Consider the following 57671-nt stretch of genomic DNA (forward strand, 5'->3'; position numbering starts at 1 on the left):
GTTGCGCCGGCGAGTGAGCAATCACCATTGTCCGAATGCGTCCGCCTTGAACAACTTTCAACACACTAAATAGCAACTTAAAAGAGGCCATTGCAAACTCATTTCCAGTCCGCAACGGCCTCCCCTTAAGGAGTTTTATTTACTTTCTTTCACGCTCTTAAATCGCCCCAAGAATCCGTCTGGCATTATCAATCCTCTCCTGCGTTGGAGGTTTCACGCCCTCCAGCGGATAAGGAATCCCCAGCTTTTCCCATTTAAAAATGCCAAGAGTATGATACGGAAGAACTTCCACGCGCTCAACGTTTTTCAGTGTATGGATAAAATCCGCCAGCTGGTGCAGATACTCATCCTTGTCACTGCCCCCCGGTACTAACACATGCCGGATCCAAACAGGCTTACCCATATCCGAAAGCTCACGGGCCATGGCAAGAATATTCGTATTGGTCTGCCCGGTAAGCTTCACATGCTCCTGCTCATTGATCTGCTTGATATCCAGAAGCAGAAGATCTGTATACTTCATCAGCTCCAGCCACTTAGAATGCCACGGCACCTTAGTCGTATAAGGATTTCCGCTGGTATCCAAAGTAGTATGGACTCCCGCTTCCTTTGCCTTACGGAAAAGCTCTGTGAGAAAATCCATCTGCAAAAGTGGTTCCCCGCCGCTCACCGTGATACCACCCTTATCTCCCCAGTAAGACTTAAACCGAAGTGCTGTCTTCAAAAGCTGATCCGTAGTGTACTCTTTTCCATCTGTCATATTCCAGGTATCCGGATTATGGCAGAACTGACAACGCATAGCACAGCCAGAAAGAAAAATCACATATCTCACTCCAGGTCCGTCCACAGACCCGAAGCTCTCCAGAGAATGAACATAGCCTTTTAACATTTCTAATTCCTTTGCATTCATATTTATAAAAAGGACATGCAACCTCTGACATATATTGTATTGCATGCCCTTTTGTTTCGCCGATACTATTTTAAAATATCAGACTTACATTCTGTCGTGGCAGGTTCTGGCAATAACATCCAGCTGCTGCTCTCTTGTCAGATCGATAAACTTAACTGCATAACCGGAAACACGGATAGTGAAGTTTGCATACTCCTCTTTTTCCGGATGCTCCATAGCATCGATCAGTTTCTCTTTGCCAAATACATTTACGTTCAGGTGATGTGCACCCTGATTGAAATATCCGTCCAGTACATGTACCAGATTATCTGTACGCTCTTCATCACTATGTCCAAGAGCTTCCGGATTAATGGTCTGTGTATTGGAAATTCCATCCAGTGCATCCTCATAGTCAAGCTTTGCAACAGAGTTCAGGGAAGCAAGAAGTCCGTTCTGCTCTGCGCCGTAGGATGGGTTTGCACCAGGTGCCAGAGGCTCTCCAGCCTTTCTTCCATCAGGAAGAGCTCCGGTAGCTTTACCATAAACAACGTTAGAGGTAATGGTAAGAATAGAAGTGGTTGGCTTGGAATCACGGTAGGTATGGATGTGTTTCAGTTTATCCATGAAGGTGGAAAGCAGATTTCTTGCAATCTCATCTGCTCTGTCATCATCATTACCATAGCGTGGGAAATCACCCTCAACCTGGAAATCAGTGGTAATTCCATCCTCATCACGGATAGCTTTTACCTTCGCATACTTAATAGCAGACAGAGAATCTACTACATGTGAAAATCCAGCAATACCTGTTGCAAAAGAACGCTCAACCTTGGTATCGATAAGCGCCATCTCAGCTGCCTCATAGTAATATTTATCATGCATATAGTGGATCATGTTCAGAGTTCCTACATACAGATGAGCCAGCCAGTCCATCATCTGGTCATATTTCTGCATAACCTCATCATAATCAAGATACTCGGAAGTGATCGGCTTGTACTCCGGTCCTACCTGAGTCTTTAACTTCTCATCCACACCACCGTTGATCGCGTAAAGGAGGCATTTTGCAAGATTTGCACGAGCTCCAAAGAACTGCATTTCCTTACCAGTCTCAGTAGCAGATACACAGCAGCAGATGGAATAATCATCGCCCCATACCGGACGCATAACATCATCGTTCTCATACTGGATAGAACTTGTTGTAACAGAAATATTAGCAGCATATTTCTTGAAGTTTTCCGGCAGCTTGGAAGAATAAAGAACAGTAAGGTTTGGCTCCGGAGCCGGTCCCATATCCTCAAGAGTATGAAGGAAACGATAGTCATTCTTGGTAACCATATGGCGTCCGTCAACACCAATACCTGCAACCTCAAGAGTTGCCCATACCGGGTCACCGGAGAACAGCTGGTTGTAGGACTCAATTCTTGCAAATTTAACCATACGGAATTTCATTACCATGTGGTCAACAAGCTCCTGTGCCTCTTTCTCAGTGATCACGCCATTCTTAAGGTCTCTTTCAATATAGATATCAAGGAATGTGGAGATACGTCCAACACTCATTGCAGCACCATTCTGGGTCTTAATTGCTGCAAGATATCCAAAGTACAGCCACTGGAATGCCTCATGAGCATTCTTTGCAGGCTCTGAAATATCATAACCATAGACCTTTGCCATCTCTTTCATTCCTTTAAGAGCGCGGATCTGATCTGCGATTTCCTCACGAAGCTGGAAATCATAACGTCTCATACCCTGACGGTCACTTGCTGCAAAGTCTTTCTCTTTGCCCTCGATCAGCGCATCAATACCGTACAGAGCCACACGTCTGTAATCGCCTACGATACGTCCGCGTCCATAAGTATCCGGAAGTCCGGTAAGGATATGGCTGTGACGTGCTCTTTTCATTTCTGGTGTGTAAATGTCAAAAACGCCCTGGTTATGTGTTTTGAACTCATATTTTGTAAACATATCATGGATCTGAGGATCTACCTTGTAGCCGTACATTTCGCATGCCTGCTCAGCCATTTTGATTCCGCCGTATGGCATAAATGCACGTTTCAGAGGCTTATCTGTCTGAAGTCCTACAACCTTCTCAAGATTCTTTAGGTCTTCAGCAATATATCCTGGTCCGTATGCGGTCAGGCCTGTGACAACCTTTGTCTCCATGTCAAGCACACCATTGTTGGCACGCTCTGCTTTCTGCAGCTCCTGCAGCTTTCCCCACAGTTTGTCAGTAGCCTCGGTCGGGCCTTCCAGGAAAGAATCGTCTCCGTCATAAGGGGTATAATTGTGACGGATAAAATCACGAACGTTAATCTGTTCTTTCCAACGATTTCCTTCGAAGCCTTCCCACTGTGCAAAATCTTTCATTCTTGTACCTCTTTCTTTATTTTATAGTTCTCCGCGTATATTGAAGAATTGTTATTAGTTTAACGATTGTAGTATACGAGATTGTTATTTCTTAGTCAATCGGTTTGGGGAATGCTTTTAATAAAGTACAATTTATCTGGTAAAAAATGGATTTCCCTATATATAAGTCCTATATTATGTACTTTAATTCATTTTTCCATTTGTAAGTCCCATTTTCACTGTAGTAAATACAGAGAAATATTCTCGATATACTTTGTTAAATTTTATCAACTTAATTGAAGGGGCTATCGCTTAACGAATGAATTTTCGTGAAGCTCTCGATGGTCTTATCTGTATCGCCATGTTCAATGCCATCGCGGAGCGTGTTGCTGTGAACGAAGTGGACAATAACTTATACTCCTTTCTGCTTGCTAAAAATTTAAGTATTTGTTTTACTATTATCTTGTCATATGTTATCCTATTCTTACAACATTAAGGGGGAAACAAATGTAATGGAAAAGAAATCAAACCATTTTTCAGGACAGCTTGGTTTTGTCCTGGCTGCAGCCGGAAGTGCTGTAGGAGTGGGAAATTTGTGGAGATTCCCATACCTTGCCGCAAAAGACGGAGGCGGCTTATTTTTAATTATCTATCTGATTCTGGTACTAACCTTCGGATTTGCCCTTCTCACCTCGGATATTGCGATCGGACGGCGTACACAGAAGAGTGCCATCGGAGCCTATACCCAGTTGCGTCCCAGATGGAAGTTCCTGGGAATCCTTACCTTCCTTGTACCAGTGCTTATTATGACCTATTACGCGGTCATCGGCGGATGGATCACCAAATATGCAGTGGTATACATAACCGGTCAGGCACAAGCAGCTGCCGCAGATGACTATTTTACAGCCTTTATCACCTCTTCCACTTCACCGGTGATCTTCGCACTGCTTTTCATGGGGGTTACTGCTTTCATTGTATACAATGGCGTGGAAAAGGGGATTGAAAAAGTATCCAAATGGATGATGCCGGTCCTGCTGGTTCTGGTCGTAGTGATTGCAGTGTATTCTCTTACGATTTCACACACGGATGCTTCCGGTCAGCTTCGCACCGGCTTACAGGGATTTCTTTACTACCTGACGCCTGACCTTGAAGGACTGACTGTGCATCGTTTTCTGCAGATTCTGCTGGATGCCATGAGCCAGCTGTTCTTTTCACTCAGTGTATCCATGGGAATTATGATCACCTACGGCTCCTATGTAAAACCTGAAGTGAACCTGAACAAAGCGATCAATCAGATTGAAATTTTTGACACAGGTGTTGCCTTTCTTGCAGGTGCCATGATCATCCCGGCTGTATATGTGTTTTCCGGCACTGAGGGAATGGGTGCCGGACCAAGCCTGATGTTTATTTCCCTGCCAAAGGTATTTTCTGCAATGGGAAAAGCTGGTACCTTCGTAGGAATCCTGTTTTTCGTAACTGCTATTTTTGCAACCTTGTCTTCCTGTATTTCCGTACTGGAATCTATTACTGCAAACTGCATGGAAATTTTTCATACCAGCCGTAAAAAAACAGTTCTTGTTTTATCTGTGATCTACCTTGCAGCTTCCGCAGTTATCGCTTTGGGATACAGTATTTTCTATGTGGAAGTGAAGCTTCCGAACGGTTCTGTAGGACAGCTTCTTGATATTATGGATTACATCAGCAACAGTGTTATGATGCCGTTTATTGCACTGCTTTCCACGATTCTCATCGGCTGGGTCGTAACGCCGGATTATGTGATTAGCGAAATGGAAAGAAGCGGGGATAAGTTCCGTAGGAAAAAATTGTACCGCGTCATGATCCGCTTTGTTGCACCGGTTATGATGTTTATTCTGTTTTTACAGTCTACAGGGATTTTATCTTAAACTGCAGAGCATGTTTGAGGAAGACTTTCTGCAAGATGTGCCTCACAATTTGTGAAAGATTATATTGTAAAAAACATCCAGCCTGCCATCGTTATATGGAGACTGGATGTTTTTTATAATTTGTAATTGTAAAGATACTGAAGCTTTATTAATTTCTCACTGCCAGCGGTGTTCTGCCTCTTCGATTTCCTCAATAAACATTAAAAGGAAGCTGATGAGAAGCAGGATGCTGGATACCCAGATGGCTCTTTCGCCGTAAGCCATTGAAAGTCTGCCGCCAATTCCTGCGCCAATGGCAAACAGGAAAATAATGGCGAAGTAGCATAAGGCCTGACGAAGCAGGCGTGGCTTTCTTTCACGCATGTAAGCGGAAAGAGCGGCAGTACCGCTTCTCAGATTTCCGATGCACATGGTGCTGGCATAGGCATTTCCTTCAACCTTTCGGAAGGTCTGCACCTGAAGGGCGCAGGAGAAGGATACCAGGGTGGTGGCAAGCACGTTCAGGTTCCCTGGGATGAAGCCAACCAGAAACAGCAGGATGATCTCTACCAGAAGGATTCCCTGGCGCCAGTGAAGGCGTCTGGCATAGCGGAATTTTTCCTGAATGCGTTCCGCTAACAGAACTCCAAGAAAGAATGCGGTCAGGGGAATGAGATAATGCAATCCTGCTTTCACTTCGCCGTTCATAAACCGCTCACTCATCAGTACCACGTTTCCGGTCTGGGCGTTGGAGAAAACGCCATCGCGGGTAAAATAGGTATAGGCATCCTGAAATCCTCCTGACACTGCAAGGAATGCACTGTTTATGAATGCTTCTGAGGTCTGTACCCTTTTATGATGGTCCATAATAAGCTCCTTCTTTCGTCTTTTGTCTTTCGTATACATACATATCTTCAGATTATAGAATAAATAATGCTTTCTGTAAACATCTATTTTGATATGTGGAGTATATATATCTTATATGCCTGGAGCGTATTTGAAAAAGACTTTCTGCAGGATTTCCGTCACAATTATTAGTTTTCTTTATGCGCTTCCAGATACTCTTTTCTTCCCTCTTCATAAAGATTATTGCCTTCGCTGTCAATAATGACTACAAGGGGCATATCTTCTACGTAAAGCTTACGGAGAGCTTCTGCACCCAGATCCTCATAGGCGATAAGCTCCGCTTTTTTGATACATTTGGCAAGAAGGGCGCCGGCACCGCCGATGGCTCCGAAGTAAACACCGTGATATTTTTTCATGGCTTCTACTACTTCAGGCAGACGTGCTCCTTTTCCGATCATTCCACGGGCTCCTACAGACATCATGGTTGGTGCATAGGCATCCATACGGCCGCTGGTAGTTGGTCCGGCAGATCCGATGACCTGACCTGGTTTTGCAGGAGTTGGTCCTACATAATAAATAGTTGCATCTGTTGGATCAAAAGGAATCTTTTCGCCTTTTGCAAGAGCCTCACACATACGCTTGTGACCTGCGTCACGGGATGTGTAGATGGTTCCGGTAAGGAGAACCTGATCTCCTGCGTGAAGGGTTTTTGCCAGTTCTTCCGTCAGAGGCAGTGTAATATGTCTTCTTTCCATGATCAGATCACCTCCGTTTTGTGGCGGGTAACGTGGCAGTTGATGTTGACTGCACATGGCATTCCCGCAATGTGAGTAGGCATTGTCTCAATATTCAGACCGATGGCTGTGGTCTTTCCGCCAAAGCCCTGTGGTCCGATTCCAAGCTTGTTTACTTTCTCCAGCATTTCATCTTCCAGCTCTGCATAGAATGGATCCGGATTGTGGGAATCCAGAGGACGCATCAGTGCCTTCTTTGCAAGAAGAGCACATTTGTCAAAGGTTCCACCGATTCCAACCCCTACAACCATCGGAGGGCATGGGTTCGGGCCTGCGGTCTCAACGACTTCCAGAATGAAATCCTTGATCCCCTGAAGTCCTGCAGATGGCTTGAACATACGGATCATACTCATATTCTCACTTCCGAAGCCTTTCGGGCCCACTGTGATCTTCACTTTATCGCCAGGAACGATTTCTGTATAAATCATAGCCGGGGTATTGTCTCCTGTATTTCCACGGCGTACAGGATCTTTTACAACAGATTTGCGAAGGTATCCGTTTGTATATCCGCGGCGTACACCTTCATTGATTGCATCTGTGAGATCTCCGCCTGTGAAATGTACATCCTGTCCGATTTCCAGGAACACGCATGCCATTCCTGTATCCTGGCAGATCGGTACATTTTCGTTATCTGCAATATCAAAATTCTCAATAATATTGTCAAGAATACCCTTGGCAATCTCTCCGTCTTCGCATGCGCGGCATGTTTTGATAGCGCATTTTACGTCTTCCGGAAGATGTTCGTTTGCTTCGATACAGAGTTTTTCGATGACATCTGTAAGTCTGCTTACTTCTACTTCACGCATTTGGTAAACTCCCTTCTTTCATTTCTGGCATACCGCCAAAAGGCGACATATCTTTTTACATTATATAAGAAGCTTCCGGTACCGGCAATTTAACGGTACCGGAAGTTCATTTTAACTATCTGGTTATTATCTCTGCTCATGACGGGCATAGTTTGGAAGCAGTAACGGAGATACTTTATCGGTCTCTGCTCCTGCTGCTTTTAACTCTTTCTCATATGCGTAAATATGATCCAGGTTCATTTCTCCAAGCTCTACCTCTTTGCATTTTGCAGCTGCCTTTTTACCGGCATTTCTTCCGAATACGATTACGTCCAGAAGAGAGTTACCCATCAGTCTGTTTCTTCCATGGATTCCGCCTGCAGCTTCTCCTGCAACCAGAAGATTCGGGATTTCTTTTGTAAATCCATCTCCATCAATTTCCAGACCACCATTCTGGTAGTGCAGAGTAGGGTAGATTACGATCGGCACTTTTCTCATATCAACGCCATAGTTCATGTACATACGGAACATTGCCGGGATTCTCTTCTCAATAGTTCCCTCTCCTCCAAGGATCTCAATCATCGGAGTATCCAGCCATACACCTTTCAGTCCGCCAGGAACCTCTACTCCACGGCCTTCCTCACACTCACGGATAACACCGGAAGCATTGACGTCACGGGTTTCCAGAGGGTGAATATAGGCTTCTCCGTTTGCATTTACAAGCTGCGCGCCAACGGAACGAACTTTCTCTGTTACCAGTGCGCCAAGGATCTGGGACGGATAAATGGCACCAGTTGGATGGTACTGGATGGAATCCTGATAAAGAAGGGAAGCACCTGCTCGGTAACCAAGTACAAGACCATCTGCGGTTGCGCCGTAGTGGTTAGAGGTAGGGAATCCCTGATAGTGCATTCTTCCTGCTCCGCCGGTTGCAATGACAACTGTTTTTGCTCTTGCAACGGAGTAATCGCCGGTTTCCATATTAAGAAGAACAGCACCTGCAGTCTGTCCTTTTTCATCTTTCAGAAGTTCTACAGCGGAAGTAAATTCTACTACCGGAATGCCAAGGTTCAGAACCTCGTCACGGATAGTACGCATGATTTCAGATCCGGAATAATCCTTTGCAGCATGCATTCTCTTTCTGGAGGTTCCGCCGCCGTGTGTGGTGATCATGGTTCCATCGTCTTCTTTATCGAACTCAACGCCAAGATCGTTCAGCCATTTAATTGCATCCGGAGCTTCCATTACAAGTCTCTTTACCAGCTCTGGCTTTGCAGCAAAATGTCCGCCGCCGAAGCAGTCCAGATAATGCTGTACAGGAGAATCGTTTTCTTTGTCAGCTGCCTGGATTCCGCCTTCTGCCATCATGGTGTTGGCATCACCGATACGAAGCTTGGTCACGATCATAACGTTGGCACCTGCATTGTGTGCTTCGATGGCACAGGAGGAGCCTGCACCGCCGCCGCCGATTACAAGTACATCTACATCATAATCGATTTTGTTAAGGTCAATTTTTTCATTCAGAAGACGGCTTTCGGAGTGAAGCATTTCTGCCAGTTCCAGCGGTGCCTTCTGTCCTTTGTTTGGTCCTACTTTGATTTCTGCAAATGCATCCGGGTTATAGTCTGGATGGAATTTCTTAAGAAGAGCATCTTTCTCATCAGCGCTCAGACGTCTTGGCTCTGTTGCCATACGCTGTGCTCTTGTAGCCTCTACCTTTTTGATGGATTCCATCATATTTTCTGGATATGGTGCGTACATGTTTTTATGCCCTCCTTATTTCTCAATTTCTCTGTTGTTATAAAGTTCTTCCATGTCTGTGATCGGTTTCTGCATGATCTGCTCGATCAGATCATCGTATTTGCCTTCATGGATCTCTTCTACACGTTTTTCAAGATGCTCACTCTTAGGAGCAATGTATTTTCCTGTGAGACGTCTTGCAAGAAGACCTACCATCGGGTGAGAGATACCTGCCGGACATCTTACGGAACAGCATCCGCAGCTTACGCAGTCAAAGGATTCTTCTGCACATTTCTCAAGCTCGCCTCTCTGTGCATATGCGATGTACTGCATTACATTTAAGCCCTGGGTACATGCTTTTGTACATGCGTTACAGCCGATACAGCTGTAAATTTCCGGGTAGAGCTCCATCATGACCTGCTGGTTTGGCTGAAGGTCTTCGATGTTGTAGAGTCTCTTGTCTGTAGGGAAGAACGGGATGCTTGCTACATACATGCCTTCCTGTACCTGCGTCTGACAGGCAAGACAGGTTTTCAGTTCGTTGTCGCCTTTGATTCTGTAGATTGTGGCGCAGGCGCCGCAGAAGCCGTGACGGCAGCCGCAGCCGCGTTTTAAAGTGTATCCGGCATATTCCATGGCCGTCATAATGGTCAGGTCAGCTGGTACGGTGTATTTTTTACCGAAGAAATATACGTTTACCATATTTTCCATTTTGGGAGTTCCTTTCTTCTGATTGTCTAACTCTATCTCTTACAAATTGTGTTACTCAGGATAATAATAATTACAACATCTATGACAATTAAAACTAATAGCACATAAACAAAACTGGATGGCAAAAAGCTTTCAAATAGTCCGGTTATCAGAAGGAGAATAGCGATCACGCCCATTCCAATTCCGTATACACGGCACAGCTTTTTCTCATCATATCTGGCTTTCTCTTCTTTTGAAGCAGTGTTATAGCCAGAAATAAATTTGCTGCCATGACCACTTAGTAAAGCAATGGTCAAAATTACAAAGACAGCAAAGACGCCCCAGAGTATCCAGTCTGATCCATGAGCTGTATCTGCCAATGTCATAAAAATCCCCCTTGTATTTACTGAAACTTTTGGGTTTACTTAGTACTCGTCAGGTAACTGGTCAATCTCGTCCATTCTAAATACCGGTCCGTCTTTGCAGACATATTTAGATCCAATGTTGCAGCGTCCGCATTTACCAATACCGCACTTCATGCGAAGCTCCAGTGTTGTGTAAACCTGGGTTCTTGTAAATCCAAGCTCCTCAAGGCCCTGAAGTACGAATTTGATCATGATCGGCGGTCCGCAGACTAATGCGACTTTGTTGGTGTCGAAGCCGATTTCTTTCAGATAGGTTGGTACGAAACCAACATGTCCGTCCCAGCCTTCCTGCTCACGGTCGATGGTCAGGTAGACGTTTACGTCTTTTGCATTCATCCACACTTCCTGGATTTCTTTTAATTTTACAAGATCATCTGCGGAACGGGAACCGTAGAGAATATCTACAGTGCCATAGTCATCGCGATTGTCAAGAACGTAGTTGATTACGGAACGAAGTGGTGCAAGACCGATACCACCGGCGATAAACAGAAGATTTTTCCCCTTCAGCTTATCCTCTACTGGAAAATGGTTTCCATATGGTCCACGGACTGTGATCTCATCTCCCACCTGAAGGCTGTGAAGATAAGAGGTCAGCTCACCACATTTCTTAATACTGAATTCCTGATACTCTTTATTCGTAGGTGAGGAAGTAATGGAAAACATACCTTCGCTTACACCTGGGGCGCAGACCATGGCACACTGACCAGGCATATGTTCAAAAAGCTTTCCTCCATCCGGTGCTGTTACACAGAATGTTTTTACATCCGGAGTCTCCTCATGAATATTTGTGATCACACCAACCTGTGGAATCAGAGTATCCAGAGTATAATTTTTATGACAAGTACACTCGCTCATTACTTTTCACCTCCATGCTTTTCAAAAGCCTTGATCACCTTCACGATATTTAAAGATGACGGACATTTTTCCACGCAGCGGCCACAGCCTACACAGGAGTACATACCGTTGTTATTAGCAGGGAAATATACAAGCTTGTGCATAAATCTCTGACGGAATCTCTGCAGCTGGCTGGTACGGTTATTTCCGTGAGCCATCATTGTGAAATCGGAATACATACAGGAATCCCAGCAACGGTAACGCTTTACACCGTGTCCTGTGTCGTAATCCTTGATGTCATAGCACTGGCAGGTCGGACATACAAAGGTACAGGTTCCGCATGCCAGGCATGGTTTATATAAAGTCTCCCAGACAGGAGAATTAAACTTCGCATCTGTAGCATTTCCATCCCATCCTTCCAGGGAAAGATGTGTATATGGAAGCTTTTCTACAATGTTATGGATTGCTTCTTTTTCAGCATCCACTTTTGCCTGATCGCCGTCAGCCGGGGTAAGAAGTTCTTTTACAGCTTCTGTAAGAGCCTCTCCTTTTTCCGTAAGGGCTTTCCAGTAAAGGCTTCCCTCCACCATCCAGGCTGCTACATCGGCAATTCCTTTTCCATCGGCGTCTGCTTCCGGATCTGCTGCATCTGTTCCAAAAACCTTACAGAAACAGGATTCCTCCGGCTCATGACAAGCCAGGGCAACGATAGTTCCATGGTCTCTTCTTGCTGCATAGAAAGTATCAACAGGATCAGCAAGAAAAACCTTATCCAGAACTGCAACCCCTTTTACATCGCAGGCCTTCATGCCAAATACAACGAACGGACGGCTTCTCAGCTCTTCCGGCTCTACGGTCAGCTTCTTTCCATCACGAACACAGGTGTAAAGTGTTTCGCTCTGTGGGAAAAAGGCATCTTTGCCGGATTTTACGGTTTTCAATGTCTCAAGGTCTGCCTCTTCTCCTTCATTCCAAAGGCCGAAGTTGGTCTGTCCTGCCTTTTTGATCGGAAGGATCAGATCCTGGCTTTCTGCGATTTTCCGGAATAATGCTTCCAGATTTTCTTTTTCAATCTTATACATACATTATCCCCTTTCTGCCACTACACCTGGCTCTACATCATCAAATGTAAAGCTGGTCAGCGGGCCTTTTGACTCAGCATCTGCTCCTGCCTGATATTCGCCGTAGAAGGTATCAATATCCTTGATGAACTTACGGTTAAACAGATGAAGCGGAATCCCCTGCGGGCAGACACGGCTGCACTCACCGCAGTCTGTACATCTTCCTGCAACGTGGAATGCACGGATAATGTGGAACATTTTTTCTTCAAAGGAATCCACATTTGCCTTCTGCGCACTGTCAAACTTGTTGCTGTCGAATACACATTTACGACAGCTGCAGGCTGGACATGCATTGCGGCAGGCATTGCAGCGGATACATTTGCTCAGCTCCTTCTGGAAAAATGCGAAGCGCTCTTCCGGGCTCATCTTCTCAATTTTCTCCACCTCTGCAAAACGGTCTGCATCCTTTGTATCCTTGGATTCGCCGATGATCTCGTCGTAGATCATGTGCTCTTTTCCTTTACATACATGGCAGCGCTCCAGCATAGCATCTTTGTAATCTACGGTTTTGTCGCCGTAGATTGTGGAAACGTTAAGTGTTTCACAATCATCGGTAAGCTCAGCACCGGAAATACTCTGGATTCCCTTGATGCCTAATTTACGAAGCTTTTCCACATCCAGCTTTCCTTTACATCCAACACCGATAATGTAGGCTTTTTCACGGTCTACACGGTGCTCCTTAATCAGCTGGTTGAAGCTGTAGGTATCACAAGGCTTCAGACAGACAAGGGTTTTTCCCTCTAATTTGGAAGCCTCGATCATCATTTTACTTAAGTTCTGTCCGCAGAAACCATTATAGACAAATTCGTCCAGGCTTTCTGCAGTTTCGAAATATGCTGCTTCCGGATTGTAAGGCAGGTCTCCGGCTTTCCAGCCAAGAACACGTACTACGGTTCCATCAGCCAGCAGTTCTTTTGCACGAGCGATCAGTTCCTGCATCTTAAATCCTCCAATCTGACGTTTTTACCCAGAGAATGGATTTTTTCCACAAATTCATTCATGGTCTGGGAGAATTTTACACCTTCTGCTGCAGATACCCACTCAACACGGGTACGGCCATTTTCCACACCGATGAAGTCCAGCATGGAGAAAAGAAGTGTCATACGTCTTCTCGCATAATAGTTTCCGGTTGTGTAGTGGCAGTCTCCCGGATGGCAGCCGCACATAATCACACCGTCAGCACCTTTTTCAAAGGCACGGAGGATAAACATTGGATTTACACGGCAGGAGCATGGTACACGGATGATCTTTACATCAGCCGGATAAGAAAGACGGCTGCTTCCTGCAAGGTCTGCACCTGCGTAGCTGCACCAGTTACAGCAGAATGCCACGATCTTCGGTCTGAATTCTTCTTTTGCTTCTATCGACATATTGCATCTACCTCCGCTAAAATCTGTCTGTTGGAGAATCCCTGGAGATCCATTGCTCCGGACGGGCAGGTTACGGTACATGCACCACAGCCCTGGCAAAGAGCATTGTTTACAACAGCAATTCTTCTTGTCTCACGGATTCCGTGGTCATTTACCTGTTTTTCCTCATAGGAAATCGCACCATACGGACACACATTTGCACACTGGGAGCATCCGTTGCAAAGAAGCTCGTCAGAATGTGCGGTACATGGGTTGGTGGTCAGCTTGTCTTTTGCAAGAAGGCCGATTGCCTTTACTGCTGCTGCGCCAGCCTGTGCAACTGTCTCCGGAATATCCTTTGGTCCCTGGCAGACACCGGAAAGGAAAATACCAGCTGTAGGGGACTCTACCGGACGAAGCTTTGCATGTGCTTCTGTGAGGAAGTTGTTGGTATCAATACTTGCGGTAAGCATAGTTGCAATTTTTCTTACATCCTTGTTTGGCTCGATGGCAGCTGCAAGAACTACCATATCAGCCTCCATAAGAATCTGTTTATTTTCAAGCAGGTCAGAAGCCTGAACCATAAGAGTTCCATCTGGCTGTGGGATTACCTTTCCAACCTGGCCTTTTACATAATTTACACCGTAATCTTCAACAGCTCTTCTGTAGAACTCATCGAAGTTTTTACCGGGAGTACGAACGTCAATGTAGAAAACAGTTACATTTGTATCCGGGTATTTGTCACGGATCAGCATTGCATGTTTTGCAGTGTACATACAGCAGATCTTGGAACAGTAGCTCTTTCCTCTGTCGTCAGAGCAACGGCTTCCCACACACTGTACAAATACAATGTTTTTCGGAGCTTTTCCATCGGAAAGTCTCTCAAGATGACCCTTTGTAGGTCCTGCTGCATTCATGATACGCTCAAGCTCAAGAGAGGTGATAACGTCCTTACTCTGGCTGTAAGCGTACTCATCATATTTATCCAGCGGAATCACGTCAAAACCGGTTGCAACCACGATTGCACCATATTTCTGTGTAACGATCTCATCCTTCTGCTCATAATCAATTGCACCTGCAGCACAAACCTTGGAGCAGACACCGCATTTTCCGGTTTTAAACTTGGTACAATGCTCGCGGTCGATTACCGGAACATTTGGGATAGCCTGAGCGAACGGAATGTAGATAGCACTTCTGTTATTCAGACCGCGGTTAAATTCGTTTGGATTTTTCTTGGACGGACATTTCTCAGAACAAACGCCGCATCCGGTACATTTGCTCATATCCACGCTTCTTGCTTTCTTGCGGATATCAACGGTGAAGTCACCTACAAAGCCGCTTACCTTCTCAACTTCACTGTATGTATAGATGTTGATTTTCTCATGTGCTGCTGCCTCTACCATTTTCGGTGTAAGGATACATGCAGAGCAGTCCAGAGTTGGGAAGGTCTTGTCCAGCTGGGACATTCTTCCACCGATACTTGGAAGCTTCTCCACAATATCAACCTCATAACCAGCCTCTGCAATGTCAAGGGCTGACTGGATTCCGGCAATACCTCCGCCGATTACAAGAGCACGTTTGGTTACAAGGCTCTCGCCTGGCTGAAGAGGAGCATCCAGATTTACTTTTGCGATTGCGGCTCTTGCAAGGATCACTGCCTTTAAGGTAGCCTCTTCCATATCCTTGTGGATCCAGGAGCAATGCTCACGGATATTGGCAATCTCTACCATATATGGGTTTAATCCCGCTTTCTGTGCTGCCTTTCTAAAGGTAGCCTCATGCATACGCGGGGAACAGGAACAGACTACGATTCCTGTCAGATTTTTTTCATGGATGGCGTTAATGATCTTGGCCTGTCCTGCTTCGGAGCACATGTACTGATAATCTTCCGCATGAACAACGCCTGGCTCTTTTGCTGCCATCTCTACTACTTTTTTTACATCAACTGTGGCTGCAATATTGGTACCACAATGACATACGAATACACCTATTCTCTGCACCTGTTTTTCACCTCCTGTATCTTCTGAATGCACTTACCAGCAGCTGCTGCGGTGTGTCTTCATCAAGCAGCTCCGGAATTTCGTCTGCGGTCAGATAGTTCTGCCCACGCTCGCGGACAACCAGCTGTCTGGCTGCGTCGATCAGTTTTCCCGGTTTAACATCTCTTGGACAGCGTTCTACACATGCAAAGCAGGAGAGGCATTTCCATAAGGATTTTGACTGTGCAAGAGCTTCAATGTCGCCGTTCTGTACATAAGTTACAAACTGGTGAGGCTTGATATCCATCTCGTTAAATGCAGGACAGGTTGCGGAGCATTTGCCGCATTTCATACATTTCAGGGGATTTACTCCGGAAATTTCTTTGATTCGCTCTGCTGCATTCTGGGTATTTCCATATGTATAAGCCATTACTTCGCCACCTCCTCTTTTACTCCGAGAGCTTCTGCAAGAAGTTCTGTAAAATAGTAAACAGGAAGATCGCCGTTTCCGTTCTTTTTCAGGTTATACATGCAAAGTGGACAGGCTGTGATCAGCATATCTGCTTCAAAGCCCTTTGCACTGTCCATGATCTTTTCACACATATTCTGTGCCATTTCTTTTTCTTTCAGGGAAATGTAGCCGCCGCAGCACTCATTGCGGTATGGGTATACCACAGGCTCTGCGCCAAGGGCACGGATGAAGTCTTCCATAATGGTGGGATTCTCCGGATTATCAAATGCCATGATCTTTCCTGGTCTTAAAAGAAGGCAGCCATAATATGCACCGATTTTTTTGCCAGTTAAAGGATTTACCACTTTCTTTTTGATCTCATCAAATCCAACTTCATCACGGAGTACTTCCAGATAATGAAGGACATTTGTCTCTCCTTCATATGGAGTATCCAGTTTCAGATAATTATTTGCTCTGGTGCGGATGTCGTCCACGTTTTTCATGTCATCGTTCACACGTTTGAGCACATGATGACAGGCTGAACAGACTGTAATCAGATCCTGTCCTTTTTCTTTTGCGTCATTTAAAGCCCGGACGGAAGAAAGTTTGGTGGCAATCTCATCGCTGCCAAGAGGATATACGCCGCCGCAGCACTGCCAGTCTTCTATCTCTTCCATTTCGAAGCCCAGTGCTTTTGCAGAAGCTCTGGCATAGGCATCCAGATCTTTTGCCTTATTCTTCAGGGTACATCCTGGATAATAACTGTACTTCATGCTTCTTGTTCCTTTCTTGTCACTGTTCACTAAATGTGCTTTTCTAAATTCACATATGTAAACAGCAGCTATTTGGGTTGCTTTCGCAAAGTGGAACCCGACTTACCGCTTTCCGCGATAGAAGCCGGGGATGTCTTTGCTGGTATAGTTGAATGTAATGCTTCGATTCTGCACTTGAAATTATTTTTTTCTTTACAAAATGCACTCTACAAAGCTAAGGTGAAAAATTACTGTTTCTTCCGTTCACATCTGTCTGCTTCGCGGAATAATATCTGGGAACAATAACTTTTAAAGCTCAATCTGTGCGATTACTTCCTTCAGGGCATCGGCACTCTTCTTCAGCAATGCAATTTCCTCTTTATTCATACGCATCTGAACTTTTCCCTGTGTTCCATTTGGTCCTACAAGAGTAAGGGTACTCAGGCACACATCTTCGATTCCATACTCACCGTGAAGCATGGAGGATACGGTTGCAAGGGAATCGGAAGCTGCCAGGATCAGACCTACCAGCTGGCAAACGGTAGCAGATACTGCATAGAAGGTTGCACCTTTCTTTGCAATAACTTTTCCGCCGGATTTCTGTACATATTCCAGCATGGCTTCTTTATCCAGAGGTTTCACATCCTTGCCGTGAGCTTTCATTTCTTCATAATACTCATCTGTGCTGAGACCGGAAATGTAAGCGCCTGTCCATGGAATGAAGGAGGTGTCTCCGTGCTCGCCAAAAACATAAGCGTGGATATTTCCCTGGGCTACTTTGAAGTGCTCGGAAAGTCCATAGCGAAGTCTTGCTGTATCAAGAATAGTTCCGGATCCCATGATCTGATTCTCCGGAAGACCGGAAATCTTGGTAAATACATAGGTCATAATATCTACCGGGTTGCTTACGATAATATACTTTGCGTCTGGAGCTTCTTTTACGATCTGAGGAGTGATGCTCTTCAGAATGTTTACGTTTGTCTGAGTAAGCTCAATTCGTGTCTGTCCTGGTTTACGGGCGATTCCGGAAGTAATGATCACGATGTCTGAATCTTTGGCATCTGCGTAATCTCCGGCCACCAGAGATACAGGGCTTCTAAAGCAGGTTCCCTGCTCAATGTCCATAACCTCTCCTTCAACCTTCTCCTTGTTGATGTCGATCAGAACAATCTCGGAAGCGATCTCATCGTGTGCCAGTGTGTAAGCGATAGTGGAGCCAACGCTTCCAGCTCCGATAATGGTAATTTTGCTGCTCATAAAAAACTCCTTTCATGGGGTTGTGGGATTGTGTCAACTTTTCCCTCTGTTTTGTTACTTTTCCGTGGGATTGGTTGGTTTTCCCTGTGTGATGTCCTTTGTTTCTTGTTTATTTTTTAACAATCACAGTTAGAAAAAAAGCGGGTAAAAACTTTATTTTCTGCCTTGTGACATGGCCTAAACCAGAAACACAGAGAATTTTCTTCCTGTTTTCCTGGTTCAAGTCATGTCACTATGTGTTTCTTGACAAACAATTCTCAACAAAAGGACTTTTCCCTCTTCGTCTCCGCATAAAATATTGGTTTTCTCCGCTCTCATTAAGATACCACAATGACAATCTTTTAACAACTATTTTTTTTAATTTTTATCATTATTTTGGGGCTTCTACATATTGCATAAATATAGGGGCTCTGTTTTGTATGATTTTATGTAGGTTACTTCTGTAAATCCCATTGTCCCCAGATTGGCGTCTCCCTTTTTCAGATATGCATTAATTTCCTTATTATTTACAATTTTCTGGTACTTCAAGTAGATCAGTTCTCCTTTTTAGCTTTTTTCTCAAGATAATTATAAGGAAAAAAAGCAGCTTGTTGTCTCGGACATGTAAAATTTTGTTTAAATTTGAGATGAAGAAAGCATCTGTCAGTTACGATTCGACAGATGCTTTTTTCTAAAACATGTTTAAAAAATCATGGATCTCACCAATGCTTTTTCTTGCCCGAATCAGCAGGCGTACAGCTTCACAATATTCTTCAGATTCTCCACGGCATAATCCATTCCTTCAACGGTAATGTGTTCGCATGGTCCGTGGAAGGCATAGCCGCCGGTTCCAAGGTTCGGACAAGGCAGTCCCATGAAGGAAAGTCTTGCGCCATCTGTGCCGCCGCGGATTGCAACTGTCTCAGGATTCAGTCCGGACTGCTGCACAGCCTTCTTCGCATTATCGATCAGATGCATACAAGGCTCAATCATCTCTCTCATATTACGATACTGCTCTTTCATAGTAAGCGTCACAGTACCTTCACCATATTTTTCATTGAGAAGTTTGGCAATATGCCACATCATCTCCTGGCGGCAGGCAAACATGGCACTGTCATGGTCGCGGATGATATAGTCAAGGCTTGCCGTGGATACATCTCCGCTCATTTCGCAGAGATGGAAAAATCCCTCATACTCTTCTGTATTGGCCGGAGTATCTCCTGCTGGAAGCATGTTGTTAAACTCCATGGCAACCAGCGCTGCATTGATCATGGTATTCTTACTGCTGCCTGGATGTACGGAAAAACCTTTGATCTTTACCTTTGCACCTGCGGCATTGAAGTTCTCGTATTCAATCTCATTCTCAGCGCCGCCGTCTACAGTGTAGGCAAAATCAGCCCCAAAGCCTTCTACATCGAAGAAGTCTGCACCACAGCCGACCTCCTCATCCGGGGTAAAACCGATGCAGATTTTTCCATGAGGAATACTCTCAGTGATAATCTGCTCTGCCATGGTCATGATTTCTGCTACGCCAGCCTTGTCATCAGCCCCAAGAAGCGTAGTTCCATCTGTAGTGATCAAGGTTCTGCCTTTTAAAGAGGAAAGGTGTGGGAAATCTTTCAAAGTAAGGGCATATTCGCTCTCTCCCAGTTTCACATCTCCACCGTCATAATTCGGGATGATCTGAGGATTTACGTTCTCTCCTGAGAAATCAGGTGCCGTGTCCATATGTGCAATAAAACCAATGGCCGGCTTATCCTCAAGTCCTTCTGTTGCCGGGATTATACCATAAACATAGCACTTGTCATCAATGCGCACAGCCTGAACTCCTATCTTTTTCAGTTCCTCTGCCAACTGGTTTCCCAGGTCAAACTGACGGCTGGTGGATGGCACGTTCTCCTGCTCATCCTCGCTTGTGGTATATACTTTCACATAATTTAATAAACGTTCGTATGCACGCATTTTTGCTTTTCTCCTTCTCATGTATTCTTTATTTTCAAGCAGCTCGGCTAAATAATTTTACAGCTCTTCCAGTTTCTCCAGTTCCCCGCCAAATGAAGTATCCATACATTCTTCAAAAGACGCTTCCTTCTTCATCTTCTCCAGTGCCACTCCCGCCTTCTTTACAGTCTGCACCGTTCCGGCACCTGCTATGCAGCCGCCAGGACACGCCATGCCTTCCAGCAGATATCCGTTGTATTTCCCTGCTTTGGCTGCCATCAGCATCTTTTTACACTCCTGAAGTCCGTTAGCACTGACTACCTTCACCTCGCGATCCGGATCCATACGCTTTACAGCTTTCACAACTGCGGCTGCCACACCGCCGCTAACAGCAAAGCCACGACCGTCACTACTGGCCTGGGTAAGAGGCTCTTCCTCCGGAAGGCTGGCAAAATCAACATCCTTGGCATCAAACATGCCTTTCACCTCTTCAAAGGTGAGAACGAAGTCCACATAGCTTCGAACCGACTTACGGCTTGCCTCCAGCTTCTTGGCTGCACATGGTCCTACAAACACGATCTTGCAGTCTGGCTCTTCCTGCTTCAGAAGTCTGGCAGTCAGTACCATGGGAGTAAGCGCCATGGAAATGCAGTTGGCAAGCTGTGGAACCGTCTTTTTTGCCATAACAGACCATGCCGGGCAACAGGAGGTTCCCATAAACGGAATTTTCTCCGGCACTTCCTTCATGAAGTCCTTAGCCTCCTCAATGGTGCAAAGATCTGCACCCACAGCCACTTCCTTAATATCCGTAAATCCAAGCGCCTTAAAAGCTCCCCGAAGCTGGGTATTCTTCAATTCCGGTTCAAACTGACCTGCCACAGCCGGCGCTACAATGGCATAAACTGGTGTATCACTTTTTAATGCCATAATGGTCTGATAAATCTGTCCCTTATCTACAATGGCACTGAACGGACAGCTTACCAGGCACATTCCACAGGAAACACACTTGTCATAGTCGATCTCTGCTCTGCCATACTCGTCTGAATGGATGGCATTCATTCCACAGGCCTTGGCACACGGACGCTCCTGCTTGATAATGGCATTATATGGACAGGATTCCAGACACTTTCCACATTTGATGCATTTCTCCTGATCGATCACAGACCGCCCGTTTTCCATGTGGATAGCCTGCTTGGGACAGACCTCCTGACAAGGATGTTCCAGACAGCCCTGGCAGCCCTCTGTGACAATCACACGCTTCTCCGGACAGGAGTTGCAGGCGAATTTAATAATATTGATAAGGGGCGGCTCATAATATTTCTCTTCGATCAAGCTGGCTTCTACGCCCTTGGAAATTGGCGCATGCTCGGAAATGTTTCGAAGAGGCAGTCCCATTGCCACACGCAGTCTCTCTCCTACGATAGCTCTCTCCAGAAAAATACTGTCACGATATGTTGCAATCTCTCCTGGAAGAATTTTGTACGGAAGATCATCCATCTCTTTCTCAATGTCGCCCTCATAGGCAAGCCGGGCAATTTCAGTAAAAATCTGGTGTCTGATTTTTGTCTTTGATGAGTATAGTCCTCTCATTCTTTTTCTCCTTATGCTGTAGTATTTTGCACCAGCCAGATTTTACCGCAATCAATCTAACTGTCTTTATAAAGTTTTCTTTCTCCGCTTTTTTAAATAGTTGATATAAATTCATCAAGTATTTATTATACCACCTATCATACAAAAAAATTATAATTTAAGCAAATCTTTTTCCAATTTCTTTTCCTGGAGCATGTATGAAAAAGGCTTTCTTTTAGTGTGTTGAAAGTTGTTCAAATGTGTCCCTCCTGAAGAACTTTTCACCCTCCCAACACATTAAATAAGAAATGCGCGCAAAAAAAGACACTGTACAGATTTCTCCACACAATGTCTTTCTTCAAAATTTTCACATAAAATATTATTTCATCCACCTATCTGGCAATCCAGATCACAGACGGAATGCACTGCTTTTTTCAAAAGTTCCATATGCTTCGGTTCTGGAGGAAGTATCTCCGGCAGCTTGTATTCTCTTCCAAGCCAGTCGTACTTATCCTGTCCCAGACGGTGATAGGGAAGAAGGTGAATCTTCTTCACACCTGGCAATGTAGATGCAAAGGAAGCAATAGACTTGATTTCCTCCACACTGTCATTGAACGTTGGAACGACAGGTACACGAATCACCAGATTGGTCTGGCCAGAAAGAGCTACCTTTCTGGCGTTCTCCAGAGCCAGTCCATTGGGCTTGCCTGTAAACTGCTTATGCTTCTCCTGATTGGTATGCTTGATATCCATCAGGTAAGTATCCAGATAAGGCAGTACCATCTCTATATTTTTCCAGGGAACACAAGCCATACTCTCGATAGCTGTATTAATTCCACGCTCTTTCGCTGCGCGAAGAAGGTCACGGGCAAATTCCGGCTGACAGAGACATTCGCCGCCGGAAAGTGTCATTCCGCCGCCGGAACGGTAGTAGTATGGGCGATCCTTCTCTACCAGTTCGATCATCTCGCGGACAGTTACGTCTCGTCCCATGGTCTTCACGCCGTCTGGAGTTTTCATTGTCTGGATCTTATATTCCTGGGATTCCGGATTGCAGCACCACTGGCATCTGAGCACACAGCCTTTCAAAAACACAATGGTACGGATTCCAGGACCGTCATGGATGGAATAACGCTGGACGTCGAAAATACGCCCTGTAGTGTCTAAATATTCCATAGATATCTCCATTATACGGAAGTGCCAGCAGACTTCTCTTAACGAAGCCACCAGCAATTCCATTTATATTTTTCGCAGAAAGTTTCCATTCACATCCACACTTATCATCTCGCTAAGAAGTGAGCTATGGGGCAATTATAACTCTCCTGCATAAGAGTCTGCTGACTTTCGTTTTAGAATCCCTGCTCAGTTCTTCTGATAATGTCATCCTGCAGAGATTTGGAAAGTGTGGTAAACAGTGCACTGTAACCAGCCACACGTACAACCAGATGCTTATAGTTCTCCGGATGTGCCTGTGCATCCAGCAGTGTCTCTCTGCTTACAACGTTAAACTGCATATGCATTCCCTTCTGATCGAAGTAGGAACGGATCAGTGCAACGAACTTCTCAAGACCCTCACGTCCAGACAATGCTGACGGATGGAATTTCTGATTGAACAGAGTACCATTGGATACGATGAAGTGATCCAGTTTTGCAACAGAGCTTGCTGCTGCAGTAGGTCCGTTCACATCCTTGCCAGCGGATGGGGAAACACCGTCTGCAACCGGAGTATGTGCATATCTTCCATCTGGTGTAGCACCAGTCTGTCCACCAAGAGGTACGTTTGCAGATACCGGATAAAGTCCCGCCTGATACTGTCCGCCTCTTGGGTTCTTAAAGTTCTGTAACGGTCTTGTGTATGTGTAAGCTACGTCTCTTGCGAAGTAGTCAACCTCCGGAATGTCATTTCCGAATTTCGGAACTTCTGCGATCATGTCGTGAATTTCCTGATATCTAGCCATCTTCTCAGGTGCCATCTGGGCATTCATAACAGATTTCAGGACAGCTGCTGCAGTATCCGCATCAACCTTGGCACCGCTCTCGGTCATCTCTCTTAAGATGCCGGTTGTGATCTCTTTCACAGACTGCTCATCCAGGCCTTTGCCATAGTTCCATGCAAGAGCTTCTTTCAGCTCCTCCATTGTAAACTTCTTCTCCTGGTAAACCAGCTGGCGAATCGCATAGAGGGAATCTGCCATGTTTGCAATACCAAATCCCTGGGGACCGGTAAAGTTATAAACTGCGCCGCCTTCCTGTACAGTCTTTCCACGGGCGATACAGTCATCGATCATACTGGAAAGGAATGGAAGCGGGCAACGCTTTGCATGTGCTACGTCGATGGCATTATCTGCATTTACAAGAAGGGAGATGCAGTATTCCATCTGTTTCTTGTAAGCATCGTAAAACTCATCGAAGGTTTCCATCCGGGTAACATCGCCGGTAGGAATACCAACCATCTCACCCTGATCCATACCATTGCCAAATACAAGCTCCAGCGGACGGCACATATTAAAGAATGCTGCGTCATGCCATCCCTCTGTCTTACCTGCTTTCTGAGGCTCTACGCATCCGATGATATTGTACTCACGGGCATCTGCCAGGGAAAGTCCTCTGTTCTGCAGTGCCGGGATGATTACCTCGTCGTTATAATAAGCCGGAAGTCCGATACCCGTTCTGGTAAGCTCTGCTGCCTTGATCAGAAGGTCATGAGGAGAACCATTCCATACACGGATGGAAAGGGACGGAGCCGGAAGATGTACATGCATGGATGCCTCAATACACATAAAGGAAAGGTCATTGGTCACATCATTGCCATCTTTATCCTGACCTCCTACGATCAGGTTCTGGAACAGACTGTAGCCTGCGAAGCCTTCTGCAGATGCTGCGTCACGGACTTTATTCAGGTCATTTAATTTTACCCAGATGCAATCAAGAAGCTCCTGGGCTGCTGTTCTGGTAATCGCGCCGCTCTCAATATCCTTCTTATAATAAGGATACATATACTGGTCGAAACGTCCTGGGGAAATGGAATGTCCGCTAGACTCCATCTGGAGAAGCTGCTGCACAAACCAGAAGGACTGACACGCCTCCCAGAAATTGGTAGCTCCCTTCGCCGGAACCTTGCTGCAATTGGATGCAATCACAAGAAGCTCTGCTTTACGCTGTGGATCTGTACATTTCTCTGCCATTTCAAGGGCAAGCTTTGCATATCTGTCTGCATAATCAATCACTGCCTGGCAGCTCATGATAACTGCTTCCAGGAAACGGGAACGCTCTGCGTAATCTCCATCCCCCACATTGCATTTATCCAGCTCAGCCTGTGCTTTCGCCATAATGCCTTCGTATCCGATTTCAAGAACTTCCCAGTATTTTACGGTAACATGTCCTACACCATTATAGAAATAGTTTCCCGGTGTAAAAATATTGTGATCAATTGCACGAATGGCTTCTGGTGCCATATATGCTGTGGCAAGCTCACTGGTAGTCTTGCCTTTCCAGTATTTGTGTACCTCGCGAAGATCTGCTTTGGCCTCCTCTGAAATATAGAATGGATCAGCAGTTCTGGTGGCAACCGTATCCAGCTCATCTTCCAGCCACTGGAATGAGAATTCCGGGAATGTCTGGCATCCTCTCGGTGCAATGGAGTTACTTCCCACGATCAGTTCCTCATCACGGATGATGATCGGAATATTATGTAAAATGTGGGAAAAAGCTTTCGCTCTTCTGGTAATGATCGGCTGGTCTTCCGTCTCCTTATAGGACTCTGTGATCAGCTTCGCTCTGTAAGATTCGATCTCCGGCATCTTGGCATAGAGATGATCTACCAGACGGGTAATTCTGGAAGATTTCGGAATCTCACTTGAATTGTATTTTTCCATGGTTCTCCTTTCTCATGGATGTCCCGGCATATGAAATAGTATTCTGTATCTCCAAAACACAATATTCTCTCTGTCGGCAACATAAATGTCCGTTGTTCCATGACATAGTTTTCTATGCTCATTATACGTCATTTGCTATGCGGTGTCAACATAATTCAACACTGTTTTTGTTGCTTTGGTTGGTGTTTTTGGTTGATTTTTGTGGTTTTTCGTTGTTTTTATTAAGATACCAGGTTAAACAAAAAGCGTTTTCCGATTTTCATATTTTGATTTCAGAAAACGCTTTTCAAATTATATCTCCACACAAATTATATAGCAGTTCAGTGCCATACGTTGAAAGTTATCAATTTATTTGAAATATATGTGTATTCTTTCTCTCTGCCCCGTCTTGATATTTTCAGCCAATGCAACAGCAAGAAATCCAGATCCTCCTGCAACTTTTATTTTGCTGCCATTTGGTGACATCTTTGCTACACCCCAGTTACTTCTTGCATACGATATTCCCCCTCTGAGTTTCCAACCTTTTTTCAGATTAAATTTAAATGCGATACTCTTATTTTTATATTTGGAATAACGCAGATTATAAATTGCATTTTTTTTAAAAGCAGTTCCTTTAATTGTGAGCTTTCCCACCTTTGCAGAAGAAACAGGATTTACATATTTATACACGGTAAATGTACATTTGTAAGTTTCCCGTTCAGTTTTCACAGTAATAGTTGTTGTGCCAGCTTTTTGGGGCGTAGCCCAAATAGCATTATCCTTTATCTTTACAGTTGCAACTTTTGTATTACTGGATTCCACAACTACTTTTCTTTTTCCAATGTAGGCAATAAGTTCATCCGGATTGTAGCATCTGCGATTTTCCATAGTTTTAGAAGAATAAATAGTTGCATTTGTCTTAAGAATTTTAAATGCCTCTTTTGCGTAAGCAGGCACGGTCATTGCAAACATCATAGCAAATGTCAGAACAACCATTATTATTTTTTTTAGTGACTTTTTCATTTTCAACACTCCCTTCATGATATGGACATTACAGAATACAATATATATATACATTTTTGATTTTATAACAGTTTATACCCATTTACAATCTGTGCCAAAATGTGTGCGCAATTCTTTCGCGGGTTTGTCACATTCTGTTTTTTATCAATAAAAAAACTGCCATATCAGATTTCTCCAATACAGCAGTTTCCTCATCTTCTTATTTACCAGCTATGTAAAATACCAGTGCCTCATTCACACCTTAGTGGCAGTGTCCACCGCAGCTTCCGCAGTTCCCATTGCAGCCTTTTCCGCTTTTCTTATCTTTCACAATGCTTCTCACTGCCAGACCTGCTATTACGACTACGATAGCACCAACAACTACTGTTCCCATACTATACTCCTTTCCGGTTAGCCGAAACGTGCTTGCCGAAGGCTTCTATACCATTTCCCAAACACTGTACGAATTTTCACCAATAAATATAACAACGATTTATGCTGTTAGTATATTCTAACATTCATTAGATGTCAATATTTATTTTATATTCCTTACACATTCAGCTTCATCTGTCCGTCTTTAATATATCCCATATTTCGCATTCCTCGGTAAATCACATAGGATAACAGTCCCGGAAGTAGGAAGTGGAACAATACAATTTTCAGAATTACCAGCACCGGTGATTCTGTTGCCACCATAGTCTGGTAAGTCATGATCTGTCCAACCAGACCTGATGTTCCCATTCCGGAGCCTGTCGCATTGTTTGTCATATGGAAAGGCCCGATAATGGCAATTGGGCCTAAAATAGCAGATGCCAGTGTAGGAGGCAGCCAGATCAGCGGACGCTTCATAATATTAGGGATCTGCAGCATGGAGGTTCCAATTCCCTGGGCAAAAAGACCGCCCACGCCATTATCCTTAAAACTTGTCACTGCAAATCCAATCATCTGACAGCAGCATCCGATCGTTGCCGCACCCGCTGCCACGCCATTCAGCCCCAGAATAATTCCAAGAGCTGCAGAACTAATTGGCAAAGTCAGTACCATTCCCATGATGACAGAAACCACAATTCCCATTAGGATTGGCTGCTGCTCAGTTCCCCAGTTTACCAGGTTGCCAAGCCATGTCATGAAGCTTGATACTCCCGGTCCTACCAGTATCCCTACAGCACCACCGGAAAGGATGGTGATTGCTGGTGTAATAAGAAGATCCAGTTTTGTTTTTCCGGCAACCAGCCTCCCAATCGTAATTCCCACATATGCAGCCACAAACGCTCCAAGAGGCTCCCCAGGACCGGATAACACTAATGCCCCTGTATCAGACAACAGGGTTCCTGCAATAAGGTTTGATGCATAAGCCCCGATCATTCCTGCTGCCGCAGCCGACAACAGCACATAAGTAGATTCCCGGAATTTATACGCAACACCGATGCCGATTCCGGCACCTGTAAGCCTCTGGGCAACCACTGCAAATGCACTTAAATAAGTGCCATATGTACCGCCCATCAAATCACCAATCTGTTTCAAAATAGTTCCGATGATCAAAGTAGAAAACAACCCCAAAGCCATTCCGCTTAAACCATCAATAAAAATATTGTTTAAAACCTTCTTTATCGCTTTCATACTCTCTCCTTGTCCCCACCATCTAAAGCATGTAAAAAATTAATCTTGCAATCTGCAAAATACACCGAAAAGTGGGGCATGCAGACTGCGAGATTGTTTTTTCCGAACACGCTCTAATATAGATCCATCTTCTTCCTTCCCAGTTCAAGAAATACCTTCGTCCCTTTTCCAAGCTCCGACTCTATCCTGATTCCGTGATCCAGCCTTTTCATAATCTTTCCGCAAAGATAAAGCCCAATTCCAGTAGACCTGTTCTCTTCACGTCCATTATAGCCAGTAAACCCCTTTTCAAAAACCCGGGGCAAATCTTCGGCACGGATTCCGATTCCAGTATCTTCGATCACCAGCGTATGCGGCCTGGATATGCTCATATAGATGGATATTTTTCCTTTTTTTGTGTATTTCAGTGCATTTGATAAAATTTGTCCCAACACAAAGCCAAGCCATTTTTCATCTGTAAGCACCGTTTCCGATACCTCTTGATACTCCAGAGAAAGCTTTTTCCCAATAAATATTCTGGCAAATTTGTGAATCTGCTCACGAATCAGAGAATCCATATCCACTTCCTCAAAGCGGATGTCTGAAGCCATATCCTCCGTTCGAAGATACCCCAGCACCATCTCCACATACTGCTCCACCTTAAAAAGCTCATTCTGAATCTCCTGAGGTCTGGGCTTCTCTTCCTGAAGAAGCAGTCTTGCTGCAGCAATAGGTGTTTTGATCTGGTGAACCCACAGCGTATAAAAGTCTGTCAATTCTGTACCAAAAGCACTTCTCTGATTCTCAGCCTCTATTCTCTTCTCATCCAGACTACGGCAGATTTCCCGGTAAATAGCCTCATTTTCATTCTCCGGAGCCTCCAGACATTCTTCTGAAAAATTGCCGCAGTCTCTTATGTAAAGCAGACTTTCCTGCTTTTTCCGGTATTTATGGTAATCACACATAAGCCCCAGGCCTGTCAGCAGCATTTCAAAAACTGCCACATAACCTACAGGCTCCAGCGGAATATCATACAGAAAAAGGATTCCAGCCGTTACCGCTACCATAAGTAAAGCCAAAACACCTGTTTTCCATCTGGTTTTCAGATATTTAATCATACCATGTACCCCAGGCCTTTTTTGGTGATAATGAAGTTCTCTACACCCAGACCTTCCAGCTTCCGACGGATTCTTGTGATGTTTACTGTCAAAGTATTGTCATCCACAAAGCTGTCGCTCTCCCACAGTTTTGTCATAATCGACTCTCTGGATACAACATGCCCCTGATGTTCAAATAGTATCTGCAATATCTTCAATTCGTTTTTCGTCAGGTCTGCAAGCTTTCCATCCACTGAAATCGTCCCATTTCCAGGATTCAGCACTACGCCGCCCCTTTCCAGAAGACTGTTGTTCTGACCAAAGGCATAGGTTCTGCGAAGCACAGCCTGCACCTTCGCAGTTAACACATCCAGATCAAAAGGTTTCGCGATAAAATCATCTGCCCCCCGGCTCATGGCCATTACCATATTCATATTGTCAGCCGCTGAAGACAGAAACATCACCGGTACCTGTGAAATTTTGCGGATTTCCTCACACCAATGAAAACCGTTAAAAAACGGCAGTTTCAAATCCAGCAGCACCAGCTGTGGATCTTTTTGCACAAACTCCTGAATCACATGAGTGAAATCTTCGATCTGAAAGACCTCATATCCCCAGGATTCCAAATGTCGCTTTACTATCTGTACAATAATTTCGTCATCTTCTATTATTAAGATTTTATACATTTTTAATCAAGTTTTTCTTCTAAACGGACATGTCTGCCTGCGCAGACATCACCCCAAATGAAAGTCGATTGTTCCGCGCCTTTAGCGCTACCGCGCAGGACTTTTATCCTAAATATGCCTTCAGTAATTTCAGTGTATTCTTCGCTCCATCCCTGTGTGACCGCTCGTATCCATGAGATGCGTAAACTCCCGGTCCGATCAGACCATGCTTCATATCATAGCCTGCTTTCAGTGCCGCATCCACATCAGAGCCATAATGAGGATACACATCCACAGCAAACGCAATGTCATTCTCCTGTGCAGCCTTGATCAGACCGGAAACCACCTGGTAATCATATGGTCCCATACTGTCCTTAGCGCAGATTGAAACCATGGTTTCATCACATTCCAGGCCTTTTCCAACACATCCCATATCTACGGAGATCATCTCTGTCACTCCATCTGGGATAGCGGCACATCCACCATGTCCCACTTCCTCATAAGAAGTGATCAGTACATAAATGGTACGCTCTGTCTGAATTTCTTTCTCTTTCAGATATTTAGCATAGCCGAGAAGAATAGCAGTGCTGAATTTATCATCAAGGAAACGGCTCTTGATGTATCCGCTCTCAGTCACAACTGTCCTTGGATCAAAGCAGACAAAATCGCCTGTCATGATTCCAAGTTTTTTCACATCCTCTTTATTCTTCACCGGCTCATCAAGAATGGCCTCCATCGTCTCATAAGTACGTTTGGTATCGCTATACTCGCCGTTTACATGAACAGACGCATTCTCCAGCTGGAAAGTTGCATCATATACTTTGCCGGACTTTGTATAAACCTTACAATTCTCAGCCTCTGCATTGTTTGGATTCATACCGCCGATATTAGTCAGTTTCAGATGTCCGTTGTCCATGATCTGGCAGACCATTCCGCCAAGAGTATCCATGTGAGCTGCCAGAACCACTGCATTCTCATCGTCTTTTCCTCCAAGCTTTACAAGCACAGCCCCCTTCTGGGTGATCTGCGGCTCATAGCCCAGCTTTTCAAATTCTTTTTTTACAAAATCTGCTGCCATGTGGGTAAAACCACTTGGACTTGGCACTGAAAGCAGATCCTGTGCTGTTTTCATAATGTAATCTGTGTATTTTCCCATGATATTCTCTCCTGTTTTTTACAAATTTTAGTCTTCTTACCTATCGTTCTTCACTTTCTGTATAGCAATGCGCCTCACAGAAATTACTTTTAAGCGATAACATTATATGATACCAGTGTCAAAAGGTCAAAAAGCTGTTCGTGCTTGCACGATAAGGCTTTTGAACTTGGGACACGCCAAATATGAGAAAGTAGCGATTTACGCAGTAAATCAGCGGATTTCGAATATTTGGAGGATTGCGGGAGCAGCGTAGCTGCGTAGCAATCTGGGTATCAAATGAGTGTCAAAAGACCTTTTGACACTCATATCATTATATTTACTTATTATCCTCAAATGTGATAACTTTATAAACCCATACTTTTTGCCAATTCCACAGGTCTGGCTGCGTCACATAAGCTTCCCATGAATTTCCTGTGGCACTCTGGCTTTCACCAGAATTCCAGTATCTGTGTACTCCTCCGAAAGCAGCTGTCCATATTCCCGGATCAGCTGAATCTTGCCAGCCTCCTGATAGGTAAAAAGCTTTTCCACATAAATCTGCTCTTCGGAAAGAATTTTCCCCAGAAGTGCCTTTAAATCCTCAAGGCCTTCCCCTGTTTTCGCAGATACCTTCAAAGTGTGGTCTGCATTGCTGTCGCGCATACGGATAGCCGCTCCCATATCCACCTTATTAAACAATGTAATGGTCTTTTTCCCCTGAACTTCCAGCTCCTGCAAAGTGTCGTAAACCACTTCCATCTGCTGCACCGCCTGGGGATTGGAGCAATCCACCACATGAATGATGTAATCCGCGTACCTGGCTTCCTCCAGCGTACTCTTAAACGCCTCAACCAGATTGTGTGGCAGCTTACGGATAAATCCAACCGTATCGGTAAGCAGGATCTGCTGTCCGTCATCCAGCGTCAGAGCCCGCGTAGTCGGATCCAGAGTGGCAAAAAGCTTGTCCTCGGAAAGAACACCTGCGCCTGTCAAAGTGTTCAGTAAAGTGGATTTTCCCGCATTGGTATAGCCCACGATCGCCGCAGTCTTCATCTTTCCCCGGGTACGTCCGGTACGGAGCAGTTCTCTGTGCTTCTCTACCTGGGAAAGCTCTTCCTTCAGCGCTGTGATTCTCTTTCGGATCAGACGTCGGTCGCTCTCCAGCTTCTTCTCTCCAGGACCTCGGGTTCCGATTCCTCCTCCAAGTCTGGACAAAGACGCACCTAGTCCTACCAGTCTGGATGCTCTGTAACGGAGCTGTGCAAGCTCAACCTGAATCTTTCCCTCGCTGGTAGTGGCATGTTTTGCAAAAATGTCAAGGATCAGAAGAGTTCTGTCCATTACCTTACATTCCAGCTCATGCTCCAGATTGTTCATCTGTGCCGGGGAAAGTTCATCGTCACAGATGATTCCTGTAGCATCCGTGGCCAGCATAAGAGCACGTACCTCCTCGATCTTTCCTTTTCCAATATAAGTTCCAGGATGTACAGTCTCACGGTTCTGGATAATTTTTCCCACTGTCTGAGCTCCGGCAGTATCTGCAAGCTCCTCCAGTTCATCCAGGGATTCTTTCACATTATCGTTCTCATCCAGCTGAACGCCAACCAGAATCACCTGCTCCTGTATTTCTTCAATATATTCCATAAATCCTCCTTCCGGATCATCCATAAACTAACTTTCAGTTACTTTTCTATCTGAAAATCATCTGTTAGAGTATAACACAAACCCATTCCTTTTGGGAGAGGTATATTTCAGTTACTGTTCACTGGTAACGTTCCGCGAGGCGTTTTTTGTGAACAAAGTTCACAGAAAACCCGAGAATTGCGGCGCGAAATCATGCGAATGCATGATTTCTGTGCATCGCGAAGCGCGTTACTGTGAACGGAGTGAACAGTAACATATTTCAGATCTGAAAACAACAACTACAGTTCAGATCTCATATAGTATATAATAATAGTAAAAGACCAAAAAAGGAGGAACCTATGAAAAAGAAAAATCTCAAAACTCTTGCAGCATGCCTTTGCCTGTCCTGTACGCTCCTGACAGGTACTCTTCCCACCCAGGCAGCTGCCCGGACATCTGTTTCCCAAACTGCGAAATCTTCTTCCACTGTCACCAATAAGAAGACCCATTCCGGTAAGGGACAAGCTTCCAGTTCCTCTTCTGGTACCTGGAAGACCATCAAGGGCCGCCACTACTATTACAATGCTCGCGGCAAGAAAGTCAAAGGCAAGGTCAAAATCGGATCCCGCTATTACTTTTTTGACAAAAATGGAATTCAGCGTTACGGCTGGAAAAAAATCAAAAATGATTACTACTTTTTCCGTATCAGCACAGGAACCACCGGCGCATACATGCTGACCTCCACCACTATAAATGGTATCGCTCTTGATGCTTCCGGACGTGCCAGCAAATCCGGTTCTAACCTGCGCAAGCTGAAGCTAATGACAGAAGCGAACAAGATTGTAGAAAAGATCAGCAGACCAGGAATGAACAAAATGCAGCGCCTCCGTGCCAGCTTTGATTACGTCAAGAAGCAGTACACCTACTATTGCTGGCGTGAATTCAGAAATACACAGGACTGGGAAAAGGATTTCGCCGAAGATATGTTTTTCCGCGGCGGACGAGGTGACTGTGTTTCCTATGCAGCAGCTTTCGCCTACCTCGCAAACGCTGTAGGCATGAAAAAAGTTTATGTAATCTGCTCCGGCGGTCACGGCTGGGCTGAAATTGGTGGAAAGGTCTATGATCCTGACTGGGCGCTTGTAAGCAGCGTGGATTCCTACTTTGCAATGTCCTACGATCTCAGTGGCGTGAACGGCCGCCCCATGTATCGTGGCAACCGCCTTTATGTAAAAAAGATCTGAGTATATTACCAAAAAAGGATTTGAAATCCGGCATTCAATATTGCCTCAGATTTCAAATCCTTTTATGATTATAAAAATAGCTTCAAGAACCTTCTCTGTTTCCTATTCATTACTTCCAGTCCTGGATTTCAGGAAATCAAGCTCTTTCGCAGCTTCTTCATCCTCCGGATACATTCCGACATAAGACACAGCTTTCTCCTGCGCTGTGGAAAAATCCAGTTTTTTCTCATAAGCTACAATTTCATTAAATAACAAGCTCTGCATTTCATCATCGGAAGCAATGGAAATTCCGCTGCTGATATTTTCCAAAGCAGAATCATAATTTCCTTCTGCCATATCGCACACTGCCAGTCCATTGTATCCCTGTGCGGCAGTCTGTGTCTGATCCCCGGACGTATCATCCAGCTTCTGATTGATGTACTGCTGGTACATTGCCCGGGCATTTGCGTAATCTGACTGAGCGCCATAGACCATTCCAAGAACCAGAAGTGCCTCTGTACTTCCCTGATTGGAAGCATCTGTCAGCTCTTTCTGGGCATTGGTATAATCTCCCATATAGTAATAGATTCTTCCCCGGCTGCAAAGATCCTCTGCTCCCTTTGCATCTGTAGACAAAACAGCCTCCAGATACCTGGTTCCATCCGCTTCCATGTCCTTATCCAGGTACGTCTCGTAGATCTGGATGGCCCGGTCATAGCTGGAATCTTCCCCATATGCCTGCTCAAAATCAGAGGCAGCTTCATCATAGACATCCATTTCCAGGGCAACCTTTCCAGTAAGGAACCAGGCATCTGCATCCATCTCATAATTCTGGGCAAGCACCTGACAGTCTGCCATGGCATCATCCAGATAGCCAGCCTGCAGACGTGCCGTAGCACGATACAGATACAGGTCCCGGGCCATACTTTTACTTACTTTCTCCTCGCCAAGAGCACTGGTAAAGGCAGTAATGGCATCATCATAATTTCCCAGACGCTGCTGACAGATTCCAATCCCGCGGTAAGACACTGCAGGCTTCACACCATTATTCACAGAAGTAGTAAATTCATCCAGCGCATACTCATAGCTGCCCTGCTCCAGATCTTTCTCTGCTTCCTTAAAAATCTGCTGTTTTTCATTATCACAGCCAGCCAGAAGGGAAAGCCCCATGACCGCTGTCAATATTAATGCTGTTTTTCTGATTTTCATTCTCAACCAACGATCAGTCCTTCGGCTTCCATTACTTCCACAACACTGTCTACATACTGATGGCAGAGCTCATCTGTCTCGGCCTCCACCATAACACGGATCAGCGGCTCTGTACCACTCTCGCGGACCAGAATACGTCCGGAATCGCCAAGTGCCTTTCCTGCTGCTTCGACTGCTTCAACCACCTTCGGGTTCTCACGCGCAGTCTTCTTATCTGCTACACGTACATTTCGAAGAACCTGAGGATAAACCTTCATCTCTTTGGCAAGATCACATAAGGTAGACTTCTTATCTACACATGCTTCCATGACCATAAGAGAAGTAAGGATACCATCACCTGTAGCTGCATAACGGCTGAAAATAATATGTCCGGACTGTTCTCCACCAATGCTGTAGTTATTTGCCATCATATTCTCGGCAACGTATTTGTCACCAACGGCAGTCTGCTCATAACGCATTCCTTCACGCTCCAGAGCTTTGTAAAGTCCCATATTGGACATCACTGTGGTAACAACAGTATTTCCATTCAGTTTCCCCTGCTCTTTCAGATATTTACCGCAGACATACATAATCTTGTCACCATCGATGATATTTCCACGATGATCAACTGCGATACAACGGTCAGCATCTCCATCATAGGCAAATCCAATGTCCAGGCCATTGTCTACCACATATTTCTGAAGGACTTCAATATGGGTGGAACCGCAGTTTGTATTGATGTTAGTTCCATCCGGCTGATTGTTGATCACATAAGTTTTCGCCTGAAGTGCCTCGAAAACACTTTTTGCAATTGCGGATGAACTTCCGTTGGCACAGTCAAGTCCAACTTTTACATTTTTGAAATCACGGCTTGGAATGGAGATCAGGTATCCGATATAGCGGTTTCGTCCGGAAGCAAAATCAACAGTACGTCCAATGTCTTCTTTGCGTGCAAGAGGAAGCTCCTCGATCTCGCCATCGATGTAGGCCTCAATACGCTCCTCGATCTCAGCCTCAATCTTCTGTCCGTTTCCATTCAGAAGCTTGATTCCATTATCATAGAATGGGTTATGGCTTGCGGAAATCATAATACCGCAGTCAAAATCCTCTGTACGAACCGCAAAGGATACACTTGGAGTAGTGGTTACATGCAGAAGATAAGCATCTGCTCCGGAAGCGGTAAGTCCTGCAACAAGGGCATACTCAAACATATAGCTGCTTCGTCTGGTATCTTTTCCGATTACGATCTTCGCCTTATGGTCACGTCCATAATACCAGCCTACATAACGTCCTACTTTAAACGCATTATCAACTGTCAGCTGAACATTCGCCTCTCCACGAAATCCGTCTGTTCCAAAATATTTTCCCATATCTAATTATCCTCCTTGCTTATTACACCTGAAAGCATATAGGAATCATACATTCTTTTCCATATTTTCAGGCAAAACTGCAAACAATTACAATATACAGTATCTGATAATCTTATTTGTAAAGTCCGTTTGGATATACGCCAGCCTCGGTAAGCTCTTTAAAAGCTTTGATCACAACCTCTTTATCTTCCTGGTAAGTTACACCAAACCAGCTATCCTTTGTTTCAAGCACATCTACCTGGGCAGTTCCCTTCTGGATCAATGTATCAATCATAACCGGAAGAAGATACTCTGCCTTGATATCACCAGCTTTTACATTCTGAAGAAACTCTACAAATCCATCGTATAAAGTATCCATAAACGCAGGAGTCAGTCCCCACATGTTCATGGAAACAAGCTCATTTAAATCAAGCTTCTCTGCCGGCTGTCCATCTTCGCGGCTCTCAGCGCCATCTGCTGTTTTAAAAATGTTGTGTGTCTCGGTAACCCCTGTAAGCTTGCCGTCTGTAATGTGGCAAAGTCCTCTTGTAACACTTCCATTATCACTTAAGGTGTTTCCAAGACGGAAACCTGCCATGCAAATATGCAGAACATCATCTGCTGGCTGCTCCCGAACCAGATAATCATGTACTTTTACGTATGCTTCCTTTCCATAATAGTCATCTGCATTGATAACTGCAAATGGCTCTGTAAGGAACTCTCTTGCGCAGATAACAGCATGGCCGGTTCCCCATGGTTTGGTTCTGTCTGCCGGTTTCACAAAGCCTTCCGGAAGCTTCTCCATTTCCTGATATGCATACGCAACTTCTGCGATCTTCTCTACTCTTGCACCAATGGTGCTTTTAAATTCTTCTTCCAGATCCTTACGGATAATAAATACAATTTTATTGAAGCCAGCCTCCAATGCGTCTCTGATGGAATAATCCATAATGATCTCACCATTTGGTCCAACTGGTGCAAGCTGCTTGATTCCATTTCCAAATCTGCTTCCAACTCCGGCTGCCATAATTACAAGAGCTGTTTTTTTCATAGGTAATACCCTCCCATTTTTCATATGATTGTTGTTTTAGAGCGTGTTTGAAAAAGGCTCTAAGTTTACTGTTCCTGCAGATTGCTCAATTTCGCTGCCTGGTCTGCTGCGATCAGGCTGTCGATGATTTCATCCAGATCTCCATTCAGAATGTTATCCAGTCTGTGAAGTGTAAGTTTGATACGGTGATCTGTTACACGTCCCTGTGGAAAATTGTAGGTTCTGATCTTCTCGGAACGATCACCTGTACCGATCTGGCTTCTTCGCGCCTCTGCTTCTGCGTCATGCTGTTTGGCCAGCTCCATCTCATACAGACGTGAGCGAAGAACCTTTAACGCCTTATCCTTATTCTTCAGCTGGGACTTCTCATCCTGACAGGAAATTACGATTCCTGTAGGAATATGGGTCAGTCGTACTGCGGAGTCTGTAGTATTGACGCACTGTCCGCCATTTCCGGAAGCACGGAATACGTCGAATTTACAGTCGTTCATATCCAGATGGAAATCAATCTCCTCAGCTTCCGGCATAATTGCAACCGTACAGGTGGATGTATGGATTCTTCCGCCGGATTCCGTCTCTGGAACCCTCTGTACCCGGTGTACACCACTCTCATACTTCAGTCTGGAATAAGCTCCGGCACCGTTTATCATAAAGGTAACCTCTTTGAATCCGCCGATTCCATTCTCGTTTAAGCTCATCATCTCTGTTTTCCAGCGCCTGGATTCTGCATATTTTACATACATTCTGTAGATCTCAGCTGCAAAAAGAGCAGCCTCATCTCCACCGGCACCGGCGCGGATCTCCACGATAACGTTCTTATTATCGTTAGGGTCCTTAGGCAGAAGAAGGATCTTCAGTTCATGCTCCAGCTCTTCCACACGCTTCTTGGCATCGGAAAGCTCTTCCTTGAGCATTTCTCTCATATCCTCATCCTTCTCCTCTTCCAGCATGGAAAGGCTGTCCTGAATGGTTTCTTTATTTTTCTTATATTCCTTATAGGTATCCACAATTGGCTGCAGGTCGCTCTGTTCCTTCATAAGTTTCTGGAAACGATCTGGATTAGATGTTACATCTGGCTCACCCAGCTCATTCAGAACTTCCTCGAAACGTATGAGCAAATCGTCCAACTTGTCAAACATGGTTTTCCTCCTGTTATGTTCTTCTCTTTACTTATATAAAACTATCGTCTGCCCAACACAACTCTGTCAAGTCCCGTCAGGTCTTTAACAATCTGTACATCAAAAAAGCCATTTTCCCGCATCAGCGCCTTTACAGCTTCGCCCTGATCATATCCGATTTCAAACAGCATCCAGCCATTTTCCTTTAGGAAAGCCTTTCCCTCCGATACGATTTTTCTGTAAAAATACAGACCATCTTCATGGCCATCCAATGCAAGTCTTGGATCGTGATCCCGCACTTCTTCCATAAGCTCTTCAATCTCTGCGCTTCTGATGTAGGGGGGATTCGAAATAAGGATATCATACTGAGGCATATCTTTGCCAGTGTTTTGTTGAAAAAAAGCTGACGAAAACAAGTCGCTTTCCACGAAAACAGCTCTGTCTGACACTTCCAGGCTTACCGCATTCTTATCTGCCACCTGAAGAGCAAGTGGGGAAACATCAGCACCCACCCCATATGCATCCCCGGTAAGTGCCAGAAGACTTAAAAGAATACACCCCGATCCGGTGCACATATCCAGAATCCCTGGTGTCTTTTTCCCTTTCATGACTTCCAGAGCCTTCTCCACCAATGTCTCCGTATCCTGCCTCGGAACCAGTACGTTTTGATTTACATAAAATTCAAATCCCATAAAATATGCCTGGTGGGTAATATGCTGCAAGGGAACATGAGCTGCTCTTTTCCGGATCAGTTCCCGGTATCTGTCCGCTTTTTCCTCATCCATCCCGTCAGCTGAATGAGCGAAATAAAAGGCTCTGTTTATCCCGGTCACATACTCCAGAAGAAGCCAGGCATCCAGCCTGGCTTCCTGGATCTTATGCTGCTCCAGAACCTTGGTTCCTTCTTTTAATAGTGTTTCCAGAGAAGTCATTGTGCAGCTCCCGTTTCCGGCACATTCCCGGTGCGTTCTTCACTGTCCCCGCTTTCAGATTGCGCGGAAGCAGCGGAAAGATCACCGTTTTCTTTGTTCTCATATGGAATATCCAGATTGAATTCTGTCTTTAAATATGCTCTCCAGTCAAACACAGCCTCCACAGCCTTGATGGCAACCTCTGCCATATCAGCTGTAGGTTCTTTTGTGGTAAATTTCTGCATTGCCATACCAGGTTTGCTCATCATCAAGGCAAATTTACTGTCTGTCCTGCCTGCCCACTGGATAATTTCAAATGAAATTCCAGATACTACAGGTACCATGAGCAGACGGCCGAAAAGACGGAACCAGTAAGACGGTACCAGTACAAAAATAAAATGTAGGAAAATACTTACTATCATAACCAGGAACAGAAAGCTTGTTCCGCAGCGTCTGTGGAATCTGGAGCTCTCAAGCACGTTCTCCACAGTAAGTGGCTTACCATTTTCCACACAGTTGATACATTTGTGTTCAGCACCATGATACATAAAGGTTCTCTGAATATCCTTCATTCTGGAGATCAGGATCATGTATCCCATAAACAGACCCAGCTTCACAAACGCTTCCACAATGGTAACCACCACTTCCGAAGCGCCTACTTTACGGCAAAGACTGGCCAGTGCATAAGGAAGCAGCATAAAGGCTGCAATGGAAATTACAATAGAAATGGCCACAGTTACATAGAGCAAGGCTTTAAATGCCTTGTCTTCTTTTTTCTTCTTGGCTTCCAGTTCTTCTGGAGAAAGAGCAGCATTCTTTCTGGTCTCTTCCTCGTCCTCCTCATCACCTGCAATTTCAGCTGAATACATAAGGCATTTCGTTCCGGTTACCAGAGAATCGATAAAGCTTACCATTCCGCGGATGATCGGTTTCCGCCAGATCCTGGCTTTCCCGAAAATGCATTTATAATCTTCCACTTTTACTACAATTTCTTTATCAGGACGTCTTACTGCAATGGAGTATTTATCCTTGTGGCGCATCATAATGCCTTCCATTACAGCTTGTCCACCGATATTGGATGGTTTCATTTTATCCTCCAGTTACAAAGAAAGGTTGAGATTTCCCAACCTCAACCTTCTCATTCAGTAATATTCAAATTATTTATTCAGGCCGTATTTCTCGTTGAACTTATTGATACGTCCGCGAGCCTGAGTAGCTTTCTGCTGTCCTGTATAGAACGGATGACATTTGGAGCAGATTTCTACGTGGATATCCTGCTTGGTAGATCCTGTTACAAAAGTATTACCGCAGTTGCAGGTTACAGTTGCCTGATAGTAATTCGGATGGATTCCTTCTCTCATGATTTTCACCTCTCTATATTTATTCTATTTTATTTGCGTTGAATCTGACGAATTCACACTTTACACAGCCTACTGATTATAGCATGGCGTTATGAGAAATGCAAGTTATTTATAAAAATTTCTAAAACTAATCCCAGATAATATTCTGCACGGTGTTTTTTGTGAACATTACAATTTCTGTTTTTTTACCATTTGCACAAATTCAGCATTATTTGCAGTACGTGCAAACATGTTCAGGATCTGTTCCACTGCCTCATCAGACTTCATTCCGTTAAGAGCCTTTCGCATAATATATACAGCTTCCTGCTCGTCTTTGCTCAGAAGCAGATCTTCTCGTCTGGTACCGGATTTCTGAATGTCGATGGCCGGGAAAACCCGTTTCTCCTGAAGCTTGCGGTCAAGAACAAGCTCCATATTGCCGGTTCCCTTGAATTCTTCGTAAATAACGTCGTCCATTTTGCTTCCGGTGTCAACAAGTGCAGTGGCCAGAATGGTAAGGCTTCCTCCCTCACGCATATTACGTGCTGCACCAAAAAAGCGCTTCGGCATATGAAGTGCTCCCGGATCAAGACCTCCTGACAGAGTTCTTCCACTTGGGGGAACAACCAGGTTATAGGCTCTTGCCAGTCTGGTAATGGAATCCAGAAGGATCACAACATCCTGCTTATGTTCTACAAGGCGGCGTGCACGCTCTACAACCATCTCGGATACACGCTTATGATGCTCCGGAAGCTCATCAAATGTGGAATAAATAACTTCCACGTTCGGTCCCTGTATTGCTTCCCTGATATCGGTAACTTCCTCAGGACGTTCATCAATAAGAAGAATGATCAGATGCATATCCTTGTTATTCTTAAGAATAGATTTCGCAACATCCTTGAGCAAAGTAGTTTTACCTGCCTTAGGCGGGGAAACGATCATACCACGCTGTCCCTTTCCGATAGGGCTGATCAGATCTACGATACGCATGGCAGTAGTTCCGCCAGGCCGCTCCATGATCAGACGTTCATCTGGGAAGATTGGGGTCATATTTTCAAAATTGTATCTCTTCTGTCCCTCACTTGGATGGAAACCATTGATAGACGTCACATACAAAAGGGCACTGAATTTCTCCCCCTGTGTTTTAATACGGATATTTCCCTGAATAATATCCCCTGTCTTCAGATTGAATCTGCGGATCTGTGACGGAGAAACATAGATATCATTTTCTCCCGGAAGATAATTCTCACTTCGGATAAATCCAAACCCATCCGGCATAACCTCCAGGATTCCATTGGCCTTTTCGCCACTGTCAAGCTGGACCGTTTCAGCCGGAACACTGTAAGCGTTGCTTACATCCTCTTCTGTACGGTTCTCACTGGCTACGCCTGTACGGGGCTGTTCCGTTTCCTCAGGTCTTAATTCGGCTGGCGGAACCACTTCTACAGGTTTCGCTACAGGAGTGCGCTTCACGAAGTTCTCCGGTCTGTTTTCCCCATTATAACTGTTCTGGCGTCCTACATTTTCATTTCTGCCATAATTATTGCTGCGGTACTCAGGATTACGCCGTATAATGGTACGGGATCTGGTTGGTGCTTCTCTTCTCTCCGGTGAAGAAACACTTCCCGTATTTTCTGTTTTTTCTGCTGCCACAGGCTCTGGTCTTGCAGGTATGGTATTCTCTTCTGCTGTTCCGGAAATAGTCTGCTCATTTTCTGCAGTCTGTTCTTTCCTGTCCTCTTCCAGCATACGTTCAATTAATTCAGGCTTTCTCATAGTAGAAATGCCCTTCAGTCCTCTGGCTTTTGCCAAGTCTTTCAGCGTAGCCAGGGATAATGATTCATACTTTTCTTTCATCAATCATCTACCTCTTCGACTAATACAATTCTAAAACACATTTCAATTTTGATTTAACGGGATACAAATGTCTGATTAGACAGAAGCTATATACTGAATTATAAAAACATCCTTCAAAAAACTTATTAAAGTTTATTTTAACACATTTCAGGCGCCGTGTCTACATCCATTCCAAATATATCTATCCCTGCCTGCAAGAAAGTGATAACCTTTGTTTTGTATTATACACACCTAAGGTTTTTCATTGCAAGAATTTTCTGTCGACGCATATCCCGACTCTTCGACATATATAAGAGTCCTGTTCTCCCGGTGACCCAAAGATAAGTACCAGCTGTCACTTACCTTTTTATAAAATACCGGTTTCCCACGCCTGTGCTATTCACAATAAAACACCCGGAGATATTTCTCCGGGTGCCGGTCATCTTTAAAATTATTAATTCCAGAACGCTCCGTAAATCTTCTGGATCTTAGCGACCTGTGCGTCTGTAATCTGATTCAGTGCATTCTGAACAGCTGCATAAGTCTGTGGTCTGCTACTCTTCAGGGAAGCATTGTTCAGGATGTAATCCTTAACAGATTCTGCAAAATATTCGGAAGCATTCTGTGTTACATAGGCTTTATTAAAAGCTGTAACATTTGCCTTCTCAGCTGCAAAAATGCTCTGGAAGCTTGCTGTCTTATCTGCATTTCCTGCGATAAATGCAAGGAAATGACCCAGCTCATGATAAACAGAATCATCAATCTGCTTCATTGTAATAGATCTTGATCTTGCATCAAAATATCCTGAATAGTTGACGGATGGATCAACAACAAGCTTAAATCCCAGCTGCTGATATGCTGCAATTACACGATTGTCCATCTTGCCTGCAACACTTGCTACATTTTCCTCGTGTTTGCTCTGGTTCTGTGAAGAGTTTGCTGCTGCAGTTACCTGGGCAGCAGAAGTACCAGAAGAAGTAGTGCTTACAGCGGTCTCATTGTTAATTGATACCTGCTGTGTAGTTGTTGTCTGAACAGTTGTTGTGATCTTGGATGTAACAACTTTCTTTTTGGATTTCTTGGTGTATTTCGCTGTTGCTTTGGTAACAACGGTTGTCTTGGTATCTACTGTTGTATTACCGGATTTATTTGTTTTATTGGTTACTTTTGTTTTGGTTTTCAGTTTCTTGGTATAGCTCTTCTTGGAAGCCTTTTTTAATTTAACAGTCTTCCTAGTTGTCTTGGTACTGGAGGTAGTCTTCACAGTAGTCTTCGGCTGGGAAGCCAGTGGAGTTTCATCTTCTATGATGGAAGTCTCCATGATCGGATCTGTGTAACTGGGGAATTCAGGTGTTTCTCCTACTCCTGAGAATAATGAAACGCCGCCGATCACTGCTGCCAATGCTATAGCAGCACAACTGGAAACAACTTTTTTATTTGCGAGCCACTCTGCTAATTTCTTTCCTTTCATAAATAACACACCTTTCTTGAACCATAATGTAACTGACTTGCCGCTATCCGGAAACTATCAGTCCCATCAGTTTGTGGAAATAAAAAAACCGTTTATCAGATTAAATAAACGGTCGCCACAAATAGAAGAACCACGTCTCCTGTCATATTACATTACCTAATCAATATCAATGCGGCAACCGGCTGTCATAGTCCTGAGACCTTAGACCCTTGGCTTTGCGTCCCTGTCTTTCAACAGGTTTGCCTTTTATTCATTTCTTATAATAGAGCAAGTCCTCACTTTTGTCAACGGATTTTCTTTGTTAAAATTCACAAAAATCCGTCTAAAAAATACAAAAATGAAAAAATCTGTAAAACTATCTGAGCTGACCGTAACAACTGATAATCATTCTCAAATAATTTCACAGATTTCTTTTCGCTGTCTGGGTAGTAACATACACCCCTCACAGTTTACGTGTAGATTCCCGTTCTATGAGTCTTCCGGCCAGCATTTGCCGTTTAACCACCTTTTTCCGGTCAATCATGTCAAACAAAGTACGAATACTCTGCTGTGCAGTTTCCACTCTGGGATATTCCAAAGTAGTAATAGATGGATGATAATATTCTGCAATATCCTGTCCATCAGCCCCTGCCACGCAATAATCCTCCGGTACTCTTTTACCGCTGTCAATAATTGCTTTGCAGGCTCCTACAGCCAAAGTATCTGAAATAGCATAAATACAGGAAAAATCTACTCCTGATTCCAAAAGCTCACGGGTACTGTTATAACCATTCTCAATAGTATAAATTCTATTCCCCGGCTTTAAACGGACTATAAGCTTCTCATCGTACTCCAGTCCATTTTTCTCCAATGCCCTTTTATAGCCATTCAGATGGCACCTTCCCAGACCTTCATCTCCGGAAGTAATGAACGCAACTCTTTTATGTCCACAGCTGCACAGATAATCAACCATATTCTGGCTCTCGATCTCTGTATCAATTGTTACAAGAGCGCTTCGAGTATAAGATCCAGTATCCTCCGGAATTGTTTTTCCGGAACTGGCGATCACATACGGAACCCTCACCATTCTCAGCTTTGACTCATCATAATCATACATACCACCAAGAAATATGATTCCCTTGACCTTTTTCTCTTTTTCCAGTTGAAGCGCAAGCTCAACTTCATCTTCATCATCTGCTACATTCTGCAATACCAGGCAGTATTTTCTTTCACGAACCTTTTTCTCCAACACATGCAGCATAACACCCCAGAATGGGTTGCTGATTTCTTTTACCATAACTGCGATCGTATTTGAATCAGCTCGTTTCAGGTTTCTGGCACTGTTATTCGGTACATAATTATACTCTTTGATAATATCCAGAATCTTCTGTTTCGTTTCAGGATTAATGTCCGGGTGATTGTTAATAGCCCTGGACACCGTGCTGACTCCTACGCCACACAGTTTCGCAACCTCTTTAATTGTTATCTGCTCCATAACTGCCCTCCTCATGCAACAATGTGTTCATTATATATGTACTGGCATATCATGGCAAATGATTTTCAATAAAATTTGTAAAAAAATTATTTATCAGCAAATATGCTTGTCGTTATAGGCGATATTTCCTTTTCCGTATTTGTAGAGAACAGCCGGTTCTGAAGACATATGGCTGAAATCAATAGGCTCTGGAGTTGCAGTTCCCTCTACGATTTTATCAGCGCATGTGATTAAATCATGAAGAATTGCTTTTCCGATCGGGCGTATAAAATGTCCTGGGAAAATAAGTTCAAAATCTTCTTTATCTAACTTCTTTAATCCCTCTGCATATTCCTTTACTGTTGAGGAATAGGTATCAAAAATCAGAATCGGAGTTGATACTACACTGTCTCCGGCGAACAGAAATTTATTTTTTCTATCCAAGAAAACTACACTTCCAGGAGTATGTCCCGGTGTAAATAACACTTCCAGGCTTCTGCCGCCCAAATCAAAGATCTGATGCTCACTCAGCGGCAACATCTGAAAGTCTCCAGGCTCACGACCTTCAATCATGTACTCTGTTCCATAAAATCCTGGTTCCTTCTTTGTTTTTTCCACATATTTCTTCCAGCCGCTTCTAAGTGTCTCTGTATCTGCCATTTTGAAATCTTTTTCACTAAGATATGCTTTTCCAAACTCGTGGTTGCCTCCCACATGATCCAGATGTCCATGTGTATTTAATACAACATATGGCAAATCAGTCAGCGTTTCAATCACTTTTTTCAGATTTCCAAAACCTGAACCGGTATCGATCACAGCTGCACTTTTTTCACCTTTTACCAGATAAATAATGTCTGCTCCGAACTCATCGATTGCCCAGACATCCTCTGCTACCAGCTGAACTGTATAGCCTTCAATTCTCTGTAAATTAATATTGTCCATTTTCTGCCGTTCTCCTTTTCAATTACATTTTTACTGCACCTGCGGTAAGTCCGCTGGTGATATATTTCTGTGCTGCAATATAAATGATTATGATTGGAACCATAGACAGAGTCATTCCGGCAAGCATCAGATTCCACTCAGATCCGGAGGTACTCTTAAACATATAAATAGCAACTGTCAGGGTTCTCAAACCACTGTCTGAAACATACAGGTTTGGCATAAGGAAATCATTCCATGTCCACAGGAAAAACAGTACCAGAAGAGTTATGCTTGTGGAGCGTACCAATGGGAAAATTACCTGCCACATGCAGCGGAACATGCCACAGCCGTCAATTGCTGCTGCCTCTTCCAATTCCTTCGGAATGGACTTCAAAAAGCCAACGTAGGTAAAAATACCGAATGCTCCGTGGAAGCCGGCATACAGGAAAATAAGTACGGTCAGGTTATTCAAAAGGTTTGTGTTGGTCAGCTGTACAGAAAGCGCGATCATAATGGAATGGAACGGAATGATCTGTCCAAGGGTGAAAATCAGATACAAAACATTTCCAAGCTTTCCAGGGATGTGCGCAATTCCATATGCAGCCATAAAGGAAATGATGGTACATACCAGCATGGTTCCCAGGGTTACATATGCTGAGTTTCCGACTACTCTCCAGAATTTCAGACGTTCTATAGCTTCGGTAAAGTTACCGGTATAGAGGTAATGGGGAAAAGAAAGGAAGTTCTGGATCATATCGTTATGTGTCTTGAATGCGTTCATCACAAGCAGGATGATCGGCATAAGGAACAGGACACCAAAGAAAAACATAATAATGGTTGGAAGCCATACTTTCTTTTTCATTAGTATTCTACCTCCTTCTTACGAGTGCAGTACAACTGGATCAGAGTAACCGCTGCTACTGTAAGGAACAGGATTACAGATTTCGCTGAGCCATAGCCCAGGTTGTACTTGGTGAAAGCTTCCTGGTAAATATTCATGGCAACTGGCATTGTGGAACCGTAAGGACCACCGCCTGTCATTGCGTTCGGAATATCGAATGACTTAAATGCTCCTGAAATAGAAACAAACAGATTGATCGTGACAGTTGGCATAAGCAGCGGAAGCTCGATTTTCAGAACTTTTTTCAGACCGCTGCAGCCATCCAGCTCAGCAGACTCCATAACATCCTTCGGAATAGTCTGAAGACCTGCGGTATAAATGATCATCAAGAAACCAATGTTCTGCCAGATGGAAACCACAATGATCGTCACAGTTGCCATTGACGGAGTTCCGAACCAGCTTATATTTGCCAGCCAGTCCCATCCCAATGCTCCGCCAAGTGCAGGCATTGCATTTGTAAAAATAAACACCCAGATAAAGGATACCAATACGGCACTGACAATGTTAGGAATGAAGAACATAGCTCTAACCACGCCTTTAGCCTTAATGTTCTCATTCAGGAAATAAGCAAGAATAAATCCAAAAACATTGCTACCAATAATGGTGAACGCACCAACAAAAAGGTTAAATCCAAAGGAAGTCCAGAATTTTGTATCGGAAAACAGTTTTACATAATTGTCAAATCCCACAAAAGCTTTTTTCCCGGACATCAGGTTCCATTTCAGGAATGAATATGGAATGGTTCCGCCAAACAGAGGTGCCAGCATTGCAAAGGAATACAAAAGCAAAGCAGGCAGAATCAGCAGAAGATAAAATTTCTTGTTTTTCTTATATAAAGATGACATATTATCCTCTCTTTCTTTTTCTAAAAGGCTCATCTGCTTATACAGATATCACGATAAATCTTCCATTAAAAAGATTCCCGGGGGGTGCTCCCCCCGGGAATCGCAGGTCAGCATTTCCTCTTATTTACTGATCCAGATATTCAAGATATGCTGCGTCAAGCTCGGAAATTACCTCATCCTTGTCAGCAGCGTCTGCCATGTAACCCTGGAAGATATCTCCGGAGATAACATCAAATCCGTTTACATACTGCTGATATACCCACGGAATTACGTTTCCGCTGTTTGCATATTCCAGATAATCGTTTGTAGATGCAGAATCATAATTAACTGTGAAATCCTGAGAAGCCGGTGCAGAACCTGGTTTCTCAGTTACAATTGCAATATATCCATCAGAAAGGGAAGCATCGCTTAAGAAGTCAATAACCTCTTTACAAGCATCCATATGCTCTGTCTGAGTGCTTACTCCATATACGATTCCTACGTCAACTGCTGCTTTGTTTCTCTCAGCGTCGTTGGATACTGGTAATGCAAAGTATCCGATTTCCGGCGGGTTATCCATTTTTGCTACTACGTTCTGGCTGAACTCACCGCTGATCAGCATAGCAGCTTCAGAGTTTGCAAGTGCATTGAAACCGGATGTGGAGTCGCAATCCATCATATTGCTTCCACAATGAGCTTTGATAATATCTGCTGTTGCAAATACATCATCGATACCGTCTACATTGAAGGTTCCCTCGCCGGAATTTAACTGATCCAGGAAGCCTTCCATATCATCCTGTACTACGTTTGACATCATTACACTGAACATGTGTTTCAGAGTCCAGGAATCTTTGAATGTGGAAGCGATTGGTGTTACGCCGGACTCTTCCAGCTTCTCGCATGCTGCTTCGAATTCATCTCTTGTTTTCGGAACTTCTTCGATTCCGGCATCCTTAAACATCTGCTTGTTGTAGAATACACCAAGATACTCAACGTTTGCAGGATATCCGTAGATTTTTCCATCATAGGTAGCAGCTTCAAGAGCTGTCGGGTAAACCTTCTCAGTAAAATCCATTCCGCTTAAATCCTGAATTCTTCCTGCCTCTGCAAAATCCTGCACCTGTGTCCATGGTGTAAGGATGTAGATATCCGGCCAGTCATTTGTTGCAGCTGCAGTTCCAAGGAAATCAGAGTAATCTCCGGACTGCATTGTGATATCCAGCTCGATATCATCATGTTTGCTGTTGAAGGACTCCATGGTACGATCCAGCTGATCGCCCCACTCACCATTCCATACAGTCATAGTGACCTTGGTCTTCTCTCCATCAGCCCAGCAAAGGTTTGTTCCAAGGGACATAACCATTGTTCCAGCTAATACTGCTGCCAACATTTTTTTCTTCATTTCTTATACCTCCTAGTATAATTTTATTTTCCGCCAACTGATTTTTTCAGTGGCTGGGTTCCGTTTTGGTAACGTTTCCGGTATTGTTACCGGTAACGTTTCCGGTGATATTTGAATCATAGCATAGTCGACTGACATTTTCAATGTTTTTTTGCGACTCTTTATCACTTTCGTATGTATTCACAATATTTTTTGTGCATTTTTGTATGAATTGCACAGTATTTGCAGGAGTTGACAATCCACCTTTACTGCCTGCAAATACTGTGACAAAGTGACTGTATTTACGGTCTTACTGCTGTTCCATCCGGAAGCCTTGGCAGCATCCAATCCCATGTGACAACCTCTTCGCTGCACGGATACTCAGCTGCTGCTTTTTCATCAATATCCACACCAATTCCTGGTTTCCCATTCAGATACAGATATCCGTCCCGCATTTCCGGAATTCCGGTAAAAATCTGATGTAAGGCAATTGCGCCTGCATCTTCAGACAAGGTATTGGTGTCAGCCCATTCCTGGATTCCAAAATTCGGAGAAGCCATATCCAGGTGGATATTTACTGCGTGACCAATCGGAGTAAGGTCTATTGGTCCATGCCATGCAGTTCTTATTCCAAATGCATCACAAAGAGCAATCAGTTTACGTGCCGGTGTAATTCCTCCAATCTGGCTTAAATGGATTCTTATATAATCAATTTCTCTTTCTGTGATAAGATTCAGCCATTCGTTTGGATTGTTAAACAGCTCTCCCATAGCCAGCGGGGTGGTGCAATGCTGCCTGATCTGCTTAAACCATCCGCTCTGTTCCGGAGAAAGACAGTCCTCAAGAAAGAACAGACGGAATTTCTCCATATCTTTTGCAAATATCACTGCATCCGAAGGTCTCAGCCTCTCATGTACATCGTGACAAAGCTCCAGTTCCCATCCATAGGTTTCCCTGAGACGCTCAAACAGCTGTATTGTTTTTGCCATGTATGCTTTTGGATCATAATAGCAGCCTTCAAAGGATCCTTCCGGTGGCTGGTAAGGCATATCCTTTCCGCCATAGCCTCCAACCTGCGCACGGATACAGCGATATCCTCTTTCTTTTAACGCTCCTACTTTTTGCACACAATCCTCTATTGTGGTGCCTTCAGCATGCGTATAGCATGGCACTCCGGTTCTGCATTTTCCACCCAGTAAGTCATACAAGGGCATTCCGGCCATTTTTCCTTTAATATCCCATAAAGCCATATCCACACCTGACAGGGCATTGTTTAAAACAGGTCCGTTTCTCCAGTAGCTCATGCCCTTTATGGACTGCCAGATATCTTCAATATCAGAAACATCTCTGCCGATCAGGTATGGCTTCAGATATTTTTCCACTGCAGCAACCACTGCCAGATGTCTGTGGGCAAAAGTTGCGCAACCCACGCCATATAATCCTGGCTCACTTGTTTCCACTTTTACTGTCACCAGATTGATTTTCTGCGGCGCACAGCAAATTACTTTTACATCTCTGATCGTTACTCTCATTTTTCTCCTCCCCAGGCATTTTTATCATTTTCTACTTTTTCCGGCATTCCCGGCAGGATCAGTCCTCCGTCAACCCGCAATACTTCTCCGGTTATATAAGCTGCATTCTCACTTGCAAGGAATACTACCGCTCTTCCTATATCTTTCGGTGTTCCATTTCTGCCCATTGGAATTCTTTCTCCCAGACTTTCCCAGAAGCCTTCCAGCTCTGTCCTGCCTTCTGCTTTTATTTCCTCTGGCGTACGGATACAGATAGCTCCCGGAGCCACACAGTTCACACGGATCCCATATGGTGCAAGATCCAGTGCCATAGACTGTGAAGCCCGGTTCACTGCTGCCTTTATGCCGCCGTAAACACAATCTCCCGGATATGCTCTTTCTGCTCTTGAAGAGGTTATGTTGATAATGCATCCTTTAACCTCATGAGCCTTCATATATCTGGCCGCCTTACTGGAAAGTACAAGGTAATTCAAAAGATCCAGATTCAGCATTTTCTGGGTTTCCTCCATTTCAAGGTCCAGAATGGACTGAAACACGGTAACTCCGGCATTATTTACAAGCAGATCCAGTCCGCCCAGTTCCCTGACAGCCTGGTCAAAAAATTTCTCCCCTTCTCCTGCCTGTGCCATATCAGCCTTTGCATACCAGGCAAAGGAACCCATATTTCTTATTTCTTCAGCAGCTTCCTTTGCCTCATCTTCCCGTGTCCGATAGGAAAAGGCAATATCATATCCGGCTGCTGCCAGTTCTCTGATAATTCCACGTCCAATTCCACGACTGGCACCTGTAACGATTGCTTTTTTTCTCATCACAGTTTTCCTCTCTTATTCTATTTTCCCAGACAATACCTGCACAGGTACGGGAACTTCCACAAGCACCCGCTGATTTCCCAGTTCTCCCTCTGATTGCCTGTCAAAAATATATATTTTTCCTGTTTTCTGATCTGCTGCAAGCAAATGCTCCTCACTGCTGTCCAGACAGATACTTCGAAACCATCCTTTCGGAACTACAACTTTTTGTTTCAAATTTAACATTCCATTTTCATCTATGGTAAATCCAAAAATTTCTCCGGTTCCTCTCACAGATGCGTAAAGCATTTTCCCCTCTGCAATACACAGTTCTGCTGCAAGCGCGCCCTCTGGCAACTTCTCTTCCAGGGATATGGTCTGGCACAGCTCCCCATTACAGTAAACAGAAATTGTAAGATCCAGCTCATTTAATACATAGAGATACGTTTTTCCATTTTTCTCCAGTATTCCCATATGTCTTGGACCGGCTCCAGGTCTGACCTCTATGGTTTCTTTTTGCAGAAGCTTTCCCTTATCTGTGTCAAAAGAATAAATCTTATCACACCCTAAGTCAGCTGCATACAGATCTCCCCTATGAAGGAAGCAGGAGTGAATATGAGATGCTTCCTGCCGTTCCGGATCCAGCCCTTTTCCTGTAAAAGAAATTTCCTGTAAAAGCTTCGGGCTGCCGGCTTCTGAAATGTCGATCACCTTTAAATCTCCACTTCCGTAATCAGATACAAAAAGCCTTTGTCCTTTTTCATCCTTTTCAATATGACAGGATGCTTTTCCAGGCATCTGAAGACCTTCCTTTTTCTCTGCTGTAAGCCTTTCTTCCTGAACCCCTACTTCATATTCCACAATTTCCGCAGCATCTTCACTTTCACTTACCGCAAAAAGCCGGTTCTTCACCAGACAAACCCAGGAAGGATTCTGCATTTGTATGATAAGAGGAGTTCCTGCAACATCTCCCAGGATCTCATTATACGGAATCAGATAGATACCTTTTCCAAGCTCCTGCTTCTCCAATACAGCAGGGGCATCATGCTGTGTATAGGTTCCGACAAGCAAAATATCCATGCTTTCTTCCATCTCCTTTGTTAATTCCTTTTACTGGAATTTCAGTTCATCTGACAATTCCACAACCATGTGTAATTCACCAGGTGACATCACCTTTTCTCCATGAATTACCACATTGTCAAAATAAAAGCCATGAGGTCTGCACACCTCATTTTTCATCTCAAAGCCACGTATAATGGATACTGGAAAAGTGCCTTCTGTAATTTCAATATTTTTAAAGAAAATATCATTTACCATGCCTCTTTCCCTGTCTCGTGAATACTTGGAATCAAGAGTTTTAATATCAATAAATTTTTCCTGGGCATCTTCAATTCGGATGTTTTCATAAACAATATCATGTACATGGGCACGGTCAGCGTTATGAATTGTCAGTACTCCACCTGACTGATTGCCCTCATACTGGCAATGTACAACATCACAATTTCTGAAAACAACATCTGTAATTTCGTCACATCTGGTTTCATATCCGATTTCAAGTGTGTTTCCAAATTCTGCATTCCAGAACAGGCAATCCTCAACAAGGATATGTCTCACATCTGTGCAGCCTGACGGATCCTGGAATTCCACAGCCTTAATAGATATACAATCATCATTTGCCCTTATAAAGCAATTACGAAGCACTACATTCTCACATCCGACTATATCGACGCCATCTCCTGTGATCACTTTTCCCAGAACATTTACGTCTTCAATCAGAACATTTTTACATGCAACCGGAACAATATGCCAGGAACCACCATCCAGAAGTGTGATTCCGCGTATTTCAATGTTCTCACCCAATACAGGAACGATCAGCTGCTCTGCTCCATTTTCGTCCCATGCATGCCAGTTTCCTCCATACAAGATTCCATTTCCCAGAATACGGACTCTGTCTGCCATTCTGGAATAGATTCTTCCGCTTACAACTGCTCCGTACTCTATATAAACAGTTTCGTCAGAATTAAGCTGAAGGCATCCCACATTGTAGGCTTTTCCACTTTCAAATACATAAGTGGCATTCTCAGGCTTCGGTATGTATTTTCCAGGAAGAACATAAAGTGGTGACTCCAGTTTATCGTCCAGTTCAAGAGTAATTCTCTTTCCGGCAGGAAGGCTTATACTGATTTTGTTCCCCTCTTCTTCGAACGGTATCTGTGCAGCTGCAGGACGGATAACAGCCTTCTGAAATGGTTCGTTTACTGTAACTTCTACCTCTGCCTTTTCATTTTCATCCAAGAAAGAAACAAAATCAAAAAATTCCGTATGATATACTCGCTGTTCCTTTCCGTTTATCTTAACCTGATACAGCTCTGATACCGGAATATCTTCCACTGATTTCAGTTCATACAGTGGTTTCTCGCTTATCTTTCGCGGTACAAATTCCTGTTTTTTCATCATTATGTTTCTCCTTTATTTTAATTTATTTTTTAAATTCATAATTATGTTTATAAACATTACTATACATTGTTTTTTATATTTAGTAAAGTGTTTTATTTGACAAGATACTTCGCCTGTTTTTATGCATTTTGTATAAGAGATTCTGTTTTTTCCAATTATCGTTTGACTTATTTGTTTGATACATATATACTATAGGTTACTAAACAACCTTATTTTGAAAGGAAACATTATGGAAAAACTTCCTGCATACAAGAAATGTTATAACAAATTAAAATCCGATATAGATAATAACGTTTATCCCATAGGTTCCTATCTTCCCACAGAAGATGAGCTTGGAAAAATGTTTTCGGTAAGCCGTACGACGGTCCGGCATGCCATTGACCTTTTGGTTAAAGACAAACGCATAAAGGTAAAGCAGGGTGCCGGCACACAGGTGATCAATCCCAAAGAACGGGAGCTTACCAGCTTCTCAAAATTTCATAACGTAATAGACATAAACACTCTGTTTCCGGATAATGCCGCCCTGACCATCAGCGGAACCTGGATTGACCGTATTCCTGCAAACAGCCAGGTCGCCAGTGCGTTGGACCTTAATGAAGGAACAGAAGTCTTCCGCCTTCAAAGAGTGGTTTCCTCCAATGAACAGCCTGTGATAATTCAGACAAATTATATCCGTATTGATTTTTTCCCAGATTTAGATACCTACCGCGAACAGCTTGTAGATCTCTATTACTTTATTCAGAAGCACTACGGAATTAAATTTGAAACTGGCGAAGAACACATCAACATCAGCTCAGCTGATTTCCTTGATGCACAGATTCTCAACATTGAACCGGGATCTCCTATTTTTTTCAACACCAGAACAGCACACTGTTCACTGGGTCCTATGGAATACCTGGAAGCCAGGATTCGTCCTGATCTGTGCCATTTCGTGGTTCGTATGAAGGAACCACCAGCATGGTACGATCTTCCCGAATTTCAAAAATCCCTGGAACGTGTTTGAAAATGAATGATCAACTTATAAAAAGGAGCGGCGCTATGTCTAAACGCATTTCGGCCCTTCTGCTTTGCTTATTTCTATTTTGCCTGCTAATAGTTTTCCCAGCTGCAGGCTGCGGTCAGAACAGCAGCTCCGGTTCCGGCGAAGAACCGCCTGTTTTTTCCCCGCTGAAGGTTCTGGTTCCGGAAGCTCCGGGAACAGACACCATAGGATATTCACCTCTGATACTGGATATTTCAAATATCAGTCAGGGATATCTGACTGCTGTCAGTGACAGCAATGGTACCACCAAAAACATCCAGCTTTCCGCGGATGACGGCGTTGTTTATTCTTATTTTGTAAGCTCCGGCGAAAGTGCTGTCATTCCGTTTACCAGTGGAAGCGGCACCTACCAGGTATCCTGTTATGAGCAGGTAAACGGCAGTCAGTATGCCGCACTTTTTGCCCAGGCTCTGGAGGTTTCCCTGGAGAATGAATTTCTCCCGTTTTTGTATCCGAACCAGTATGTAAATTTTACCCCGGACTCAGAAGCTTGCAAGCTGGCTCTTTCTCTTCTGGCAGAGGATGCCACGGAACAGGAAAGCATTGACACCGTTTTCCAGTATGTAACCCAGCATGTCACCTACGACGAGGACAAAGCAGCCACCGTTGAGACAGGATATCTTCCTGACATAGACGAAACCCTCTCTACCGGAAAGGGAATCTGTTTTGATTATGCTGCCCTGATGACGGCAATGCTGCGAAGCAGGGATATTCCCTGTAAGCTTCAGATCGGATATGCAGGTGACATCAAGCATGCCTGGATCGATGTTTACATACGTGGAAAAGGATGGGTGGAACAGGCGATTACCTATGACGGGGAGAAATGGAACCGCATGGATCCAACCTTTACCGCCAACAGTGAAGATGAAGAGCTTATCAATTCCTATATCGGTGACAGCGCAAATTATACGCTGCAGTTTACCCGATAGCACAACGAAAAACGCCTCGCAGGTTCATGGATTTTTTCAGGATCTGCCTGATGTTTTTTCAGAGAGGACTTTATATGATTACCAAATTAAACAATCGGGAGCTGTTCCAATTCTGTGAACAGTTTTCCATCATATTACGTTCCGGAATGTCCGCCATTGAGGGACTTGCCATCTTAAATGACGACAGCCAGACAGAACGGGGCAAAGAAATTTTGACCTTTCTTTATAAAGACATGGAGGAATCCGGCTCCCTGGCGCACGCCATGGAGCAATCCGGTGCTTTTCCTGCTTCTGCTGCTGCTTATGTACGCACCGGCGAAGAGACTGGCTGTCTGGATGAGGTTATGAAGGGTCTGTCTGCTTTCTATGCGAAGGAGATTCAGATCACAGACCAGATTCAGAGTGCAGTCGCCTATCCCCTTGTTATGCTGGGCATGATGACTGCGGTTATTGTAATTCTTCTTGTAAAGGTTCTCCCGGTTTTCCGCCAGGTTTTCCGCCAGCTTGGACTGGAAATGAGCGGGATCTCCGGTGCCCTTCTTGGAATCGGCGAAACACTTAGCCGCTATTCCACTGCCTTCCTTGTTCTTCTGGCCGCGATGATCGGCTTTATCCTTTTCCTGGTTCTTCACCCAAAGGGGCAGGAACTGATCCGCAAAATCGTCTGCCGTTTTCCAGGCATGAAGGAAATACCGGTAAATCTGGATTACAGTCGTCTTTGCCAATGTATTTCCCTGGGAATCCGAAGCGGACTTTCCCCTGAGCTTTGTGTGGAACTGGCAGGCGCTGTTGTCTCCCAGACTGAGACCAGGGAAAAGCTTGCTTCCATTCAGAAGCAGCTCGCTGAAGGTTATGGATTTATAGAAGCCATCACGGAATCCGGACTTTTTAAGGCTATGGAGCTTCGTCTGATCTCCCTTGGTTTTCAGGCTGGTGCATCTGACGAAGTAATGGAAAAACTGGCTGAGCAGTATGAAGAGAAATCCACAGACTCTGTTTCCCATATTGTGTCAATTTTGGAGCCTACTATTGTGATCGTCCTTTCAATTCTTGTAGGACTGGTCCTTCTTTCTGTTATGATGCCGCTGCTGGGACTGTTATCTGAAATGATCGCATAACAGCTGTAAGGGAGAGTGAAAATGGATATATTTGAAACCAGACTCATTCGTGTCAGGCGGATTTTCCGCTTTATTGTTCCAATCCTGTTCGCTGCAGTCCTCTGCCTGATCTTCTATCTTGGAATTGCACGTACACAGACTGATTCCCTGAAAAAAGAACAGGTTACTTTAACGCAGGCACTTGAAGGAGGTGCCATCCGCACCTACGCCCTCACAGGCCAATACCCTCAGAGCCTGGATGA

52 protein-coding genes and 1 riboswitch (1 of these 53 running past the window's edge) are annotated in these 57671 nt (G+C 44.2%); of the genes, 6 read left to right on the forward strand and 46 right to left on the reverse strand.

Annotated features, from left to right (window positions below; genetic code table 11):
* Nucleotides 1-157: 157 nt before the first annotated feature.
* Nucleotides 158-886: a pyruvate formate-lyase-activating protein gene (gene pflA / locus ACESTK_RS16080; protein ID WP_118578234.1), complete on the reverse strand. Its 729-nt coding sequence runs from the start codon at nt 884-886 to the stop codon at nt 158-160.
* Nucleotides 887-991: 105 nt separating this feature from the next.
* Nucleotides 992-3247: a formate C-acetyltransferase gene (pflB, locus tag ACESTK_RS16085; protein WP_118578149.1), complete on the reverse strand. Its 2256-nt coding sequence runs from the start codon at nt 3245-3247 to the stop codon at nt 992-994.
* Nucleotides 3248-3738: 491 nt separating this feature from the next.
* On the opposite strand from pflB, the gene ACESTK_RS16090 reads away from it, so the two are divergent.
* Nucleotides 3739-5130 (forward strand): sodium-dependent transporter, encoded by a 1392-nt coding sequence (locus tag ACESTK_RS16090; protein ID WP_373120235.1) that lies wholly within the window; start codon nt 3739-3741, stop codon nt 5128-5130.
* A gap of 156 nt (nt 5131-5286) precedes the next feature.
* Here the strand turns inward: ACESTK_RS16090 and ACESTK_RS16095 are convergent, their stop codons facing one another.
* The 26 genes from ACESTK_RS16095 to hflX form a co-directional block, all read right to left on the reverse strand.
* The gene (locus tag ACESTK_RS16095) at nt 5287-5976 is read right to left on the reverse strand and encodes a YoaK family protein (RefSeq protein WP_118578147.1); all 690 of its coding nucleotides are present in this window, start codon (nt 5974-5976) and stop codon (nt 5287-5289) included.
* Between the two features lie 167 nt (nt 5977-6143).
* Nucleotides 6144-6710 carry a Fe-S-containing hydro-lyase gene (locus tag ACESTK_RS16100; RefSeq protein ID WP_118578146.1) on the reverse strand — a complete coding sequence of 189 codons (567 nt, stop codon included), beginning with the start codon at nt 6708-6710 and terminating at the stop codon, nt 6144-6146.
* A 2-nt stretch (nt 6711-6712) separates the two neighbouring features.
* Nucleotides 6713-7555: a fumarate hydratase gene (locus ACESTK_RS16105; protein WP_187565083.1), complete on the reverse strand. Its 843-nt coding sequence runs from the start codon at nt 7553-7555 to the stop codon at nt 6713-6715.
* Between the two features lie 126 nt (nt 7556-7681).
* Nucleotides 7682-9295 (reverse strand): FAD-dependent oxidoreductase, encoded by a 1614-nt coding sequence (locus ACESTK_RS16110; protein ID WP_118578144.1) that lies wholly within the window; start codon nt 9293-9295, stop codon nt 7682-7684.
* 15 nt (nt 9296-9310) lie between these two features.
* Nucleotides 9311-9985, reverse strand: coding sequence for a 2Fe-2S iron-sulfur cluster-binding protein (locus tag ACESTK_RS16115; RefSeq protein ID WP_118578143.1), 675 nt, complete (start codon nt 9983-9985; stop codon nt 9311-9313).
* A 32-nt stretch (nt 9986-10017) separates the two neighbouring features.
* A complete protein-coding gene (locus tag ACESTK_RS16120) occupies nt 10018-10350 on the reverse strand; it encodes a DUF3784 domain-containing protein (RefSeq protein ID WP_173716027.1) in 333 nt (110 codons plus the stop codon).
* Between the two features lie 39 nt (nt 10351-10389).
* Nucleotides 10390-11244, reverse strand: a complete 855-nt coding sequence (locus ACESTK_RS16125; RefSeq protein WP_148461092.1) for an FAD/NAD(P)-binding protein — start codon at nt 11242-11244, stop codon at nt 10390-10392.
* Nucleotides 11244-12305 (reverse strand): 4Fe-4S dicluster domain-containing protein, encoded by a 1062-nt coding sequence (locus tag ACESTK_RS16130; RefSeq protein WP_173716026.1) that lies wholly within the window; start codon nt 12303-12305, stop codon nt 11244-11246. Before ACESTK_RS16130 ends, ACESTK_RS16125 begins: the two co-directional genes overlap by 1 nt.
* Nucleotides 12306-12308: 3 nt before the next feature.
* Nucleotides 12309-13283, reverse strand: a complete 975-nt coding sequence (locus ACESTK_RS16135) for a 4Fe-4S dicluster domain-containing protein (RefSeq protein WP_373120236.1) — start codon at nt 13281-13283, stop codon at nt 12309-12311.
* Nucleotides 13271-13714, reverse strand: a complete 444-nt coding sequence (locus ACESTK_RS16140; protein ID WP_118578139.1) for a hydrogenase iron-sulfur subunit — start codon at nt 13712-13714, stop codon at nt 13271-13273. Before ACESTK_RS16140 ends, ACESTK_RS16135 begins: the two co-directional genes overlap by 13 nt.
* Nucleotides 13705-15693, reverse strand: coding sequence for a CoB--CoM heterodisulfide reductase iron-sulfur subunit A family protein (locus ACESTK_RS16145; RefSeq protein WP_118578138.1), 1989 nt, complete (start codon nt 15691-15693; stop codon nt 13705-13707). Before ACESTK_RS16145 ends, ACESTK_RS16140 begins: the two co-directional genes overlap by 10 nt.
* 7 nt (nt 15694-15700) lie before the next feature.
* Entirely contained in the window at nt 15701-16102 is a 402-nt protein-coding gene (locus ACESTK_RS16150) for a 4Fe-4S dicluster domain-containing protein (protein ID WP_118578137.1), read from the reverse strand.
* The gene (locus tag ACESTK_RS16155) at nt 16102-16896 is read right to left on the reverse strand and encodes a CoB--CoM heterodisulfide reductase iron-sulfur subunit B family protein (protein ID WP_118578136.1); all 795 of its coding nucleotides are present in this window, start codon (nt 16894-16896) and stop codon (nt 16102-16104) included. Before ACESTK_RS16155 ends, ACESTK_RS16150 begins: the two co-directional genes overlap by 1 nt.
* Nucleotides 16897-17184: 288 nt before the next feature.
* Nucleotides 17185-18132 (reverse strand): L-lactate dehydrogenase, encoded by a 948-nt coding sequence (locus ACESTK_RS16160; RefSeq protein WP_118578135.1) that lies wholly within the window; start codon nt 18130-18132, stop codon nt 17185-17187.
* Nucleotides 18133-18516: 384 nt separating this feature from the next.
* Nucleotides 18517-18660 (reverse strand): hypothetical protein, encoded by a 144-nt coding sequence (locus ACESTK_RS16165; protein WP_173718189.1) that lies wholly within the window; start codon nt 18658-18660, stop codon nt 18517-18519.
* Between the two features lie 195 nt (nt 18661-18855).
* Nucleotides 18856-20073 carry a peptidase T gene (gene pepT / locus ACESTK_RS16170; protein ID WP_237963172.1) on the reverse strand — a complete coding sequence of 406 codons (1218 nt, stop codon included), beginning with the start codon at nt 20071-20073 and terminating at the stop codon, nt 18856-18858.
* Nucleotides 20074-20130: 57 nt separating this feature from the next.
* The gene (locus ACESTK_RS16175; RefSeq protein ID WP_148461086.1) at nt 20131-21642 is read right to left on the reverse strand and encodes a 4Fe-4S dicluster domain-containing protein; all 1512 of its coding nucleotides are present in this window, start codon (nt 21640-21642) and stop codon (nt 20131-20133) included.
* A gap of 363 nt (nt 21643-22005) precedes the next feature.
* On the reverse strand, nt 22006-22797 hold the full coding sequence (locus ACESTK_RS16180) for a glycyl-radical enzyme activating protein (RefSeq protein WP_195589674.1): 792 nt from the start codon (nt 22795-22797) through the stop codon (nt 22006-22008).
* Between the two features lie 173 nt (nt 22798-22970).
* Entirely contained in the window at nt 22971-25496 is a 2526-nt protein-coding gene (locus ACESTK_RS16185) for a glycyl radical protein (protein WP_373120239.1), read from the reverse strand.
* Nucleotides 25497-25844: 348 nt separating this feature from the next.
* Nucleotides 25845-26498 carry a hypothetical protein gene (locus ACESTK_RS16190; RefSeq protein ID WP_373120240.1) on the reverse strand — a complete coding sequence of 218 codons (654 nt, stop codon included), beginning with the start codon at nt 26496-26498 and terminating at the stop codon, nt 25845-25847.
* Nucleotides 26499-26739: 241 nt separating this feature from the next.
* The gene (locus tag ACESTK_RS16195; protein ID WP_148461082.1) at nt 26740-26871 is read right to left on the reverse strand and encodes a FeoB-associated Cys-rich membrane protein; all 132 of its coding nucleotides are present in this window, start codon (nt 26869-26871) and stop codon (nt 26740-26742) included.
* A gap of 155 nt (nt 26872-27026) precedes the next feature.
* A complete protein-coding gene (locus ACESTK_RS16200) occupies nt 27027-28097 on the reverse strand; it encodes a PTS transporter subunit IIC (protein WP_118578128.1) in 1071 nt (356 codons plus the stop codon).
* 113 nt (nt 28098-28210) lie between these two features.
* Entirely contained in the window at nt 28211-29194 is a 984-nt protein-coding gene (locus tag ACESTK_RS16205; protein WP_373120241.1) for a sensor histidine kinase, read from the reverse strand.
* The gene (locus ACESTK_RS16210) at nt 29191-29859 is read right to left on the reverse strand and encodes a response regulator transcription factor (RefSeq protein ID WP_118578126.1); all 669 of its coding nucleotides are present in this window, start codon (nt 29857-29859) and stop codon (nt 29191-29193) included. The genes ACESTK_RS16205 and ACESTK_RS16210 overlap by 4 nt, the downstream gene beginning before the upstream one ends.
* Before the next feature lie 103 nt (nt 29860-29962).
* On the reverse strand, nt 29963-30994 hold the full coding sequence (locus tag ACESTK_RS16215; protein WP_173716016.1) for a M42 family metallopeptidase: 1032 nt from the start codon (nt 30992-30994) through the stop codon (nt 29963-29965).
* Nucleotides 30995-31381: 387 nt separating this feature from the next.
* Nucleotides 31382-32617, reverse strand: a complete 1236-nt coding sequence (hflX, locus tag ACESTK_RS16220; protein ID WP_118578125.1) for a GTPase HflX — start codon at nt 32615-32617, stop codon at nt 31382-31384.
* 338 nt (nt 32618-32955) lie between these two features.
* On the opposite strand from hflX, the gene ACESTK_RS16225 reads away from it, so the two are divergent.
* Nucleotides 32956-33840, forward strand: a complete 885-nt coding sequence (locus tag ACESTK_RS16225) for a transglutaminase domain-containing protein (RefSeq protein ID WP_195992896.1) — start codon at nt 32956-32958, stop codon at nt 33838-33840.
* A 102-nt stretch (nt 33841-33942) separates the two neighbouring features.
* Here the strand turns inward: ACESTK_RS16225 and ACESTK_RS16230 are convergent, their stop codons facing one another.
* The 18 genes from ACESTK_RS16230 to ACESTK_RS16315 all read right to left on the reverse strand — a co-directional run bounded on the left by ACESTK_RS16230 (nt 33943) and on the right by ACESTK_RS16315 (nt 54340).
* Nucleotides 33943-35028: a tetratricopeptide repeat protein gene (locus ACESTK_RS16230; protein WP_373120242.1), complete on the reverse strand. Its 1086-nt coding sequence runs from the start codon at nt 35026-35028 to the stop codon at nt 33943-33945.
* Between the two features lie 2 nt (nt 35029-35030).
* Complete coding sequence (gene glmM, locus ACESTK_RS16235; RefSeq protein ID WP_173718197.1) at nt 35031-36377, reverse strand: phosphoglucosamine mutase; 1347 nt, start codon at nt 36375-36377, stop codon at nt 35031-35033.
* 112 nt (nt 36378-36489) lie between these two features.
* A complete protein-coding gene (locus ACESTK_RS16240; RefSeq protein WP_373120243.1) occupies nt 36490-37407 on the reverse strand; it encodes a sugar phosphate nucleotidyltransferase in 918 nt (305 codons plus the stop codon).
* A 65-nt stretch (nt 37408-37472) separates the two neighbouring features.
* On the reverse strand, nt 37473-38546 hold the full coding sequence (prfA, locus tag ACESTK_RS16245; RefSeq protein WP_118578120.1) for a peptide chain release factor 1: 1074 nt from the start codon (nt 38544-38546) through the stop codon (nt 37473-37475).
* A gap of 41 nt (nt 38547-38587) precedes the next feature.
* Nucleotides 38588-39457 (reverse strand): peptide chain release factor N(5)-glutamine methyltransferase, encoded by an 870-nt coding sequence (prmC, locus tag ACESTK_RS16250; protein WP_373120244.1) that lies wholly within the window; start codon nt 39455-39457, stop codon nt 38588-38590.
* Nucleotides 39454-40524, reverse strand: coding sequence for a DUF1385 domain-containing protein (locus tag ACESTK_RS16255; protein WP_118578118.1), 1071 nt, complete (start codon nt 40522-40524; stop codon nt 39454-39456). Before ACESTK_RS16255 ends, prmC begins: the two co-directional genes overlap by 4 nt.
* A gap of 69 nt (nt 40525-40593) precedes the next feature.
* A complete protein-coding gene (gene rpmE / locus ACESTK_RS16260; protein ID WP_117851138.1) occupies nt 40594-40797 on the reverse strand; it encodes a 50S ribosomal protein L31 in 204 nt (67 codons plus the stop codon).
* Nucleotides 40798-40965: 168 nt separating this feature from the next.
* On the reverse strand, nt 40966-42633 hold the full coding sequence (rho, locus tag ACESTK_RS16265) for a transcription termination factor Rho (RefSeq protein WP_373120253.1): 1668 nt from the start codon (nt 42631-42633) through the stop codon (nt 40966-40968).
* A 433-nt stretch (nt 42634-43066) separates the two neighbouring features.
* Nucleotides 43067-44083, reverse strand: coding sequence for a hypothetical protein (locus tag ACESTK_RS16270; RefSeq protein WP_373120245.1), 1017 nt, complete (start codon nt 44081-44083; stop codon nt 43067-43069).
* Between the two features lie 170 nt (nt 44084-44253).
* Nucleotides 44254-44337, reverse strand: a riboswitch (cyclic di-GMP riboswitch).
* 188 nt (nt 44338-44525) lie between these two features.
* The gene (locus ACESTK_RS16275; RefSeq protein ID WP_195992892.1) at nt 44526-45557 is read right to left on the reverse strand and encodes a LacI family DNA-binding transcriptional regulator; all 1032 of its coding nucleotides are present in this window, start codon (nt 45555-45557) and stop codon (nt 44526-44528) included.
* A gap of 93 nt (nt 45558-45650) precedes the next feature.
* Nucleotides 45651-46478, reverse strand: coding sequence for an MBL fold metallo-hydrolase (locus tag ACESTK_RS16280; protein ID WP_373120246.1), 828 nt, complete (start codon nt 46476-46478; stop codon nt 45651-45653).
* 22 nt (nt 46479-46500) lie between these two features.
* Nucleotides 46501-47319 (reverse strand): carbohydrate ABC transporter permease, encoded by an 819-nt coding sequence (locus ACESTK_RS16285; RefSeq protein ID WP_226854352.1) that lies wholly within the window; start codon nt 47317-47319, stop codon nt 46501-46503.
* The gene (locus ACESTK_RS16290; RefSeq protein WP_226854353.1) at nt 47319-48203 is read right to left on the reverse strand and encodes a carbohydrate ABC transporter permease; all 885 of its coding nucleotides are present in this window, start codon (nt 48201-48203) and stop codon (nt 47319-47321) included. The genes ACESTK_RS16285 and ACESTK_RS16290 overlap by 1 nt, the downstream gene beginning before the upstream one ends.
* A gap of 124 nt (nt 48204-48327) precedes the next feature.
* Nucleotides 48328-49584, reverse strand: coding sequence for an ABC transporter substrate-binding protein (locus ACESTK_RS16295; protein WP_195992886.1), 1257 nt, complete (start codon nt 49582-49584; stop codon nt 48328-48330).
* Nucleotides 49585-49865: 281 nt separating this feature from the next.
* Nucleotides 49866-51095, reverse strand: coding sequence for an enolase C-terminal domain-like protein (locus ACESTK_RS16300; RefSeq protein ID WP_148461068.1), 1230 nt, complete (start codon nt 51093-51095; stop codon nt 49866-49868).
* The gene (locus tag ACESTK_RS16305; RefSeq protein WP_148461067.1) at nt 51092-51904 is read right to left on the reverse strand and encodes an SDR family NAD(P)-dependent oxidoreductase; all 813 of its coding nucleotides are present in this window, start codon (nt 51902-51904) and stop codon (nt 51092-51094) included. The genes ACESTK_RS16300 and ACESTK_RS16305 overlap by 4 nt, the downstream gene beginning before the upstream one ends.
* A 15-nt stretch (nt 51905-51919) precedes the next feature.
* Nucleotides 51920-52963: a lactonase family protein gene (locus ACESTK_RS16310; RefSeq protein ID WP_373120247.1), complete on the reverse strand. Its 1044-nt coding sequence runs from the start codon at nt 52961-52963 to the stop codon at nt 51920-51922.
* A 30-nt stretch (nt 52964-52993) separates the two neighbouring features.
* Nucleotides 52994-54340, reverse strand: coding sequence for a glycosyl hydrolase family 28 protein (locus ACESTK_RS16315; RefSeq protein ID WP_204452647.1), 1347 nt, complete (start codon nt 54338-54340; stop codon nt 52994-52996).
* A gap of 229 nt (nt 54341-54569) precedes the next feature.
* On the opposite strand from ACESTK_RS16315, the gene ACESTK_RS16320 reads away from it, so the two are divergent.
* From ACESTK_RS16320 to ACESTK_RS16335, 4 genes are all read left to right on the forward strand, one after another.
* Nucleotides 54570-55343, forward strand: coding sequence for a GntR family transcriptional regulator (locus ACESTK_RS16320; RefSeq protein ID WP_148461064.1), 774 nt, complete (start codon nt 54570-54572; stop codon nt 55341-55343).
* Between the two features lie 35 nt (nt 55344-55378).
* Nucleotides 55379-56311 (forward strand): transglutaminase family protein, encoded by a 933-nt coding sequence (locus tag ACESTK_RS16325; protein ID WP_195589643.1) that lies wholly within the window; start codon nt 55379-55381, stop codon nt 56309-56311.
* Between the two features lie 74 nt (nt 56312-56385).
* Entirely contained in the window at nt 56386-57429 is a 1044-nt protein-coding gene (locus tag ACESTK_RS16330) for a type II secretion system F family protein (protein WP_270430975.1), read from the forward strand.
* 21 nt (nt 57430-57450) lie between these two features.
* Nucleotides 57451-57671: the 5' portion of a hypothetical protein gene (locus tag ACESTK_RS16335; protein ID WP_270430976.1), read on the forward strand. Its footprint extends 130 nt past the window's final position; the window shows 221 of its 351 coding nt (coding positions 1-221); its start codon is at nt 57451-57453; its stop codon lies beyond the right edge, outside the window.

Origin of the sequence: Ruminococcus sp. Marseille-P328 (genome assembly GCF_964249465.1) — a bacterium.
Taxonomy (GTDB): domain Bacteria; phylum Bacillota; class Clostridia; order Lachnospirales; family Lachnospiraceae; genus Blautia_A; species Blautia_A faecis.

What these genes read in the sequence shown, in the direction of transcription:
- pflA (WP_118578234.1), bottom strand. Translation starts at nt 886, where the DNA reads ATGTTAAAAGGCTATGTTCATTCTCTGGAGAGCTTCGGGTCTGTGGAC.
- pflB (WP_118578149.1), bottom strand. Translation starts at nt 3,247, where the DNA reads ATGAAAGATTTTGCACAGTGGGAAGGCTTCGAAGGAAATCGTTGGAAA.
- ACESTK_RS16090 (WP_373120235.1), top strand. Translation starts at nt 3,739, where the DNA reads ATGGAAAAGAAATCAAACCATTTTTCAGGACAGCTTGGTTTTGTCCTG.
- ACESTK_RS16095 (WP_118578147.1), bottom strand. Translation starts at nt 5,976, where the DNA reads ATGGACCATCATAAAAGGGTACAGACCTCAGAAGCATTCATAAACAGT.
- ACESTK_RS16100 (WP_118578146.1), bottom strand. Translation starts at nt 6,710, where the DNA reads ATGGAAAGAAGACATATTACACTGCCTCTGACGGAAGAACTGGCAAAA.
- ACESTK_RS16105 (WP_187565083.1), bottom strand. Translation starts at nt 7,555, where the DNA reads ATGCGTGAAGTAGAAGTAAGCAGACTTACAGATGTCATCGAAAAACTC.
- ACESTK_RS16110 (WP_118578144.1), bottom strand. Translation starts at nt 9,295, where the DNA reads ATGTACGCACCATATCCAGAAAATATGATGGAATCCATCAAAAAGGTA.
- ACESTK_RS16115 (WP_118578143.1), bottom strand. Translation starts at nt 9,985, where the DNA reads ATGGAAAATATGGTAAACGTATATTTCTTCGGTAAAAAATACACCGTA.
- ACESTK_RS16120 (WP_173716027.1), bottom strand. Translation starts at nt 10,350, where the DNA reads ATGACATTGGCAGATACAGCTCATGGATCAGACTGGATACTCTGGGGC.
- ACESTK_RS16125 (WP_148461092.1), bottom strand. Translation starts at nt 11,244, where the DNA reads ATGAGCGAGTGTACTTGTCATAAAAATTATACTCTGGATACTCTGATT.
- ACESTK_RS16130 (WP_173716026.1), bottom strand. Translation starts at nt 12,305, where the DNA reads ATGTATAAGATTGAAAAAGAAAATCTGGAAGCATTATTCCGGAAAATC.
- ACESTK_RS16135 (WP_373120236.1), bottom strand. Translation starts at nt 13,283, where the DNA reads ATGCAGGAACTGATCGCTCGTGCAAAAGAACTGCTGGCTGATGGAACC.
- ACESTK_RS16140 (WP_118578139.1), bottom strand. Translation starts at nt 13,714, where the DNA reads ATGTCGATAGAAGCAAAAGAAGAATTCAGACCGAAGATCGTGGCATTC.
- ACESTK_RS16150 (WP_118578137.1), bottom strand. Translation starts at nt 16,102, where the DNA reads ATGGCTTATACATATGGAAATACCCAGAATGCAGCAGAGCGAATCAAA.
- ACESTK_RS16155 (WP_118578136.1), bottom strand. Translation starts at nt 16,896, where the DNA reads ATGAAGTACAGTTATTATCCAGGATGTACCCTGAAGAATAAGGCAAAA.
- ACESTK_RS16160 (WP_118578135.1), bottom strand. Translation starts at nt 18,132, where the DNA reads ATGAGCAGCAAAATTACCATTATCGGAGCTGGAAGCGTTGGCTCCACT.
- pepT (WP_237963172.1), bottom strand. Translation starts at nt 20,073, where the DNA reads ATGCGTGCATACGAACGTTTATTAAATTATGTGAAAGTATATACCACA.
- ACESTK_RS16175 (WP_148461086.1), bottom strand. Translation starts at nt 21,642, where the DNA reads ATGAGAGGACTATACTCATCAAAGACAAAAATCAGACACCAGATTTTT.
- ACESTK_RS16180 (WP_195589674.1), bottom strand. Translation starts at nt 22,797, where the DNA reads ATGGAATATTTAGACACTACAGGGCGTATTTTCGACGTCCAGCGTTAT.
- ACESTK_RS16185 (WP_373120239.1), bottom strand. Translation starts at nt 25,496, where the DNA reads ATGGAAAAATACAATTCAAGTGAGATTCCGAAATCTTCCAGAATTACC.
- ACESTK_RS16190 (WP_373120240.1), bottom strand. Translation starts at nt 26,498, where the DNA reads ATGAAAAAGTCACTAAAAAAAATAATAATGGTTGTTCTGACATTTGCT.
- ACESTK_RS16195 (WP_148461082.1), bottom strand. Translation starts at nt 26,871, where the DNA reads ATGGGAACAGTAGTTGTTGGTGCTATCGTAGTCGTAATAGCAGGTCTG.
- ACESTK_RS16200 (WP_118578128.1), bottom strand. Translation starts at nt 28,097, where the DNA reads ATGAAAGCGATAAAGAAGGTTTTAAACAATATTTTTATTGATGGTTTA.
- ACESTK_RS16205 (WP_373120241.1), bottom strand. Translation starts at nt 29,194, where the DNA reads ATGATTAAATATCTGAAAACCAGATGGAAAACAGGTGTTTTGGCTTTA.
- ACESTK_RS16210 (WP_118578126.1), bottom strand. Translation starts at nt 29,859, where the DNA reads ATGTATAAAATCTTAATAATAGAAGATGACGAAATTATTGTACAGATA.
- ACESTK_RS16215 (WP_173716016.1), bottom strand. Translation starts at nt 30,994, where the DNA reads ATGGGAAAATACACAGATTACATTATGAAAACAGCACAGGATCTGCTT.
- hflX (WP_118578125.1), bottom strand. Translation starts at nt 32,617, where the DNA reads ATGGAATATATTGAAGAAATACAGGAGCAGGTGATTCTGGTTGGCGTT.
- ACESTK_RS16225 (WP_195992896.1), top strand. Translation starts at nt 32,956, where the DNA reads ATGAAAAAGAAAAATCTCAAAACTCTTGCAGCATGCCTTTGCCTGTCC.
- ACESTK_RS16230 (WP_373120242.1), bottom strand. Translation starts at nt 35,028, where the DNA reads ATGAAAATCAGAAAAACAGCATTAATATTGACAGCGGTCATGGGGCTT.
- glmM (WP_173718197.1), bottom strand. Translation starts at nt 36,377, where the DNA reads ATGGGAAAATATTTTGGAACAGACGGATTTCGTGGAGAGGCGAATGTT.
- ACESTK_RS16240 (WP_373120243.1), bottom strand. Translation starts at nt 37,407, where the DNA reads ATGAAAAAAACAGCTCTTGTAATTATGGCAGCCGGAGTTGGAAGCAGA.
- prfA (WP_118578120.1), bottom strand. Translation starts at nt 38,546, where the DNA reads ATGTTTGACAAGTTGGACGATTTGCTCATACGTTTCGAGGAAGTTCTG.
- prmC (WP_373120244.1), bottom strand. Translation starts at nt 39,457, where the DNA reads ATGACTTCTCTGGAAACACTATTAAAAGAAGGAACCAAGGTTCTGGAG.
- ACESTK_RS16255 (WP_118578118.1), bottom strand. Translation starts at nt 40,524, where the DNA reads ATGAAACCATCCAATATCGGTGGACAAGCTGTAATGGAAGGCATTATG.
- rpmE (WP_117851138.1), bottom strand. Translation starts at nt 40,797, where the DNA reads ATGAGAGAAGGAATCCATCCGAATTACTATCAGGCAACTGTAACCTGC.
- rho (WP_373120253.1), bottom strand. Translation starts at nt 42,633, where the DNA reads ATGAAAGAAAAGTATGAATCATTATCCCTGGCTACGCTGAAAGACTTG.
- ACESTK_RS16270 (WP_373120245.1), bottom strand. Translation starts at nt 44,083, where the DNA reads ATGAAAGGAAAGAAATTAGCAGAGTGGCTCGCAAATAAAAAAGTTGTT.
- ACESTK_RS16275 (WP_195992892.1), bottom strand. Translation starts at nt 45,557, where the DNA reads ATGGAGCAGATAACAATTAAAGAGGTTGCGAAACTGTGTGGCGTAGGA.
- ACESTK_RS16280 (WP_373120246.1), bottom strand. Translation starts at nt 46,478, where the DNA reads ATGGACAATATTAATTTACAGAGAATTGAAGGCTATACAGTTCAGCTG.
- ACESTK_RS16285 (WP_226854352.1), bottom strand. Translation starts at nt 47,319, where the DNA reads ATGAAAAAGAAAGTATGGCTTCCAACCATTATTATGTTTTTCTTTGGT.
- ACESTK_RS16290 (WP_226854353.1), bottom strand. Translation starts at nt 48,203, where the DNA reads ATGTCATCTTTATATAAGAAAAACAAGAAATTTTATCTTCTGCTGATT.
- ACESTK_RS16295 (WP_195992886.1), bottom strand. Translation starts at nt 49,584, where the DNA reads ATGAAGAAAAAAATGTTGGCAGCAGTATTAGCTGGAACAATGGTTATG.
- ACESTK_RS16300 (WP_148461068.1), bottom strand. Translation starts at nt 51,095, where the DNA reads ATGAGAGTAACGATCAGAGATGTAAAAGTAATTTGCTGTGCGCCGCAG.
- ACESTK_RS16305 (WP_148461067.1), bottom strand. Translation starts at nt 51,904, where the DNA reads ATGAGAAAAAAAGCAATCGTTACAGGTGCCAGTCGTGGAATTGGACGT.
- ACESTK_RS16310 (WP_373120247.1), bottom strand. Translation starts at nt 52,963, where the DNA reads ATGGATATTTTGCTTGTCGGAACCTATACACAGCATGATGCCCCTGCT.
- ACESTK_RS16315 (WP_204452647.1), bottom strand. Translation starts at nt 54,340, where the DNA reads ATGATGAAAAAACAGGAATTTGTACCGCGAAAGATAAGCGAGAAACCA.
- ACESTK_RS16320 (WP_148461064.1), top strand. Translation starts at nt 54,570, where the DNA reads ATGGAAAAACTTCCTGCATACAAGAAATGTTATAACAAATTAAAATCC.
- ACESTK_RS16325 (WP_195589643.1), top strand. Translation starts at nt 55,379, where the DNA reads ATGTCTAAACGCATTTCGGCCCTTCTGCTTTGCTTATTTCTATTTTGC.
- ACESTK_RS16330 (WP_270430975.1), top strand. Translation starts at nt 56,386, where the DNA reads ATGATTACCAAATTAAACAATCGGGAGCTGTTCCAATTCTGTGAACAG.